Source organism: Marinobacter lipolyticus SM19 (genome assembly GCF_000397065.2).
Taxonomy (GTDB): domain Bacteria; phylum Pseudomonadota; class Gammaproteobacteria; order Pseudomonadales; family Oleiphilaceae; genus Marinobacter; species Marinobacter lipolyticus.
The window spans coordinates 1-55,385 of the sequence record NZ_KE007328.1; the positions used below are offsets into that span (position 1 = coordinate 1).

The window sequence follows — 55,385 nt, forward strand, 5'->3', positions numbered from 1 at the left end:
ACGCTGGGGACGGCTCGGAATCGAGTTTTTCTACAGCCTCGTTAGGGAGTAGAGTTTTGCTAGATTATTCGTATTACCCTTTTAAGAACGACTTGGAAAACATTGGTGCCGACGATTTTTTATGCCTTAAATCCGTTTCGGAAGGTTGGTACATTGATTACAAAGTGCAAGGTCTCAAAATACCTGACTTCGCTAAGCATTTGTCCGGCTTTGCAAACCAGTATGGTGGCTGGTTACTTATCGGAGTAGAGGAAAGTTCAGACGGAACTCGAACTGCTTCAAAATTCCCCGGGATACCGAAAGATCAGCTGGAAAAGGTATCGAGAGATATCAGAGAAGCAGCCGCCGCACATGTAAATCCAGAAGTTTTATATGAAGAGCATATCGTCAGCGGACCTATTGAGGAAATAGGGTTAGCGGACGGTTATTGTGTACTCATCATTGGAATACCGATGAGCCTAAACACTCCGCACATCCATTCGTCAGGAAGAATTTATCGTCGGTTATCTGATCAGTCCAAACCCAAAGAAGAAACTGATCGATTCATACTTGACGAGCTCTGGCGACGTGGAGTGAAGCATCAGGAAAAATTAACTCAATTTTTAACAAATATTCCCGATTTACCAGATGCTCAATCAGATACTTCTTGGGTTCACATTTACTTGAGGCCAGCTCAGCATCAAGTAGGACCGGAAAAAAAGTTATCTTTTAAAGATTTCTCAAAAATTATTAAGAATAAGGAAGGTGATGTGTTTGGTGTTTGGAGCCCGATGCAGGCTCTTCAAACCACTGCAAATGGATATTTAGCAAGACAAATCGAAGGCAATGATCCCAGCTTAGCTACACTGAGCTTCAGGTGGTGGCATGATGGCAGGGTTCGCCTCGATATCCCCTTAAATTCATATGACTTTGAGGCCTTTACCAAGATGAGCGGTAAACATAAGTACGTAGAGGAATTTTGTAGTCTAGCTCGAATTCAAGGCTACTCAAAAATAAAGGTTGTTGATTATTCTTTGCTAACTCAGGCTTTGGCTTCTCTTGCAAACCTTTACCTTCAGATATTGAACTTTACAGGCGACAAGAGAGATACGTATTCGTGCTTCACGTTGAGAAATGTATTTTTCACCTCTCCGTATGTGGATTCTGAATTATTCATAGAGAGAGCCCGAGTAAACTCCATTCCCATTACCACTGACAATATAATATCCGTTCCTAGTGAGCCGAAAGAAGAAAATATGTTTTCCCATGATTTTTCCAGCAGGGACGTCGACTTCACCTCACATGAAAAGTACCAGCCAGTTCCGTATTTATATTCGGCACCTATATTTTATAAAATATTTCGCTCCGTGGGAATTGTTTCTAGTCAAGGGGAATTTAGCAAGGATACAGAAGCTTGGGGGTTTGATAAAGTTAACTCTTACCCAAAAGATTCCTAACCATTGCGGTCAAGGGACGGGTCTAACGTCGCGCCCCTGCCGCTGGCGTCATGAACAATAGGGGGCAGCACATGAATAGAATTGAGAGCTCGATTGAGAGACTATTCAAAGCACAACGTAGATATGAAAAGTTCAAGGAACTCTTCCAACAATTTCAACGGAATTTTGCCCTTCTACAAGGCGACAGATTTCCGATCAAAGGAATAGAGTTCGATCATAACGATGGTGAAAGCAGTAATCTACACTTCTTAGGCCGGGACTATAGCATCGAATTTACGATGATTTATGTGGGTGATGCGCTCAAAGGGAAACTAACGTTTAATCGATGTCTTGATGATCAGGCCTCGCGATGTTTACACAGCGTAACGTTCGACGGCCAAGGCGAACTTGATGTCGCCCCTCCTGCCGGCGACGATACTCTGTACATTGATGAGGATTCCTCCTGCCTGGTTTTACTTCTTGACTGGATGAGTTCCGAAATCTATTCATAACAAATCGCGTAAGGCGTATGTCCCTGACAGGCCGCCTCTTCTCTCAGGGTTGAGGCTGTAGAAAAAACCAGAAACGTGATCCGGAAACGTCCATGAACGAGGCTTCAAAAGCACTAATAATCTGGCTAAGCATCCTCGCCCTGGCCATCGCTAACGGCCTGTTTCGGGAGGCTGTGCTTCTGCCAGCGTTTGGGATTCCGGCTGCGTTTGTACTGAGCGGACTGCTACTGTCAGCCCTGATTATTGGCGTGGCGTGGGTATCGCTACCCTGGTTGCGCCTGAGCGGCCCTGGGCAATTCTGGCTGGTGGGGTTTGGCTGGCTCGCACTCACGCTTGCATTCGAGTTTTCCTTTGGGCTTGCACAGGGAAAGTCCTGGCCAGTGATGCTGGAAGCCTACACGTTCAAGGATGGCAACCTCTGGCCTCTCGTGCTTGCGGTAACGGCTTGTGCGCCGTTCATCGCGGCGAAGATCAGGCGCAAGGCCTAGCGAAGATCGCGGCAGGTCCACAATCCTATGATGTCAAAGCAGCCTTTCCAGTACCTTCGTGACAACCTGGGCCACCGTCTTCTGCCCTACCCTATTTGGCCAAAAAGGCTGATGAATGCCGCTACTCAATACCAGGTTACAGGTCTCCCACCTGGCGATACCTGTCCGGTGTCATCCCGCTCCAACGCTTGAATGCGCGCCGGAAGCTGGCGCTGTCATGGTAGTTCAGTAACGTTGCAATGGCTTCTACCGAGAGCCTTCCATCTCGCAGATAACTCCTGGCCTGTCGCGCCAGGATCTCATCACGAATCTGACGGAAACCCACGCCCTCTTGCTTCAAGCGCCGCGACAGCGTGCGTTTGCTGATAAACAGCGCCGCCGCTGCGTCCTCTTCGGTCAGGGTGCCGATCGGAAACGAGAGCATCATGGTTTCGATTTGCCGCCGGCAGCTGTCCGGCTCTCCGCTCAGGTTTGCGAGAATTGCCTCGCATTGCTCCCTCGCCAGAGCATAGCTCTCATGATTGGCCGACACGTTGGGAATCCTGCAAAGCTCCATCGGCGCACGTACAAGCAGCTCGTCGCCAGAGAAGCTGTATTTACCGGGGATATGGTCCGCATAACCTGCGTCTGGTCCCGGGTCCGGGTGCATGAAACAGGTCTGGAACTCGTGGGCAGGTCGACCAATGATGAATTCGGCACATGAGAGCATAGCCAGCGCGCAGATTTCAGCCATGAAACGGCTGGCCTCAGGGCTCATCTCCGCATCAATATTGCAACGGATGATCAACTGGCCATGACTTTGGCTCAGATCCAGCCGGACAAAACTGACGCGTGTCGGCAGAAAGGCCTGGAACGCCTCAATGGCAGCGAGCAGGTTCGGGCTGCTGCTGGCGAGATAACCCATGGGTCCATGGGCGGCCGGTGTCAGTCGCTTCCCAATGCGTAACCCGAGCCTGTCATCCTCCGAGAGGCGCAGGGCATTTTCAATGACCTGTATCTGCTGTTGGGCGGTGAGCCGGGTGGCTTCATCCAGCAGCTGTTCTACGGTGAGGTGCGTTCCTCGCAGCAATTCGGGCAGATTGCCCGCATGCATGCCCAGTTCCTGCGCGATCAGGCGTGTATAGCTGGTTGGAATGCTGGCCAGAGCCGTGGGATTTGCCTGTGTCATCTGATTCATTGTTCTAATTCTTGTCGGACGATCTGGCAATTGTCTTGTTATGTCCCCCTCCTGTCAATTGATGACCTGTTGAGTCCCTCCACCACAGGGCAATCTGACAACCATGAACATCAGCCAGCTCTGGCTGGTATCCAGCCATCAACAGAGCCCGAGGGATTTATGGGATATATGACTTTTATCGAACATGACGGTACCCGGCACAAGGTGGAAATCGAGGCGGACAAATCGCTGATGCAGCACGCAGCGGACAACATGGTGCCCGGCATTGATGCTGACTGCGGCGGCGAATGCGCCTGCGGCACCTGCCATGTGATCGTTGACGAGGCGTGGTATGCGAAGACCGGCAAGATCAACAGCAGCGAGCAGCAGATGCTGGAAATGACACCGGAGGGCGCGCCGACCTCTCGCCTGGCCTGCCAGATCGAGATCACCGATGCCCTCGACGGCCTGGTGGTCCGCCTGCCCGAATTCCAGATGTAAGGGAGACACCCGATGAGTATTTCAACCCGCGCGATGAATCTAAGTGCCCGTCTGGTTCCGATGCATTGGCAAGTCAGGGCTGCCCACCTTGCGCAGCAGGCACTGGACAGGGTCGGTCTGGCGCCGAAGACTCCGGAATTCATGGAATCACCCCTGCCCGATGTGTCCACTATGGCGATTGAAGACATTGATGTCAGCAACCCTTTCCTTTGGCGTCAGGGTTTGTGGGGCTCCTATTTCAAACGATTGAGGGATGAGCAGCCGGTGCACTTCCAGAAGAGCAGCGCTTTCGGGCCCTTCTGGTCAGTCACCCGCTTCGAGGATATCCTCTTTGTCGACAAACGCCACGATCTGTTTTCAGCGGAACCCATCATCACCCTGGGTGATCAGCCCGCGGGGCTGGCGATCGAAACCTTTATTGCTATGGACCCGCCAAAGCACGATAAACAGCGTCAGGCGGTTCAGGGTGTGGTGGCCCCCAGGAACCTCAAGGAAATGGAAAGCCTGATCCGACAGCGCACCCGGGATGTACTGGACCACCTGCCGGTCGATGAGCCTTTCGATTGGGTGAGCAACGTCTCCATTGAGCTGACGGCTCGAATGCTGGCGACGCTGCTTGATTTTCCCTACGAGCAACGGCGCAAACTGGTGTACTGGTCCGATGTGGCGGCGGCCAGCCCGGAGACCACCGGGGGTCAGGTGGAGCGTGACGAGTTCTTCCCGGCTGTCGCCGAGGTCGCCCGATCGTTCTCTGAGCTTTGGAGGGAGAAAGAGGCTCGCCGCGACGCGGGGGAAGAGCCGGGCTTTGACGTGATCAGCATGATGGTCAACAACGAAGACACCAAGGACCTGATCCATCGCCCCATGGAGTTTCTGGGCAACCTGGCGCTGCTGATCGTTGGCGGCAACGACACCACCCGTAACTCGATGACCGGCGGCGTGCTGGCGCTGAACCGGTTCCCGCAGGAATTCGACAAGCTGAAAGCCAATCCGGCCCTTATTCCCAACATGGTGTCTGAAATTATTCGCTGGCAGACACCGCTGGCCTACATGCGCCGGGTTGCAAAGCAGGACGTAGAGCTGAACGGTGAAACGATCCGCAAGGGTGACAAGGTGGTAATGTGGTACGCCTCCGGCAACCGGGACGAACGCGCGATTGATAATCCGGATGAGTTTATTATTGACCGCAAGGGTGCCCGCAATCATCTGTCTTTCGGTTTTGGTGTCCACCGCTGCATGGGCAACCGCCTGGCGGAGATGCAGCTCAGGATTCTGTGGGAAGAGCTTTTGGAGCGATTTGACCGGATTGACGTTCAGGGAGAGCCGGAATATGTTCAGTCGAATTTTGTGCGGGGTTATACCCGCATGATGGTGAAGCTGACCAGAAAGAACAGGGGCTGAGCCATGAGCAATTCAACCTCCAATTCCGCTCAGAACCAGGTATGTGTGATCGTCGGGGCGAGTCATGCGGCAGCGCAGCTCGCCACGAGCCTGCGGCAGAAAGGCTGGGCGGGTGCCATTCGGATGATTAGCGACGAAGGCAGACTGCCTTACCAGCGACCACCGTTGTCGAAGGCGTTTCTGGCCGGTGAAACCGATGCCGACAGCCTGGCCATTCGCCCCCCGGCCTTTTATGCGAAGCACCAGATTGAATGTATCTCCGGCAAGGTGACCGCGATCAACCGCAGGGAAAAGACACTGACGCTCGCCGATGGCAGCGAGCAACGCTACGACAAGCTTGCCTTGTGCACCGGCACCCGGGTCATCCGGTTGCCGATTCAGGGTAAAGAGCTTGCTGGTGTGCACGACTTGCGCAGCCTGGCCGATGTACAAGGTATTCGGCGGGACCTGCCCCGGACCCACCGCGCCGTTATCATAGGCGGGGGCTATATTGGCCTGGAAACGGCAGCATCCTTGCGTAAGCAAGGCATTGAGGTGGTGGTGCTGGAGAGGGCTGAACGCGTTCTGCAGCGTGTAACAGCACCGGAAGTTTCGGCGTTCTACCAACGCATTCACGAGGAAGCCGGTGTCGTCATTCACACTGACATAGCCGCCACAGCGTTTGAGGGCGAGGAACGCGTTGAACGAGTCGTTTGTGCCGATGGCACCTCATACCCTGCGGACATGGTCATCGTGGGTATTGGCGTGACCCCGAATAGCGAGCTTGCCGAGGCTGCAGGACTAGAGACCAATAACGGCATCGTGGTGGATGAATACTGCCAGACGCAGGATCGCGATATCGTTGCGGCCGGGGATTGTGCCAATCAATGGGATCCGCACTCTGGTCAGTGGCGGCGGCTGGAGTCCGTTCCCAACGCGATGGAGCAGGCCAAGACCGCCGCTGCGACTTTGTGTGGGGAAAGGTCAGCGCAGACCAGTCTGCCCTGGTTCTGGTCCGACCAATACGACCTAAAACTGCAAATAGCCGGCCTGAGTCAGGGGTACGATCAGATTGTGATTCGTGGCACCACCGATTCGGGTCGAAGCTTTGCTACGTTCTATTTCAGGGAGAGGCAACTGATCGCCGCTGACTGTGTTAATCGCCCGTCTGAATTCATGCTTGCCAAAAAACTGCTCAGCCAAAAACAAACACCCGATCCCACGCGGCTTGCGGACGATACCATCACCGTCAGAGAATTGATGGCAGAGATGGCCGATTGAGGTTAAAAGCGTGACCCGATGATGTCAAAACAGCCTTTCAGGTACCTCCGTGACAACCTTGGCCAGAGTCTTCTGGCCTCACCTTTCCGGGCCCCATTGAAGGCCTGGGCACTGGTGCCGGTGTTTGCCATTATTGCGGTGTCGGTCGGTTTTGCGGCCGGGTTATTTCAGTTTGGATGGCTGGACTCCATCCTCGCGCCTTTGCTGCCCTTCCTTTTGTTTGTGTTTCCGTCCTTTCTTGAAGAAGCCTTCTTCAGGGGTGTGCTTATCCCGCGGAATGTATTGGATTCTGGCGTCGTAAAGACCGCCTGGGCTGTGGGGATCAGCACGGTTGTCTTTGTGGTGTGGCACCCGCTCAATGCGCTGGCGTTTAATCCCACGGCCATTCCTTTGTTCCTGAACCCCTGGTTTCTGGTGATCACCTGTGCCCTGGGCGTCACCTGTGGCTATGGCTATGCCCTCTCCCGGTCTATCTGGGTGCCGGTGATTATTCATTGGGTTACAGTGTCGGTTTGGGTGCTATTTCTTGGCGGCAGAAATCTCGTACTGGAGCTGTAATCACTATGAGGGAATCGAAACAGGTCACCGGCCTTTCATCAGGCCACCTTACTCACATTGAAGACCATCTTGACCGACGCTATATCCAGCCGGGGAAATTGCCCGGCGCGCTGACACTGGTGGCCCGGCGTGGGGAAATTGCCTATCTGAAAGCTCAGGGGCTGATGGATGTGGAGCGCAACAAGCCGGTCTGCCGGGATACGGTGTTCCGCATTTATTCCATGACCAAACCGATTACGTCCATCGCCATGATGCAGCTCTATGAGCAGGGGCGGTTTTTGCTGGATGATCCCGTACACAAGTATATTCCGGCCTGGAAAAACCTGCGGGTTTACAACAGCGGTGTGTATCCCAACTTCCTGACCACACCCGCAACCAGCACCATGACCATTCGCGACCTGTTCACCCATATGTCAGGCCTGACCTACGGGTTCATGAACCGCACCAACGTGGACGCCGCCTACCGGGAGCTGAAGCTCGATGGCGGCCGGAATCTGACGCTGGAAGCGCTGGTCGGTCATCTGGCGGAAGTGCCGCTGGAGTTTTCACCGGGTACCGCCTGGAACTATTCGGTCAGCACGGATGTGCTGGGGTATCTGGTGCAGTTGCTGGCTGATCAGCCGTTTGATGAGTATTTGCGCGAGCATATCTTTGAACCATTGGCCATGCCCGACACCGGCTTCCATGTTCGTGACGATCAGCTCAACCGTTTCGCCGCCTGCTATCAGTACGATCCGGTCGACCAGTTCAAGCTGCAGGACGATCCGCAGACCTCCCCTTTCCGGGACAAAAGGAGGTTTCTGTCTGGTGGCGGCGGGCTGGTTTCCACCATTGACGATTATTTCCACTTTGCCCAGGCACTCTGTCAGGGCGGCGAGTTTGGCGGGCGGCGGATTATTGGCCGAAAGACTCTGGAATTCATGCGTCGCAATCACCTGCCCGGCAATCAGGACCTGCCTGGCCTTTCTGTCGGTCCGTTCAGCGAAACACCCTATGCCGGGACCGGCTTCGGTCTGGGCTTTTCGGTAAAGACGGACGTCGCCAAATCCCAGATCAATGGCTCGGTCGGCGAGTATGGTTGGGGTGGCCTGGCGAGCACCAACTTTATTATCGATCCGGTGGAGGAGCTGGTGGTGATCTTCATGACGCAGCTGATCCCCTCCTCCACCTACCCGATCCGTCAGGAATTGCGGGCTATTGTGAATGGCGCGTTGGTGTAACGGTTTCTAACCTTAAGCACGCAGACCCCGATGGCCACGTTTGGGGGGGGGGCGATGTGGATGGCTATGTCAGCTTTTCCCGCTGGGCTTTGATCGTAATAGCGTAGGCGTACGATAGGACACAGGCCACCCCGAACAACGATGAAAGGCGGATATCAATGGATCTTGAACTGAAAGGCAAGAACGCTGTGGTCACCGGCGGCAGCAAGGGCATTGGCCGCTCCATCGCCCTGGCGCTGGCCGCCGAAGGTGTGAATGTGGCCATCTGCGCCCGCAGCGCCGGGGCGCTGGGAGAAACGGCCCGCGAGATCGAATCGCTGGGGGTGACAGCTTATCAGCAGTCCTGCGACGTTGCTGACGAAGACAGCCTTGATGACTTTCTGGAAAACGCCCACTCTGAGCTCGGCAGTGTCGATATCCTGGTCAGCAATGTATCCGCTCTCGGGGTCGGCAACGACCTCAAGGCATGGGAAACCAATGTCAGCCTGGATCTGATGGCGTCGGTCCGGGCGGTGTTGAAGGTGGTGCCCTGGATGAAGGAAGCCGGTGGTGGCAACATCATCCTGATGTCCTCCATTTCCGGTATCGAAGTCGGCACCACCCAGCCTTATGCCGCCACCAAGGCCGCGCTGATCAGCTACGCCAAGTCACTGGCGGTGGACCTGGGGCCGAGCGGTATCCGGGTGAACTCCATCGCACCGGGCTCCATTGAGTTTCCCGGCGGGATTTGGGACAAGGCGAAAACCGATAACCCCGACCGCTACCACGGTACCCTGAAAAAGATCCCCTGGGGCCGTTTCGGGCGTCCGGAGGAAGTGGCGAATGTGGCCGTTTTTCTAGCTTCGGATAAGGTAGCGAGCTGGGTCACGGGTGCCTGCATTCCCGTCGACGGCGCGCAGCACAAGACCAATATGTAACGGTTAGAACAAAACAAGGAAGAACTAACGCGAAAGAGCAAAAGCGCCTGCGTTCAGCACACTGTGCCTGAGATGGCGCCGCTTGATCCAAACCGTCGCGGCTTTGGGGCCCGCAACCAGGCTCGCGTAATCGTCGGGGGGCAGCCTCAGCCAGGATTGAGGCTCGTAGTCTTCACCGTCAACGGTGAGTGTTCCATCAACCACCAGCATTTCGAAGCCCCCGGGGTCGCCGATCCTGACCGACGCCCCGGGCGCTATGGTTTCTAATTGAACCGTCTCTCGCTCATCTTCGAACAAGGGTGACACGGCAACATCCGGCCGCTCGGGATCGGTTATGCGGCCGATTCTGTTGGTATCGATTCTGACGAACGTGCGATCGTCGGGATCAAACTGGTGCAGTTTCACGAACATCAGGCAGCCTTGCTCTGCCCCGGGCGTATGGCGTGACGTCGGTGGGTTACGCACGTAGGTTCCCGCCGGGTAATCGCCATGCTCGTCCTGGAAAACCCCATGCAGGATCAGGAACTCTTCACCGCCGTCATGGGTGTGGGGTGAGAATGCACTGCCCTTCGCGTAGCGCACCAGGGATGTGGCTCGTGCCACCTCTTCGCCAATCCGGTCGAACATGCGCCGGTCGACACCGGGCATGGGGGAAGGAACCCAGTCCTGGCGCGCTCCGTGAACCACTGCGCGTTTGTTAAAATCCGCATTGATCAGCATAGGATTCCGTTTCCCCTAAAGCTCGCCAAATCCAGTATAGTCACGCGGAAGGCGGCCAGACGAAGTCAGGCCGCAGCCCCTCATAAACGGGACGACCATCATCAGGGCGAGGTGCGCCCGTGGACTCGTCAAAAAACGCATGGTAAGTCGGGGGCAGGCTCTCTGGATCGTACCCCATGAGGTTCGGAACAATCGCGCGGATTCGTCTTTGTTTGTCATCCAGCATGATGGGTGTGCCACACGTGGCGCAGGTACACAGTTCAAGTGGTCCATCCGGATTCTGATCGTTGAAAGGTTGTCGGTTCAGGCCTTCCCGATTGTCCACTGTCAGGTCACGATGGTTGAAGAAGACGACATGGGTCGACTCTTGCCCGGTGACACGTTTACAGACAGAACAATGGCAGATGTGGTTGTCTATCGGATCATTACTTGAATGGGTGTGGATATGATCACAACCCCCGGCATATTTCTGTGACATGGCTCGTTCCCCTCTGGTTGAGGTTATACGCCGTGGATCCCCGGAAAGGGATCCTGAGACTCAAAGTATGGAACCTAGCTGCGTATGCCACAAGGTCCGTGAAAATGAGAGACTGGCCCCTGTCCGTTTTTAATCAGTGAGTGATTCATGAAGAAGATTGACGCGAGGAACGTGCCTGACAGTGACGTGACATGCGCCACATGTGAAGCGAATTGTTGTCGCCTGGAGGTCATGTTGATTACGGATACGGGGGTGCCTGAAAAATACGTCGAGTTGGACAGTTGGGGTGGAATGACCATGGCCCGCCTGGACGACGGATGGTGTGCCGCTTTAGATCGTTCCACCATGCTTTGTAGTATTTACGAGCACCGCCCACTGATCTGCCGTGAATTTGAAATGGGCGGCTACGACTGCCTTGCTGAAAGAGTCTCGCTCCCCCAGGTAAGGACTTCCCCTGAAGTTGTTGAAAACACACCAACTCGGGAGGATCATGGAATGTAAGCGTTTGACCCTTTGCGAAAGAAGGAGGGACACCATGGCCTTCGCACTGTCTTCCATGACGGTAACCTGCCCTGACTTCGGTCCGGATGGCCAGCTTCACACCCGGCATACCGGAGAAGGCGCCGACCTCTCGCCCGGCTTGTCCTGGAGCGGCGAGCCCAAGGGAACCCAATCCTTTGCGGTGATCTGTCACGACCCTGACGCTCCGCAGGTGAAAAACGGCTCCTACGGTTTTGTGCACTGGGTATTGTACAACCTGCCAACCTCGACACCTTATCTGGATGAGGGCTCGGACAAGGGCACCCACGGCGCCAACGACTTCGGAACCAGTGGCTATGGCGGTCCCATGCCTCCCCGGGGCCATGGCCGGCATCACTATTATTTCTGGGTATTGGCTCTGGATCAGCAACTGGACCTGCCCGCCGGTCTCACTCTGGGCGAGTTGCTCGAGAAAGTGGAGCCTCATCTGATGGGCATGAACCGGCTGGTGGGGGTCTATGAGCGCAGCTGATTGCAAAAGCGCTCGATACGGTCCGCGACTTCGGCAGGGTGAGTCATGTGGAGGCAGTGGCCTTCCCCCTTTGTCAACGAAAACGTACTTCCGGGCATCCGCTCATGCATATAGTGACCAATCCTTTGATCGGCGAAAGCGTCAGTTTCGCTCTGCAGGATCAATGCGGGATGCTTTGAGTCGGGAAGGATGTGGCGATAATCCGAAAAGAACGTGGCACGGGCGAAAACCCTGGCAGCTCTGATATCGTTTGAACAGAAGGTTTTGGCCAGATCATCAATCATTTCCTGTGGTGCCTCGCGCCCCATGACCAGCGGGGCCAGGAAACTGGCCCACCCCAGATAATTTCTCTCCATCAGGTCGAGAAGTTCCTGGAGATCCGCCTGTTCAAAGCCGCCCAGGTAGTCGGGGGGAATGTTCAGAAAACAGGGAGATGGACAGATCATCGCCAAGCGGTCAAAGAGGGCCGGATTCGCCTGGCAAGCAAGAAGGCCGATCATGCTGCTTACCGAATGGCCCACGAGAATCACGTCCTGAAGCTCAAGCGCCTCACAAATCTCCGTGACGTCCCTCGCATAGCCTTCCAGTGATCCGTAACGATCCGGGTCAAACGCCGATATACCCGAGCCGCCTGAGCCGACATAATCAAAAAGTACCAGTGTGTAACGCACCGGCAATCGCGGCACCAGATATCTCCACATGGTCTGATCCCAACCAAACCCATTGGCAAGCATCATGGAGCGGGATCCATCCCCGATCAGGTGGACATTATTCCTGAGGACAATCTTCTGGAGGTTCATCAGCCACTCCTTGTGCCGAAGGCTCAAGTCGGGCACCTATGATTTAAGAATAGACTCAAGGTACAAGAGCGTCCACGGTGGTTTATTGCCCTTTCATCTCAGCAAGTACTACCGCAAGGCCTTTACGCCCAGTTTCCATGACCGCCATTCATGCTAGTCTGAGCCCAGACTTCCCGAACACAACAAGGCAAATTCAATGCGAAAGAACATTCTGATTACCGGTGCCAGCACCGGCCTCGGTGAAGGTATGGCGCGCGAATGGGCCGCCAAGGGCTGCAATCTGGCGCTGTGTGCCCGGCGGGCCGATAAGCTGGAGGCGCTGCAACGGGAGTTGCAGCAAGCTTATCCCAACATTCGGGTGCTGGTGCGAGGGCTGGATGTGTGCGACTACGATCAGGTATTCGAGGTGTTCCGTGGCTTTCGGGATGAGTTGGGCAGTCTTGACCGCGTGGTGGTTAACGCGGGCATTGGCAGCTCCCAACCCATAGGCCGGGGACATTTTGCCGCCAACCGGCAAACGGCCGAAACCAACTTTATAGCGGCCATCGCTCAAAGCGAAGCGGCCATGGAAATCTTCCGGGAGCATAACAGCGGCCATCTGGTGCTGATGTCTTCGGTAAGCGGCGTTCGCGGTTTCCGTGGCCCTCTTAACGTTTACGCAGCCACCAAAGCCGCCGTGGCGTCATTGGCGGAAGGCCTGCAATTGGATACCAAGGGCAAACCCATTAACGTCAGCAACATTTTGCCCGGCTACATTCTGACGGACATCAACCGCGGTACCAAGAATGCGCCCTTCCGGGTGGACCTCGAAACCGGCGTCAAGGCTTTGGTGAAAGCCATCGAGTCTGAAAAACGCCGCGCCTATGTGCCCTGGTGGCCCTGGACACCGCTGAGTTACGTGTTGAAGTCCCTGCCCTTCGGAATATTTTCAAGGGCCATGTAAGCGGTTCGTCAGCCTTTCGAAACGTCCGGGCAGTGGATGTCGATCCTTTGGGTTAATCCACTGAGGATCGGGAACGTCGAAATTGCAGGACTCGTGCGCTTGTCGGCGCGGATGGTTCGGGGGTGCGTGGCTGATTAAGCAGAGCTTTTTGCAGAGCGAGAAACGAGTCGTACATCATGGCCTGAATGTTCATTAGCGCCCTCATGGGACTGCCGGCTACCCGGCGCCGGGCATCGATCACAAACTGAAGGCCCCGCAGCCGGCGCTGGTTGCACGTCTTACTGCGGCGAATACAGTCATCAATCAATTTCCCGCGCAAACTCTCAAAGCCTTTCGGATCACGCTGGTGCAAATCCTTGAGCTCATCAAACGGGGGCACATCCATAACTTTCCTCCTTTTCTGGATTCAAGTAGTCAGTGCTGCGCCTTCTATAATTTAAGCCGCTGTCACCCGCGTTCGCCAGCCGGAAACTGATGGACGATATCAACATAGGCGGACATTCATTCACAGATCGGAGAACGCTATGGCAGGTGGTTAGTCACGGGATAGCGCCGTTCAGGATCAAATCGACGCGAGCGTTGAAGACGAAGTGCAGCGCGCACGGAGCCAGTTGGCTACCGGTGAGAGTGCAATCCATTGCGAAGGGTGTGAGAGCAGTCATTGCGATTCTCCTCAACAAACCCCATGACACTATCAGCCGTAAGCTTGAATGTGGGCGATATATCCATTCCCGCACTCTTCAGTGCCTTCGCGGCCCATTTGTTACTGGTATTCAGTAAGTGGTAACGGCCCTGGCCATCATAGAACTGGCTGTCGCCATAGATTCCGCGCTTCGTTTCAATCAGGTTCCCGGTCTCATCCTGAGTAAAGCTGTTGGCCAAATATCGCGTTAGAGAATCGCTTTCTTCGGCCGTGAGGCAGGTATCGACAACGTCACTCCGGGGGAAATACTCAACGGGAGAAACTGGCAACGCCACAACGTGTACCACGGTTCCCTGCGACCAGACGATAGCCTGCAGCGTAACGCCTGTCGTAACCTCCTGGGCCTGGTAGTACCCCGCATCGCCCCACCCCAGTTCGTAATACTCAGCACCAGCAAACCGATCTTTGAGGTCCGGGAACACCAGGTTGAGCTCTTCAGCAGCAATCACGAGCCCCACATGCCAGCCATGGCTCACAACGTGGAGCTTGCTTGTACGGGGACTGTCAGCTTCGCCGTCCGGCTGGACGACATGGGGTTTTCCGGAGCATCCGAAAATGGAGAACAACACGAAAAGAAGGCCAATTGCTTTCATCCTGATGCCCCATTGAGTGAGACTGCAGTAACCTACACTAGCAGATAAATTAAAGGGGCCGGGAAACTCGGACAGGTCTTATTCAGAGTATGGGTTCTTCAGGAACAAACACGAGTACACTCACCCACCCAGTACGAATCGCTGCACCCCGGAGCTCTTCCCCGTTCTTTCGGTATCTTTTGCTTAGCAGTCCCAGTCCGGCTTCTCGGTCAGCCGCTCAAGCAGAAAATCCAGCAAAGCGCGCAGCGCCGGCGGCATTTGCCGACGGCTGCCATAGAGCGCATGGATGCCCAACGCCTGCGATTGGTACTCGGGCAACAGTTGCACCAGCACTCCTGAGCGTAACAGCGCGCTAACCGAGTAGAGCGGCTGCTGGCTGATGCCCGCGTGCGCCAGTGTGGCTTCCAGCAGCACCATGGATTCGTTAGCACTGAGGTTGCCGTTGACGGCCACAGCGAAGGGCTCGCCGTCGCGCTTGAATTTCCAGGTGTTGCGGCCGAAATAGGCATAGTTCAGACAATTATGCTGCGCCAGATCCTCGGGCCGCTGGGGAGTGCCATGGCGCTTGAGATAGGCCGGCGTGGCGCACACCGCCGAGCGACATACCCCGAGTTGGCGGGCGATCACATTGGGGGCCAGTTGATTGGTGATGCGCAGTGCCAGGTCGACCCGCGCCTCCACCAAATTGACCGCCTCACTGCTAATCAAAAGATCGATGCCAACCTGCGGATACAGGGCGAGGAACTCGTTCAACGCATGCACCAGCCAGGCCTGGGCCAACGACTGGCTGCAGGCAATGCGCAGGTTGCCGCGCGGAGCGGAGTCACCGCTCGGGCTGATGCCCTGCATGGTTTCGGCCACCGCGAGCATTTGCCGGCACTGCGGCAACAGCTGTTCGCCAGTGTCGGTCAGGCTCAGCTTGCGCGTGCTGCGATGTAACAGACGCGCGCCGACCCAGGTTTCCAGCTCGCCGAGATAGCGCGAGACCATCGCCCGCGACATCTCCAGCGCCTCGGCAGCCGCGGTTTGGCTGCCCCGCTCCACCACTTCGACAAATACCCGGGTTGCCGTCAGTCGATCCATTATTCGCTCGATTTACGCAACAAATATGCCCAGCTTAACGGGTTTTTTGCAATATTTGAAACTACTAAACTCCCTCAACCACTTAATAAATGGAGGTCAGCATGTCCACTACCCGTATCATCCGCCAACTCGTCGGCGGTGCCGCTTTGCTCGCCAGCGCCTGCGTCGCCCTGGCGCAACCGCTCAGCATCGAGGTGTACAATCCCGGCGAAAATGCCATCTTCCCGGTCACGTCGACCTTGATCAGCGGTGAGCGTGACGCGATCTTGATCGATGCCCAGTTTTCCACCCGCGAAGCCCAGGCGTTGGTCGAGCGAATCCAGGCCAGCGGTAAATACCTGACCACCATTTTTATCAGCCACGGCGATCCGGATTTTTACTTTGGCCTGGAGACCCTGACGCGCGCCTACCCCGAAGCCAAGGTTCTGGCAACGCCAGAGACCGTCGCTTATATCGAGAAAAGCCACGCGCCCAAGCTGGCGTACTGGGGACCGATCCTCAAGGACAACGCACCGGAGCGCACCGTCGTACCCGAAGTCCTGCAAGGCGATAGTCTGACCCTGGAAGGACAACGCCTGCAGTTGATTGGCCACGACCCCAAACACACCAGTCTGTGGATTCCCAGCATCAAAACCGTGGTCGGCGGGGTGCTCACCTCCGCCAACATCCACCCTTGGATCGCTGATGCGCAAACTCTGGAGGCTCGTCAGTCCTGGCTAGAATCCCTCGACCAGCTCGAAGCCCTGCAACCAACCACTCTGATCCCCGGCCATTACCTGGGCAAGCCCAATCTGAACCTGGACGACCTGCGCTTCACCCGCGACTACCTGCTGACTCTGGAAACCGAGTTGCCGAAAGCCAAGGACAGCGAAAGCCTGATCGCGGCGATGAAAGCCAAGTATCCGGAGTTGCTCGACGCCAGCAGCCTTGAACTGAGCGCCAAGGTGCTCAAGGGCGAGATGCAGTGGCCGTAATGCCAAAGATCTGACCAGGGCATCGAGTTCGTGTCAGTTCAGAGCACCAACGAAGTTGCAAGGAACAGCATCAGGCCCATACCGATAATGTCGGTAAACGTCGTCAGAAAAATGCTGCTGGCGGTAGCCGGGTCGGCGCCGAAACGTTTAAGCATCAATGGCACCGCTACCCCGAAGATACCGCTGCCCATGCAGGCGCCGACCATGGCAATGAAGATGACGAGGCCGAGCATGGCCGGGTTGGCGGAATCGATGGATTGGGCGTACGCGAACATGGCGATTCCGGCAATGACGCCTACGGCAGCACCATTGAGCGCGCCCAGCAGAATTTCCTTGCGCAGCAATCGCCTGATTGGATAGTCATTGATTTGCCCCAGGGTGATCCCCCGCAGGGTAATCGCCAGCGCCTGACAGCCGGTGTTGCCACTTTGCCCGGCGAGGACGGGCAGGAAGGCCGCCAAAGCAACAATCTGAGCGATGGTGCTCTCGAACATGCCAACCACGAAGGCAGCAGCGAAAGCGGTGATCAGATTCACCTGCAACCAGGGGTGGCGCATGCGGAAGGCGGACAGCACCGGTGTGTTGATCTGCTCTTCCTTCGCCACACCGTATTGGGACCCGGCCTGGGCGCTGAGTTCCGAGGCAATGCGTTCGTACAGTTTCCAGCCACGCACCTCGCCCATCACGTGCCGCTGCTCGTCCACCACCGGGTACATGCGGTAGTGCCGGTAAAGCACCTCGCTCACCGCTTCTTTCACCGGCGTGTCTTCCTGAAAAGCAAAGGGCTCAAGCACCATGATGGAAGATAAGGCATCAGAGGGTTTGGCCAGGATCAGGTCCCGCATGCCCACTACGCCCACGAGACGGTCACTTTCAGTCACGAAAATGTAACTGATTTCGGAGACGTCGGCGCTTTTTACCATGAAGGTCAGCGCCTCGGCGACGGTATTATTGGCCGGCAATGTTGCTGTTACCGGCGTCATCAGTTCGCCAACGGTTTCTTCCATGCCGGATAGCACCGCCCGGGTGGCTGCATCGTCCGGAGCGGCCAGGTTGGCCAGGTGAGAGACGATCATCTGGGCCTGTTCCGCAGGCAATCGCGAAAGAATGAACTGGACATCGTCTGAAGGCGACTGAATCAGCTCTTCAGCGGCATCCAGCGGATTGAGCTCCCGGATACGCTCAATCCGCTCGATCAATTCCATAGTCTGGGTCATTTCGCGCTCCGGCATCAGTGCTTGTTATCTGACTATAGCAACACTGAATCAACAACACAGAACGGCCTGCTGGTCCGAGAGCGTTCCTATCAACCACGTCTCAGCGCGGATGCCGCAGTTTGCCCAGGCGTTGGATCATAGCCCGCACAACCTCTTGCCGTGCCCTGCGCTGATCCCGCCTTACCTGCTCAAGATTAACGCCTCCCATGCTATTCCGATATCTGGGCGGTATGCCGTTCCCCGGCAAGCTATCTGCTACCTCATCATTTTCGCGAAGCGCTACGGGATTGCTGCCGTGAAAGTATGTCATCTCTTGTGAAATCAACATGTCTCTGTCCTCCCGGCGCTGCACTTGATAGCAAGACGCCTTGGTTGTCTTATGAGTTCAGGTACATGCTAATATTGTTCTAATCTGCAAACTATTCCCTAAGCGTGAGAACAGACTTTGCAAAAACGAACAGGCAAGCAATCCGGAAAATCCTCTGACACTGCGCAGAAAACACGGAGCAATCTGGCGTGGAATGACTTTGAGCTGGTGCTCGCCATTGCAACTTCTGGCTCCCTGTCTGGCGCATCACGGTCACTGGGCGTGAGCCACGCCACGGTTTTCCGGCGGCTGGGTGATGTTGAACAGCGCCTGGGGGTGACTCTGTTTGAGAGAAGCCGGACGGGTTACCGGCCGACGCTGGCAGGGGAAGAACTCGCCGACACCGCCAGGGTTATGGACGAGGCGGCCCTGGCCGCCGAACGTAAAGTGGCCGGCCGTGATCTGGAGCCCAGCGGCGAGATCTGGACCACCACCACGGACTCGCTGCTGATGGGGGTGCTGGCGCCGCTGTTCACGCAGTTCCGGCATAAATACCCCGGCATCGTGCTTGATGTGGCGGTCTCCAACCAGTTGTTCAATCTCACACGACGGGAGGCTGATGTTGCCATCCGCCCGTCCAACCGTCCCCCTGAAAACCTGATTGGCCGGCCGCTGACTACCATTGGCCAGGCCGTCTATGGGCACAAAGACCTCGGCCTGACGCCTGGCATGCCTATCGAAACCCTCGCCAACCAGCCCTGGATTGGCGCCGGGCCACGGTTGCCGGACTCAGCCGTGGGCGAGTGGATGGACAATCACGGGCTGAAGCAAGCCTGTGTTTACCGTGTGGATACCCTGGTCAGCATTCTCAGCGCCATTCGTTCCCGCATGGGGTTGGCCGTCATTCCCTGTTATCTCGCTGACGAAGATCCCGACATCATCCAGCTCACCGACCCCATCCCCGAGCTGGAATACGGCCTGTGGTTCCTGATGCACCCGGACTTGCGGGGTGTGGTGAGAATTCATGCACTGATGGATTTTCTGACAGAAGCTATCCGGGCACAAAAACACCGGCTGGCCGGGCGGCTTCTACACTGAATTTTCCAGGCCAGCTCCGTAACTAAAACCCATTATTCGGGACAGGAAATGGCTTGGTTCCACAGCGAAAGAAGTACGGAAGCTCATCGATTGCCGCAAGAATGAATTTTGTCTGTGGACCATGCACGGTCTCACTGGTTTCTGGATGTCGCCAGCAACCCGATGGAAAATAAACTTCACGACCGTCTGTACCCGGGGACACCACAGGTGCCACGAGCACGTCTGATCCCAGCATGAACTGCTGGTCCTGGCGGCCTGCCTCCGGGTCATCGGGAAATTCGAGCCATAGTGGGCGAGTAATCGGTATGCCTGTCTTTAATGCTGCCTTCCATAAGCGATAAATCAGAGGTTGCGCAGCGATATGTCGCTGCATGGCTGCGCGATACTGTTCCACAACCTCAGGATCGTCGAAACGCCAGGGCATTGGGGTGCCATTCACGGGGCCGCCGTGTTGACGGAATACCGGCATCAGTGATGCGTGATTGGCCCAGCGAATGAGCAATTCGGAATTGATGGAGCCCAAAGCATCAATGTAACCGCCGATTTCGGTCACGAAGCCATAAGCCCCGCCTACACTGCGATTGAGCATGTCAGGAATGACGGAACCGAGGCCCGAAGCGCGGCTCCAGTCGGCGGTATTGTCACCGGGCCAACTTGCCGACTCATAATGCGCTGATCCTCGACGACCGGAGTTACCGAAACGGACAAAAAACCACGGTTCCCTGGACGGGTTCTCGGCAACAAACTCATCAAAAGCTTCTCGGGTGGCCTGATGAAAAAGCGCGGCATTTCGATTGTGCATGGCGATACCTGAACTGCCATCATGAAACACCATATCGACCTGTACCTGTTCACCAAAGTCCTGCATAAAACCTTCACTGCCCTCTGCCAGCCCTTTTTTGATACGGGCCTTCCACCACTCGAACGCTTCCGGGTTGGTGAAATCGATCAGCGCAGCAACACCCCCCATCAGTGGGGAGCCGAAGGTGTATGGCAGTCCCAGTACATTCTGCGCGACATAACCTCGCGAGACAGCTTCTGAATAGACTTCCGGTTCTTCCAGTTCGTCCTCTGTCTGACCAACGAAAGCCCTGTAGTAGGTCACGGGTTTTATGTCCTGCGCGCGAAGTCGTTGAATAATATCGTCGAAAGCACCCGTCTCCTTGGTCCCCACCCATCCCTCAAAGGCAAATGCGGTGATCGGCAGCTCCAGTTGGTCAATCTGATCCAGGGACTCCATGACTTTGGCGGTGTAGTTTTCCGGCGTATCCGTAAATTCCTGAATGGTTTCGGAGAGCATCGGACCCAGCGACCAACGAGGCGGCACCCGATGTCGACCATTAATTCCGGACAACTGGCTGACGGCTTGTTTCGCATCCCCGGGGACCACAAGGAAATCCAGTTCCCCACCCGCTACTTCCACCCGCCATGCATCATCCCGGTCAGAGGCCATACGCCAGTGAGAGAGTTCATCGCGGTCCAGCAAAAAGCCATAGCCCTGATCTGAAATAAACAGCGACTGGATGTAATAAGCACCCTGGGGGCCGGTCGGGAACTGGTAGGCGTCACCAAAGTTATTGCCAATCAATGGCTCAAGCTGTTCCGGCGTTTGCGAGAACTCCTCAGCCCAACTCAGAAACGCCTCGTTGCGCTGATCAATTTTGTTTCGTCGCCCGCCAAAGCCTCTGAACGCCTCATCAGGAGCAGCATCAAAGCTGGCCGAGACCAAAGGCACTTCCTGTAAGATACGATCAATTCTGACCGAGACTTTAAAACTGCTGTTCTCATCTGCTGACACCGTCACTCGTGCAGTACGCCCGCTCGGGTCAGAGGTTCCTACTCGCAATGACAATTGGTTATCAGCAACAGTCACCTCCTCGATATCGGTTAACCGATATTCGATTCCGGTGGAGGTTGAGGCCAGCATGTTTCCGACCCAGAACGTTGCCGGAAACTGGAGATTGACGGGCGCACCAACCATAAAGGTGAACGGTGCGTACAAGGCAGGCGCTTGTGGCATAACCTGAGACCATCCCCCCAAAAGACGGGTTGGCAACGGTACTCGTGACAGCAACGGCGCCGGGGGTTCCTGGCTCATACTGCGTAACACTTTATTGCCGGCCTCATCATAAAAATGCATGGCCAATGGTTCCCGCTCAATGTCCACCCTGCCGTAGTCTGTTTGTAGGGTCATCACCTCATCATCGGTATTGATGCGGACATTCGTCGGCTGCACGGTTGGTGGTGTCTGGTTTGCAGCGGAGGGGGACTGGAATGATGCGGGTGGCGGGTAGTTCGGCTCTGCACTTGGCGGTGAAGATGTCTCGTTATTTTCACCGCCACATCCAGACAGAAGCCCAAGGATAAAAATAAAAAGGAGAGGGACACATGTTTTCATGACGATTTTAACCCTTGGTTTTTATAGTTTTTGAAAGCTAATCAAGTCATATTGTTATGAGGCCGGACTTTTGTGCAGTCATGCTACCCGGCTCTCCGACCTGTTTTACTCTAACGACTGCCGAAGCCGGTTCGAAGCCCGCAGCAATAGAGCCTCTTCGGCGCTTATAGCATTCATGCCATGGGTCTTTTTCAACAAGGCCAGAGCCTCTTTCTCCTCATCGACTTTCAGCTTTGCACGGGCGTATTCGAAGTACACGCCCGGATAGTCCGGCGATAACTGCATGGCTTTGTTGAACAGGTCTTCCATCGACGATTCTTTCGCCCCGTAGGTGAGCCGGGCAATCAGGCTTCCGGCCTTCTCGATGATTCCCGACTGCACACCTCCGAATAATGTGACGGCATAGATGTTGTCGGGGTCGTCTTCCAGCAGTGCCTCCAGTGTGTCTATGACTTCCGAGGTATAGCCAGCTCCCATGGCCTCAGAGGCGGACATATTCTCAAGTATCCGAGCCTTCCCGTAGGCGTTGCCAAACCGGATCATCGGATGGTCAGGCGCCATGGGCATGATGTCCTCGGTCAGGGTGATGACCTCTTCGAGCAACTGTCTGCGGGTATCCTCGTCGGTTTCGATCAGAGTCGCTTGCAGGGCCTGGGCATAAAGCCCCGGAAAATAGCCAGCCGGCCCCAGGGCCAGACCCAGGTCCCGCGCTTCCCGGAACTGGCCGTTAAACAGAAGCGCCCAGGCTCGGCGCAACTCTCGGGCGTAGGCATCGAAGGACTGACTCAGCTCGCCGTCCGCGAGCGACGCCAGATCCGGGTGGGAGCGGGCTACCGTTTGCAGATGATTCTGCGTGAAATCGTACATTTCGGGCCAACGTTCGGCGTCTGCCCGCAGGCTCTCAGCTGTTGGCAGAGGGCCACGAAATCCGTCGGTCAGGTCCGGCCAGTGATCAGCAAGATCCTGTTCGGTGTAGCTGAAAGACTGGAGGTTCTCCGGGTAGGGTTGCCAGGTTTGTTCTGCGAAAACCTGGGAATACGCGGTTATAAAAATGACCAGAGAAAGAACTTTTTTGAGCATGATGGTTACTCCATGGTTTGCGCAATTCCACCACAGGAGAGAATGTCGCCCATTGGCCCAGATTCCGGAGCGCTTTGTATAAGCGTCAATTCTGATAAAAAACCGGACAAGTTAGTTTCCTGCTGCCGGATTCTTGAGATACTTGTCTGGCAGTGAATCCTGTCTGCTCTTCAGTCATGTTTCGAAACTCTTTCATCTACCCTGGAATGACCATGCTCGAAAAACGCATCCCTCCCCTACTTTTGGTAGTGATCTTCGGTGCGGCCATGTGGCTCGTGGCTTCAATCACGCCGCCTCTCAGCATAGACGGTACCCTTCTGGCATTTGTTGCCGTTGCTGTGTTTGCTATCGGTACGCTGTTTTCGGTCGCCGGCGTGATTGCCTTTAGGCAGGCCCAAACCACGGTGGACCCGCGTACGCCCGAAGCCAGCTCGGATTTGGTCAGCTCCGGAATTTACCGGTATTCCCGCAACCCGATGTATGTCGGATTTGCTTTGTGGCTGCTGGCCTGGGGTATTTTTCTGGGTTCGGGCTGGGCATTGTTGGGCGTGGTGGTTTTCGTGTTGTATATGAACCGCTTCCAGATTGCTCCGGAGGAACGAGCATTACGAGATCTGTTCGGAGACACCTTCCGGGATTATGAGCAACGGGTTCGCCGCTGGCTCTGATTCACAGTTCACTGACTGCTGCGACGGTAACGAGAACCCTATGCACCTGCCCTTCTGGTTAACCACCGCCCTGCTCCTCCCGGTCTTGTTGTATCAGGGCAAACACACCCGGAAGCATACGCCACGGCTGCCCGAGGCCCAGGGTTCCCCCTCCGGCCAGTACGGCGAAGGCGTGCCGGATTTGCGGCTGCTTGTCCTCGGCGAATCGACGGCGGCTGGCGTGGGCGTATCCAGCCATGAGCAGGGCCTGGCAAGCCAATTGGCTCTGCAACTACACGAACGCACGGGCCGAACCATTGCCTGGCACACGTATGGCGTGAACGGCATCCGTCTGGGGCAGCTCAACCGGAAACTGGCCAGCATGGATCTGCCTGAGGCCGATGTGGTTCTGCTGAGCATGGGCGTCAACGACACCACGGGCTTCACGCCCAGGGGTCAGTTCCGGCGGCAATTGCTGGCACTTCGCGAGATGCTCACCCAGCGTTACCCAGCGCCGGTTTACCTGCTGAGCGTACCGCCCATGCACCTGTTCACCGCGTTACCCTCCCCACTGCGACAAATCATGGGATGGCGAGCCCGGCAACTGAATCGGGTCTATGAGCAACTGGCCAAACAGGCACCGGAAGATTTCCGGTACCGGAGTTACCCGGCAATCACCGATGTTTCGCTGCTTGCCAGCGATGGCTATCATCCAAGTGCCGAGGGCTACCGGGCCATTGCGGAGGTTCTGGCTGCCCACAATGAAGGTGCAATGTATCCGCTACGTCGACATATTTAACACTCGCTTTAACTACAGGTTTTCATCAGTCTCTCCCCCTTACTGTTTTCCGGAAACTTCTTGCCCTATGGCGCTCATCTTGCCTGCTATTTTGAACTGACAGGCGTGTCGGGTACTAACAGAGGGTTCGACCATGAGCTGGCTAACCGCGAGGACAGGAATCCTGGCTCTGGCAATAGCATTGAATGGATGCAGTCCTTCGGGTTCCTCATCGGAAAGCTCAGGTGAGGTGGCCGGCGATCAGTTGGTGACACTCTCCGGGCGGGCGGCCGTTGGCGCCCCGATTGCCAATGCACCGGTTAATGCCCGATGTGAAGGTGGAGAAGGCTTTATCGGATCTGTCACCACCAATGAGTCCGGTGGGTTTCTGGGACAGGTGGAGTCGTCTGCATTACCTTGCGCCATACGGGTGACCGGCATCGGCGAGGATAAAGTCCTGCATAGCTATACCAGCTCAGGGGGTACCACCAACATTACCCCGTTTACGGATTTGATCATTGCCTTATCGGCGTCTATGGCTCCGATGGATTGGTTTAACCAGGATGAGCATGTGTCAGCCGTAGGTAGCCTGGAACAGGCCAGGGACGAGTTTCTGAGCGCGCTGAGGAATGCAAATTATGACGTTCCGGGCAGCGGGTTTGATCCCTTCACGTCCAGCTTCCAGATTAACGATGCCGTGGACCAGCTCCTGGATACTTTCTCAGCCGCAGTGAGGAACACGCCCAATGTCGCGGACTATCAGGCATTTGTAGATCTGATCTCGAGTGGAAACCTTGCAGCCATTCCCCAGGCCCCAACACCACCGGAGGAGGATGACTCAGGAAGCAGCGATGGCGGTGGTACCGGGGATGATGACGGCACAGGTGGCGATGTTGGTACCGGAGGTGATGACGGCACTGGCGGTGATGACGGCACTGGCGGCGATGACGGCACTGGCGGCGATGACGGCACTGGCGGTGATGACGGTACGGGCGGCGATGACGGTACTGGCGGTGATGACGGCACTGGCGGTGATGATGGCACTGGCGGCGATGACGGTACTGGCGGTGATGACGGCACTGGCGGCGACGGTTCGACTGCAGCTGACTTGTGCGCTCCGCCTCAGATTGCACCAACAGGCACGCTGATAGAGTTCAGCCAACAACTTTATGACACCCAATCCGGAGAAGAGATCGGCATTGTCAGTATAAGGCAGGAGATTCTCGGACCGATGGAATTCCGAGGGGAAGAAACCCAAGCGATATTGGTCGAGGATGTTTCCGAGGGTGTTACCGACGAATCCCGGAATACGACGTATGTGTCTATCGATACGACTGCTATGGTGGAACGCACACATGGCTCAACCAGCGTTGATCCTGAAACCGGTGAAGAGACGACGCTCTGGTATGAACCAATCTTCAATTACCCCTATGCATTGGCAATTGAAGAAGAGTACGTTCAGTCGGTTTCCCAGTTCTCCTCAACCGGGGACGGTCCGGAGACGCTGCTCTCCGAGCTCGATTATACAATCCAGTTCAAGGGTGTAGAGACTATCACGGTGCCAGCTGGCACTTTTGACGCCTGTAAATACTACCAAACCAGCAGTACCTCGTTAGCCCCCGCACCCTCAACGTCCGCAGTCTGGTTCAATGTCGAGGACGGCATAGCTGTCAAATCCGCCGCGGTGGAAGATGGCGTGGAAATAACCGAGGTCGAATTACTATCGTATTCGGTTAATGGCGCTCAGCAAGCGCCATAGGACACAATCGTGATTCGTGGTGAAGACCTCGGGGTCAGGTCGTGCGTTTTACACTCCCCTGCCCGGAGACTCCCCAAAGCACCATGCCGGCAACTACCAACATCGCCACTGAGAGCGACATCAGGGCCAGGGTAATCAAACCCTCCTGTACAGCCGAACCTTCAAAGCCAGCACCTGCTATCGGCATCATGGGTGCGCCTGCTCCCATAAACCCGGCAGCAAGCGTAGCCAGCCAATTGGTGTAGGTACCGAATACCGCCAGACCAAAGGTGATTCTTTCCGCGGTCGGGCCCAGTCGAAGCTTTGGCCAGATCAACCCCAGCACAATCAGGAATACTCCGTTCATGATGCCCTCAAGGTGGCTCGACAGCCCCATTCTGGCATTCTCCATTAACGGCAATAGAAACCCGGTCAACAGGCCCAATAGAAACAGGATGATGCCGAGTTGGTACAGTCGGCGTTCGTGATTGGCGACGGCCGGCAGCGATGTGTTGTTCATAAGTTACCCCCTGATTGAAGTCAGGGATTACAGTCCCCGACTCGCGTTCCACCCACTTTTAAGCATACACTGCGTATATTCAATGTGAGAGATTATCTCTCGCTCACGCACCTGTCAATATTGGGTATACATGCTGTATGTCGATTAAATCCCCAAAACGCATCTATCGCAAAACCACCCGGGCAAAACAGGAAGAACAAACCCGGCGCCGGATTACCGAAGCGGTCGTTGATTTACACCGAACGGTCGGGCCAGCGCAGACAACCATAAGTGATATTGCCAACCTGGCGGGTGTCGGCCGCGTGACGGTGTATAAACACTTCCCTGATGACGCTGCAATGTTTCGTGCCTGCAGTGATCACTGGATTGCGGATAATCCACCGCCGGATTTTACTCAGGCACTCACTGAACCGGATGAGTTGAAGCGAGCCGCTGAGGTGTTCCAATTGCTTTACGACTACTACCGCCGTTCCTACGACATGATGGGGAAAGTGATGCGGGATGCAAAGACACTGCCTGCCCTGGCGGACGTGGTTGAAAACGGATGGATGAAACTCCTTCAAAACCTTGAGGATGCGTTGATGCCAGCCGGGAAGACAGGTGCCGGTGCGCAGCGTTACCGGGCAACGCTTCGAGTGGCTATGGATATCGATACCTGGAGCACATTCTCCGGGATGGGTTTTAATGACGAAGCGGCAGCAGAGTTGGTGTGCCGGTGGTTGGAGCAAGATTGAACTGCCTGCAAGACCTTGAATACTCTTTGATGCCAGCTGCCAGAGTATCAAAGTACGATATAGTTATTATGTCGACATATTTTACACCCCGGCAATAACAGGCTCTCATCCGGCTTTCCCAGTGCTGTTTTCACGAAACTTCTTACCCTGTGGCGCTCATTTTGCCTGCCATTCAGAAATGGCAGGCGTGTCGGGTATTGATCAGAGGGTTTGGCCATGACATGGATAACTAAGAAAACAGGACTCCTGGCTCTGGCAGTGGCATTGAATGGTTGCAGTCCGTCGGGCCCCTCATCGGACGATTCAAGTGTTGTGGCCGGTGATCAATTGGTAACACTATCCGGGCGGGCTGCCGTTGGCGCCCCAATTGTCAATGCACCAGTTGATGCTCGATGTGAAGGTGGCGAAGGCTTTATCGGATCTGTCACCACCAACGAGTCCGGTGGATTTCTGGGACAGGTGGATGCTTCTGCTTTACCTTGTGCCTTGCGGGTTACGGGCGATGGTGAGGATAAAGTCCTGCACAGCTTTGCCGACTCGGGCGGTACCATCAACATTACTCCGTTTACGGATTTGATCATTGCATTATCGGCGTCTATGGCGCCGATGGACTGGTTTAACCAGGATGAATATGCGACGGCCGTAAGTAGCCTGAATCTGGCCAGGGAGGAGTTTTTGGGTGCGCTACTGAACGCAAACTATAACCTGCCGGGCGACGGATTCGATCCTTTCAAGTCCAGCTTTGAGATCAACGATGCCGTGGACCAACTGCTTGATGCCTTTTCCGCCGCAATAAGAGGCATCCCCAATGTTGCTGACTATCAGGCGTTTGTAGACCTGATCTCAAGCGGGAACCTTGCGGTCATTCCCCCGGCACCAACACCGCCGGAAGATGATGGGTCTGACAGCGGCGATGGCAACGACGGCGACAATGACAACGACGACGGTGATGACGATGGGCGCGGCGGTCTGATCGATATCATCTTCGGTTAATGCCGCTCAGCATTGGCCATAAAATGGAGGATCGCCACGGTAAAGGTAAGGGTCCGACCATGACCGTTATATATCAACTGGCGACACCCTTGCCCGAGGCCGAGCGCAATGCCAGACTCTACAGGGGCGAGCTGATCGTTTTTCGGGGTTTTGATGCGATGGCTCAGCTAACCGATAGGCTACGCGCGCATTGCATCAGCCATCTCGGCAATGATCCGACCGGTCCCCACCTGTCAATGTCGTCTAACGAAATTGAGCACGCTGCCGAATCATTGCGCGCTGCAATCCGACGGGACAGCAATGTGGATGTTGCGTGGCGTCAGGTGCTGTCTGCTATCAATACGAATCTGGATGAGACATACGGCGACAGCGTTGTCCTTCGTGTCCAGCCACCCCAATCAGGTAGACAAGGCGAGCGAACCAAACCGCTTCGTGCTCACAGGGACACATGGGGTTCCAATCTGCCGGCACAGATTAATTGGTGGGCGCCACTCTACGAGACAACGCCAGAGCGAACCCTGGCGCTTTTCCCAGGCTTTTTTGCGCGGATAGTCGAGAACGACAGCGCGGACTGGAATTTTCAGGAGATGGTGCAGGCGCAGCGGACGAAAAGCACTTCCGGTTATCCGCTTCTACCGACAGCGACCAAGGCACCAAGCTGGGACGATGCCCTGGTGGTCAACCTGTTACCAGGAGATCTCCTCTGCTTTTCAGGTGCCCATCTACATGCAAGCGTTCCCAACACGACGGGCCTGACACGATTGTCTTTTGAAACCCGGACCGTGAATCGCAGTGATATGACGGCAGGCTCTGGCGCACCCAACGTAGATGGTTCGGCGCCGTTCATGACACCCCAGATATTTCGGCATTTACTGAGTGGGAGGAAGCTTGGGGCGATGGTGAGACGATAAGGAGAATCTGGCAATAACTCGGGAATTTCTGCGGCTTGATATGGTCACAAGGTCTATTGTGTAATGAAGAGCTTGCCATCGGAGAGAAGAACCATGTTGACTCAACGCAGCTGCATCGGTTTCATTTTGGCTATATTGGTCGGGGTTTGTTCTGCCGGTGAAACCCGCCGCATTGCGTCCGCTCCTGGTGATGATGACGCGGCATTCAGGTACGCGCAAAAATATATCAGCCTGATATATCAGGGATGTGATTTTGACGTCGTTTTTCTGGAATTCCCACAGGAGCGTTCCATCTTCACGGCCGAGACGGGGAATATTGACGGCGAACTTGCAAGAATGAAGGCCGTTGTGTCCAAAGACAGCCCGCTGGTGCCCGTCCCCACACCGTTATTACATATGGAACTGGTTCCGGTCCGCCATGTTGATGACGAGCCAATTCGTTCGAGCAAGGACCTGGAAGGCAAGCGAGTAGCCTATCAAAGAGGCTTTCGTATAATGAACCGCCTGGTGCCCGATTCCGCCGGCGCTATAAAGGTGAATTCCACTCACCAGATCTTCAAACTGTTGAGTCGAGGGCGAGTTGACGTCGGGTTGATGATGAAACAGCAGGCTCTGATGAAATTCTCCTCCTACCCCGACATGACCATGGATAAGCCGATCCTGACAGAGCCTGTCTTTCATTTCGTCCATGAGCGACATACCAGCGATATCCCTTGCCTCGACCGGTCCCTTAACAAGTTGATTGAAAGTGGAATCGTTGAGCGCCTGGAAAGTGAGTATCTCCCTTCTGACCCGGATTAGATTGAGGCCCCCATCCCCTTCTACGTCACTGAGGAAGAAGATGGTACAGCCACGCTCTCATGGAAAACACCAAGCCATGTGATCGCGCCCTCTCGTGAGCGCGGAGGCGCTGAGCTCAAGGCGGTTGCTAAGGAACTGGATGGTATTTTCGAAGCTATAGGCAACACCGCAACCGAAAGGTAAGGCGTTTTGCGACCTGTACCGGGCCATTGCAAAGGCCCTGGCTTTTTAAAACTGGGCCCGAGGGAAACCACCCATGAAGCACGTTGCCATCATCACCGGCGCCAGCCGTGGAATTGGAGCCGCCACTGCAAAGCTACTGGCATCGAGGGGATACTCAGTGTGCGTGAATTACCGCTCCCAGGTCGAGCAGGCGGAGGCAGTGGTATCAGACATTGTCGCCAACGGCGGTAGCGCCCTCCCCTTTCAGGCCGATGTAAGCCAGGAACAGGACGTCATCGCACTGTTCGATGCCACGGAACAGGCCTTTGGACCGGTAACAGCCTTGGTGAATAACGTTGGCGTGCTGTTTACCCAATCGCGGTTGGTGGATATGGACATCAAACGCTTTAACCGGGTGATGACCACCAATGTCACCAGTTGCTTCCTCTGCTGCCGCGAAGCCATGCGGCGAATGGCCGATGGGGGCGCTATCGTGAACGTCTCATCCCTCGCCGCCCGTACTGGCGCCCCTTTTGAATACGTGGACTATGCTGCATCAAAGGCATCCATGGATACGATAACCAAGGGGTTGTCTGCAGAGGCTGCAGAAAGGAAAATTCGTGTAAACGGCGTCCGCCCGGGATTTATTCATACCGACATCCACGCCGATGGCGGAGAGCCCGGCCGGGTTGACCGGCTGACACCATCCATTCCCCTAAAACGTGGCGGCCAGCCGGAGGAAGTAGCCCACGCCATTGCCTGGTTGTTGTCAGACGAGGCTTCGTATGTGACCGGGTCGCTGCTGGATGTCGCCGGGGGACGGTAATGAGGTGTTTATTCCCAAGTCATTAATGGCATAAGGAGAGATTCGCCATGCACACACAGTTAAAAATCTCGCTGATCAGTGTTTTGTTTACCACCGGCATTTTGCTGCAAGGCTGTTCCGATAGCAGTGAGGAAGCAGAACCCATGGCACAGGACCAGGCGGCCATGGAAGAAAGCAAAGGCGCAACTGAAAACCCGTCTACTGCTCGCACGAGCGCACCGGCAAACGCGGAGGTCACCATACTGAACCCAAGGGATGGGGACTCCGTTACCAGTCCGGTGACTGTGGAATTCGGCCTGGAAGGTATGGAAGTCGCCAAGGCAGGCACAGATGAGGCGAATACCGGTCACCACCATCTGTTAGTCGATCTGGATCAGCTGCCACCCATGGATGCGCCGCTGCCGTCGACGGATCAGGTTATTCACTTTGGCGGTGGACAGACCAGCACCGAGCTGGAACTGGAGCCGGGTGAACATACCCTGCAGTTGCTGTTGGGCGACTACATGCATGTGCCCCACGAGCCGCCAGTCATGTCGGAAAAGATCACCATTACGGTGGAATAAACCACATTGAGGGTTTGAAACAAGGGGCACTATAGTGAAACAAGCTATAACGACATCCCGAGGCCCCATTTGTTTCCGTCACTGATTATCAGTATCGGCGCGTTTATCGCCGCCGCCGTGATTATTATTACCGCCGGCAGTCAGTTGGCTCGGGTTGCCGACGAACTGGCTGATCGAACTGGCCTGGGTGAGGCTCTGTTCGGTATCTTCCTGCTGGCCGGTGTGACGTCACTGCCCGATTTTGCCGCTACACTGAGCGCCGCGCTGGATGCCCGGCCGGACCTCGCCATGAGTAACGTTATGGGCAGTATGGCGGCGAACCTGGTGTTCCTGGGCATCGCGGATATCATATACCGCAAGGCCAATCTGGAACATGCGGCGGCATCATCCACTAACTTGATGCTCGCTGCATTGTTGATAGTGCTTCTGGCATTGCCGCTGCTGGCAATCGCCAGCCCGCCGGTTTCCCTTTGGGGAGTCCACCCGATCACACCGGTCATTGTTGCCGCCTATCTGTTCGGTCTGCAGCTGGTGCGCAGCACCGATAATAAGCCCATGTGGATTCCCCGGCTTACCCGTCATACGGTGCCGGATAAGCCAGACACGAACCTTCAAGGAAGTTTGGCCCGGGCCTGGCTCAGTTTCATCGCCCTGGCTGCCGTGACAGGACTTGCCGGCTGGGTGCTGATGGAGAGTGCCAAGGTCATCAGTGACGAAACCGGGCTTTCCGAGACACTCATTGGCGGTCTGTTTACCGCGCTGGCCACCTCCTCCCCCGAGCTGGTCACAACCATTGCCGCCATTCGTCGGGGCGCACTTACTCTGGCAGTGAGCAACATTTTTGGCACCAACTGCTTTAATATGTTGGTGGTAGCCTCAGCTGATGCCGGCTATCCCGGGGGCTCTATCTATCACGATATGGCGCCAATACAGATGACCTGGGGCCTGATCAGTATTCTGATGACCGCGATCCTGCTGATGGGCATGGTGCGGCGACAGCTCTATGGCATCGGCCGGATCGGATTTGAGAGTGCCTTGATACTGATGGTTTATGCCTTGGCACTGGGCATTGTGGTGGCGAGCGGTTACCTCGCTGAAGCTTGATTCAACACGTCCATACAAAAGACAAGGTTTGGGATATGACCTACTTGTTCGTAGCTGCTGTGTTCATCGCTTTGGTGTTTCTGGCTTTCCGGAGCGTCCGCAACACAGATCCGGCGAAGCAATCCTGCGCCAATGACATCGGCCAGCTCATCCGGAAAGACAGAAACGCCACCCCGGAAGACATAGCACAGGTGTTTGTCAGGCATAAGATCACCCGACCTGACAGCTCGAAAGTCGGGAGATTGGTTATGCCACAGTTGATGAAACTAGGCCTGGAATCGGAGGAGGCAATGATGATTATGCATCAGGTAAGAGCAGCCTATAACTTTGTGCCTGAATCTTATGCAGACAAATAGCGCAGCTGTTATCCATCATACCGCCTCAACCACAACATAAAGCCCCATCCACACCATGCACACAAGCTGGATGAAGAAAAACAGGAAACGAACCGTGGCCGCAAGGTCAGAATGCGGAAAGCCGATGTGCACACTCGTTTGGGCGATACGTGCGATCAGAAGGATCACAGCGAGTACATTAAGCACGGGGCTGCTGATCCCCGTGGCCACGATCGCAATTACAATCGCACCGTACACCGGCAGGTTCTCGACACAGTTGGCGTGTGCCCGTAGTGCGCGCTTGTACCAGCCCTGCCCCTCTATGCGGTACTCACTGAATTCTGCAATGCGGTTGCGGCCGCTCAGTATGTGAAACCAGCGGTAGGTGCCCACGGTCAGGGCCATTGATAGCAGCGTCCAGCCTGCGAACGCCAGTAATACCAATACAGGGATCGACATGGTTACTCCCTCCTTCCAGTCATACCGTCAGGATTGTGATCTGAAGCCCCGCCTTCCATGGCACCATCTGGAGCTCCAATTACGCCCGCTTTTAGCTCAACCCGGCCGTATGTTCTGATTCACCCGGAAGAAATTCTCCGGATCGTACTTGGTCTTGATCTGCGCCAGTCTCGGGTAATTGTGCCCATAGGTTGCCTGCACCCGCTCGTCACCCTCTTCCATCATGAAATTGATGTAGGCACCGCTGGCGTTGTATGGGTGAACCGCCTCCCAGTAATCTCGCGCCCATTGGGTAACGGTTGCCGCGTTTTCGGGCTCCGGATCGATGCCGGCAATGACCATGGACCAGTTTGCGTCGCGGCAGCTCCAGGCCATGGCGTTGCTGTCCGTGTCGTGCACCGCACCATTGATCGGGTACAGATGCATCAACGACAACCCATCCGGCGCTTTCGAGGCATGCTCAATGTGAACCTCTATGGCCTCGTCAGGCAATTCTTTCACGAAGTCACCCTTCCAGTACCACTGTAGCCCTTTGGGCAGGATGGGATCGAAGGCGGACTGCCACATGGGAAATGGCATTTGCGTCATCCCGTCCAGCAGCGGTTCGGGCAGCGACTCCCGTACCGGTCGCATCGCTTCGATACCCTCTTCTTCCGTGCCGTTGTAGCAGGTCATGAGTGCAACTATGGGTCTGCCCCAGAGGGCTTCGGGAAAGAGCTCCACCTTCGGTACTCGCTTGAGCCCCAGGAACATGCCCAGCTCACGGGGCGCCGTAGGCAGGAAATCACGGTACCACGCCATGATCTTCCGGGCGTCGGCCAGGTCCCAGAATATGGGGCCGGCGTAGACATCCTTCACCGGATGCGCCTGGAAGAGAAAACTGGTCACAACCCCGAAGTTTCCGCCTCCGCCACGAATGGCCCAGAACAGATCCTCATGCTGATTGATGTTGGCAGTTACGATACGCCCATCAGCCAGAACAACTTCAGCTTCCAGCAGGTTGTCCACGGTCAGGCCATGCAACCGGCTCAAATAGCCGTGGCCACCCCCGAGGGTGAGGCCCGAGATTCCGGTGGTGCTGACGATGCCAGCCGGTACGGCCAGGCCATAAGCGTGGGTGGCATGATCCACGTCGCCCTGTTCACATCCCGGCTGAGCCCGAACAGTGGCATTGTCAGGGTCGACGTAGACACCTTTCATCCGGGAAAGGTCTATCAGCAGCCCGTCGTTACAACTGCCCAGGCCAGGCCCGTTATGGCCGCATCCACGCAGCGCAACGAGCAGGCCCTGATCACGCCCGAAACGCACTGCTGTGACCACGTCTGCCGTATTGCAGCAGCGGGCGATGAGTCGGGGACGTTTGTCGATCATGGCGTTGTAGAGGGCGCGGACATCGTCGTATTCGGCATCACCCGGTTCCAGAATGTCGCCCCGGAAGGTGCCTTTCAGTTGATTGATGGCTTCGGTATCCATGGTGATCACCTCTCAGGTCACCGGTAATATAGAGTGCCCGGCCAACTGCAGGTGGCCTCAATGATCACGCTACGCGCAGCCACAACCACCGTCATGAGGTGGTTGTCCCGAATGATTTGATGAAATGAACGTAAGCGGGACAGTTGCCCTAGTGGTCGCCAAATCCCGCTTCTCTGGCCCTGACGATCAGTTGGGCCCGGCTGGTGATGTCCAGCTTGCTGCAGATATTACTGATATGATTGCGCGCCGTTTTGGGAGCGATGGACAGGTGTTCGGCAATGTCTTGATTCGATAATCCCTGGGCAACGACTTCCAGTACCGCGCGTTCGCGACCAGTAAGAGATTTGAATTCCGGAGGTGGCGCAGGCTGGTCTGAGCCCTGGTTGGTGAGAAAACGACGGAACTCCGATACAAAGATGGGCCAGCCCGGATCATCGGGCTGCAGTATGTGGCTCTTGCCTTCCAACGGCAAAAAGTGGGCGCCGTCTATATGGGCCGCAAGCTCACGACCCATTTCGAAGGGGACCATCTGATCACCCTTGATGTGCACAACCAGCGTGGGCGCTCGCACCTTGTCCAGTTGATGTCTTATATCGACGGCGTGAAACGCGTGCCAGAGCTGGACTGCGGTCTCTGGTTCGGTGGTGATTCGTTGCAACTCCGCCCACCAGGCCACCTGATCGCCAGCCTCGCGGGGTGACATCAGACGTGCAAATACTTCGCGAAACGCACCATGGCGGCGGCCCCATCCGACTTTGATCATCTCTTCCAGGGCCCGGGCCTCTTCCGTCTTGTACTCGGGAATATCACTGGTATATCCACCATGGGCGTAGGCGTTATACAGTACGAGCTTGCTGACTCGCTCGGGGTGGCGAGCGGCATAAGCCGCAGCGACCGCTCCTCCCTGGCAGATCCCCACCAGTGGAAATCGTCGCCACCCTAGGGCATTGGCCACGGCTTCAAGATCCTGAAGCCAGACCTCCACCCCCTGCTCGGCAACCTCATGGTCCGATAACCCCGATCCACGCATATCAAAGCGTGCGAGCGTGTGCTCCCGCGTCAGCTCCCTCAGCCAGTGCTGCCAGATGGGGCTGTCCCAGTCATGTTCCACATGGGTCATCCAGCCGCCAACACGCATCAATGGCGGGCCTCGCCCTGCCGTCGCGTAGGCGATGCACACTCCGTCCTGACTTGTGCAAAAATTGATCTTCTGTCTCATATAAAGACAGTAGACCAGTTCCAGTTAGCTTTTCAATAAACCCACACCACAAGCCCTCTGGCAAATCAAGCACGATAGGAGTAATTTCAAGGTTACAAGCTGCGCATGCAGGGCCAGTTACTGGCAGTCCGTATTCAGTCACTGACCGTTGTAGGACATGCCGGCTCCATTAGCTAAACCACTGGAGTCCTGTCATGAACACAACGTTTCGCTTTGCACTCCTTGCGATCGCTATGAGCCTGTCCCTTCCAGCATCAGCACATCAGGAAGCCATGAACGATGGCCAGGCCGGTAGCGCCGGAGATACTATCGGCAAAGTCAATTTTCAGGCGGACTGTGCTGACGAAGTGCGCGCTGACGTCGACCACGCACTGGGCATGATGCATCACATGATGTATACCCAGGCCCGAGCGGAGTTCGGGACCATTACCCAGACAGATCCTGACTGTGCTATGGCCCACTGGGGCATCGCGACGACCCTTTTCCAGCCGTTATGGGGCACCACACCCAGTGCGGGGGATATCACCCAGGGTCGCCAGGCAATCCAGAAAGCCCGCGACGCCGCCAAGGATCATCGGGAACGACTTCTGATTAACGCGACTGCCGCCTTTTTCGAGCCCGACACGGATCAGGTTCGGGAACGGCTCGCCGGTTGGATCGAAGGTATGGACAAGGCCTACCAGGCTTTCCCGGAAGATCTTGACGTTGCCACGCTCTATGCGCTGTCGCGCCTGACGTTGGCACTGTCCGCCGACGACCGAAAAGCGTTGCACAACGAAGCAGAAAAGGTACTGCGTGCGGCCTGGGAGACCGAACCCACCCACCCGGGTGCGGTTCATTACTCCATACACGCCACCGATGCCGATGGTCGCGCCGCAAACGCAACTGAAGTTGTGGATTCGTATACAGGGATAGCACCCAGTGTACCCCATGCCCTGCATATGCCTTCCCACATTTATGTGCGGCTTGGTGACTGGCCGCGGATGATTGACTGGAACCAGCAGTCCTCAAAGGTGGCGGTTGACCACAAGGTCGATGGCGCTACGTCATTCCATTACATCCACGCCCTTGATTATCTGGTTTATGGTCATCTCCAGCGCGGTGAAGACAGCGCTGCGCGAGACGTTTGGAAAGCTGCCCAGGCCAATGGACCACATCAGGCAAATTTCCCCGGAGCATTTCACCTGGCGTCCATCCCGGCACGGTTGGCGGTTGAAACACGGGATTGGGAGGCAGCAGCCGCCATTACCCCACGAGCCGTCGACTACATCGACTGGGACAAGTTCCCCTGGCCCGAGGGTCTGAGTTGGTTTGCCCGCGGACTGGGGGCCGTCCACACTGGCGACCTGGAAGCCGCCCGAGAGGCCGAACAGCGGCTGGAAACTCTGGCAGAAAACGCCAAGTCCGCCGCCGATCAGCGTTTCTCAACCTACATTGAAGTGGATCGCCAGATCCTCACAGGCTGGATCGCCAATGCCGAAGGTGAACCTGAGCGAGCCATCGAACTGATGCGTTCTGCCGGAGAACTGGAAGCCACCGTCGAGAAGCATCCGGTGACTCCGGGTGCCTTACTCCCACCCTATGAAGCCCTTGGCGACTTGCTGCTTGCGCTGGACCGCCCGGCCGAAGCCCTGGCCGCTTACCAGCAGTCCAATCGCATCTGGCCACAACGTCATAACACCCTGGAAGGAGCTGCCCGTGCATCCGATGCATCAGGCAACACCGAATCCGCGAAGCTGTGACCCCGTCAGATGCCGGATTCCGCTGTGGGAACCGAGCGGGACTCGAACAATCTAATAAAGACATTGGCAGGGAGGTCCTGTAGCCCTGGGAATGAGAGGAGACATCCCATGAGTCATTTAAGTGTTGAGGAACTTGAAAAAGTTGCGGAGGCTTACGAGCAATTGCTGGTCCCCGCGTTATTTGAGCAGTGGGCAGATCGGTTGGCGGATGCGGCGGAAATCCAACCCGGTGAACGCGTACTGGATGTTGCCTGTGGAACCGGCACCCTGACCCGAACGGTGGCTTCACGGGTTGGCGAAAGTGGCGCTGTCTCCGGTGTCGATATCAACCCGGGGATGTTGGCTGTGGCCAGGCGCCATTCGCCGGGAGTGGATTGGCGCGAAGCCTCTGCTGAGGCATTGCCCTATGATGAAAATCAGTTCGATGCCGTTGTCAGCCAGTTTGGGCTGATGCTCTTCTCTAACCCATACACCGCACTCCGTGAAATGAAGCGTGTGCTAAAACCTGGCGGACACCTGGCAGTGGCGGTTTTTGGTTCTCTCGATGAACTGCCAGCCTATTCCATCATGGCAAGCATCTTTGAGCGGCTTATTGACCCGGGTATCGCCAACGCACTTCGGCTACCGTTCTCGATGGGCAATGCCGACCAGCTTGCACTACTGTTATATGAGGCGGAGATCAGGGATCCGGTCATCGTGACCCACGAGGGCACAGCGCATTTTGACAGCATCAGGGACATGGTACTTGCGGATGTCAGGGGCTGGTTCCCCTTCGCAGGTATTGAGCTGGGCGAGAGCGCAATTGAAACGGTGGTACGGGAAGCGAACAAGGAACTGGCGCCATTTCAGAACTCACACGGAGGTCTGGAATTTAAATTGCCCGTTCATTTGATCACTGCAACGAAGGCCTGAGTCGTCGGGTAAAACATAAGACCCGCCGGTCCCGGTGGGTCTTATGTTCTTGAGGTCCCATGATCGTCTTTTAAGGGAGTAAAAGTCATGTACGATCAAGCGAAGAGGCTTGTGCGTAGCTTCGAAAGAATTCCCGCCGTTCATAACGCACTGAACCGACGCTATGCAAAAGAGTTCGCCACTGCCACGAACGTAAACTGGTTTAAGGGAGTTTACCCGGATTTTGCAACTGCGAGTGCCGATGCGCCCGCCAGTAAACCCCTTGGTTACGATAACGAAGCCCCCGCCTCCGCCGATATGTATCGGTTTCGCATGCAGGCGATTTCACCCTGCGATTATCCGGTCGCATTCTGGCTCAACCGGTTAATGGAACCCAATCAGAAGCTGATCGACTTCGGCGGCCACGTCGGTGTTCTGTACTATGCACTCACCAAATACCTCACTTTTCCGGAGCCGTTCGAATGGGAGATTTACGACGTTCCAGCCGTCATCAGGGAAGCCAGGAAATTTGCCGCTGACAATGGCAATTCCGCCCCGTTGAGTTTCTCTGAAGATTTAACCCAGTCGACTCCCTGTGATTGGGTATTGTTCTCCGGTTCACTGCAATACGTAGAAGATTCCCTGAGCTCGATCATCAGCCAGTTACGGAGCCGGCCAACCTATATATTGATTAACATGCTGCCCGTCCACCCAGATAAAAGCTACGTGACCCTGCAAAACATCAGCACTGCGATCTGTCCCTACAGAATCCACAGCGCGAGTGAACTCCTGGAGGAGATAGAGAAACTCGACGGTGAAGTCATTGACCAGTGGAAGAATGCGGACAAGGCCTGCCAGATTCCTTACCATCCTGATCACTCTCTGGATTATTACTACGGTATGTTGGTAAGACTGACCCCCACTCAAGACACCACGAACCAGGCTCCAACGGCAACGAGTACCACACCCAGGCCGTAGTCGAGCCAATTCCCGGTAGGGATGGTTTTCTCGATCAGGACATAGACCGCCAACCCGGCGATCCAGTACAGGTTCATCACGCCCCCGAAAAAAAGCAGAAGCATCAGCACCCAACAGCACCCCAGGCAGAATACGCCATGCTGAAGGCCCATGATGAACGCCCCACGTGTGCCCGGCCGCCAGTGGGTGGCTATGTACATGGCAGGCATCCGGCAATGCCGAAGGCAGGCCTGCTTGAGGGGGGTGAGTTGATAAATCCCGGCGGCCATCAATATCCCCGCCCCCAGAAGCTGGTTGGTTAACGCCATGTCCGCCAGCAAACCGGCCTGTTTAATCCCCCAGTGCAAGACCGTTGCGAGCAAACTGAAACCTGCCCAGGCAAGCAAGTAACTTGCCGTAAACAAGGTGGTCGGCACATATGGATTGCCACTGTTACGCTGCCTGCGGTTCACGGAAGCGAACAGCAGGATCATCGGCGTCGCGCCCGGCAGCATCATCGCAATCATCATGATCCACCACATAAGGAACATGATGATTGCGTAGCCGGGTGACCAGTCCGCTGACGCCATGGCAGACATATCCATGCCTGCACCGGCGAACAGATAGCTCCAACTGGCCACTATTACGACGGTGAGAAGAGCCAGCACGACCCAGCGATCTCTGCGAAGTACACGTTCCAGGCCTTGATCAGATTTAACACCAATTTCCATTACAGGCTTGTAACTCCCAGTTGGAAAACTATTCTCAAGTATAGGTAGTAACCGAGGTACGCAACGTTTTGCCTTTCTATTCGTTGAACATTTGCGATGTATGTACCACCTCCCGCGAGGTCGTCAGGGCTTTGCATGCGGCTTTGTTGCTGCACTTTTTCAAACTCTATTCCCCTACCCCCTATAAGGAGGACCCATCATGCGAAAGCTAACGTCAGTCGCAATGCTTTGTGCACTATCCGTCCCCGGATTCGCTCAGGCAGACTGCGGGGAAGTATCCATCACTGAGATGAACTGGGCTTCCAACACGGTAGTGACCAGCGTTGCCAAGTTCATCATGGAACAGGGCTACGGCTGTGATGTCACCGTGGTGCCCTCCGATACCATTCCAGCTGTGACGTCGGTCGCCGAGAACGGCGAGCCGGACATTGTCACCGAGCTCTGGCTCAACTCCGCTGGTGAGGCCTACCTGAAGCTGGAAGAACAGGGCAAGGTGGAGCGTCTTGGGAAGGTGCTGGACCCGGGTGGCGTCGAGGGTTGGTGGATTCCCACCTATCTGGCGGAAAAACACCCGGAACTGACCACGATCGAAGGCGTCATGGCAAATCCCGAACTGGTGGACAATCGCTTTAACAACTGCCCGAGCGGCTGGGGCTGCCGTGTGGTCAGTGACAATCTGATCCGGGCCCTTGATCTGGAGGCCTCCGGTATCGAGGTGTTCAACCACGGTTCCGGAGAAACACTGGCGTCATCCATGGCGTCTGCCGTGCAGGACGAAGAGCCCTGGTTCGGCTACTACTGGGGTCCCACCGTTCCTCTCGGCAAATTCGACATGACTCGCGTCGAATTGGGCGATTACGATTCCAGCATCCATATGCGCAATCAAAACCCGGATACCGCCAACCCTGGCGTATCCGAATTCCCGGCAGCGCCGGTGCTGACCTCCGTCACGACCAACTTCAAGGAACGTGAACCAGAGGTGGCCGAGATGCTCAGCAAGCTGACATTCAAGTCCGAAACTATGAGTGCCCTACTGGCCTGGATGGATAAGAATAACGCCTCGGCTGAAGAAGCCGCTGTTTACTTCCTCAACAACAACAGCGACGAGTGGTCCGGTTGGCTGAATGAATCTGCCAGGGAACGACTTGCCAAAGTAATGGAACAATAACCGGGCACAGCTGGACAGAGCCGGAATAATGGCTCTGTCCGTGCGCGTGAACCATTCCAGTCCCGTTATTCTGAATAACTCAGGGGAACTGAATTCATGGCGACCTACACTTCCCTGTTTTCATCGCTCGGACTGGAGGCATGGTGTGCTGAAGACACAAGCGACACGCCTTTGTCCATGACGGATCTGCTAAAAAAAATCCAGGGTACGGAGTCCGAACCTGAATCCCTCTGGGAACTGCCTTTTCCATCGATGGACGCGTTCCACGAAGCCTGCGCTTCCTTCCCACAATCACGGGATCTGACCAAAGGGCTGGAGCAAGGCTTTCTGGACATCAAGGACAACCTGAGCGTTGTGCTGGACCCGCTGACACAACCTCTGAGCTGGTTCCTCGACGGTGCCCTGTACGCCATACTCAACACACCCTGGTGGATTGTCATACCGCTACTGCTGGCGGTGGTGTTTGTGGTTTCCAAATCCTGGAAGCTGGTGGTCTTTGTGGGTATCAGCCTGGCTTTGCTGGCGTTTATCGATTACTACGAATACGCGATGCAAACGCTGGCCATTATTTTTGTCTGCGCCTTCCTGTGCGTACTCTTCGGCGTACCTATAGGCATAGCCATGTCCCGCAGTGACATGATGCAGCGGCTGACCATCCCCGTGTTGGACATGCTGCAAACGCTGCCCCCCTTTGTGTACCTGATTCCACTGATCTTTCTGTTCAGCGTGACCGAATCCAAACTGTACGGCATTGCCATCATTCTTTACGCCATAGTACCGGTGATTCGCCTCACCAACCTGGGTATACGTCTGGTCGACAAAGATGTGATTGAGGCCGCCGATGCCTTTGGTATGACCAGCCGGCAGAAACTCTACAAAGTCCAGATTCCACTTGCCCTGCCCAACATCATGGCCGGCGTAAACCAGACCATCATGATGAGTCTGGCGATGGTGGTCATTGCCTCCCTGGTGTCGGCACCGGGCCTTGGCGTGCTGGTGCTGCAAGGCATTCGCAACCTCGAGCTTGGTGTCGGGCTTGTGGCCGGCCTGGGCATCGTGATTCTGGCGGTGATCCTTGATCGGGTGACCAAGGCCTCGCTGGCGCGAATTAACGCGGCACAGAAACAGTAAGGGAGTGAATTGTGGCTCGGGACATCAAGATTTCCATCCGCAACCTGTACAAGATTTTCGGCCCCACCCCCGACGTCGCCCTGGCCCACGTCCGCCGTGGCATGGGTAAGGCCGAACTACTGGAGAAGCACAACCATGTACTGGGTCTCCAGGACATCAATGTGGACGTCCACGAGGGTGAGATTACCGTTATTATGGGCCTGTCCGGTTCCGGAAAATCCACCCTGATTCGCCACCTCAACCGACTGATCGAACCAACCGCTGGCGAAATCGAGGTCGACGGCGAAGACGTGCTGCAGTTCGACGAAAACAAGCTACGCAAGCTGCGGCGGGAACGGATGTCGATGGTGTTCCAGAAGTTTGCACTGCTCCCCCACAAAACCGTGCTGGAGAATGCCGGCATGGCACTGCTGGTTCGCGGCTATTCCGTACAGGACTTTGAGGCGGAGGCCAAAAAGTGGCTCGCCCGTGTGGGCCTGGAAGGCAACGAGAACCAGTACCCGCACCAGTTGTCCGGCGGCATGCAGCAACGTGTGGGCATTGCCCGAGCCCTGGCGTCGAATTCGCCAATCATGCTGATGGACGAAGCTTTCTCCGCCCTCGATCCCCTGATCCGCTCCGACATGCAGGACCTGCTACTGGAACTGCAAGGCGAGCTGGAAAAGACCATTGTGTTTATCACCCACGATCTGGACGAAGCCCTGAAACTGGCTGACCACCTGGTTATCCTCAAGGACGGCTACGTCGTCCAGCAGGGCGAGCCCCAGGACATCCTGATGCATCCCAACGATCCGTACATCATCGACTTTATCAGCGATATCAACCGCGCTCGCGTACTCAGGGTCCGCTCGGTCATGGAGAAAACAACCGAAGCGCCGGAAAGCTGCGACGGCGATATTTCCGAACGGGATAACCTGGAATCAGTGATTGCCATGTCCGAAGGCGATACCAATCACACCTATCGGGTGATGCGCAAAGGCAAACAGGTGGGCGTGCTCGACATGAAAGAGCTGGTAAAGGCGCTGGTGCCCACCGCTGCCGCGGAAGGTAATGAACGGGCCCGGTATTGAACCGCTGACTGTCCAGCGGACTTCATTCCCCCTCTCTCATCATTAGCCAACAGCCATCCAACATTCAACCTTTTGGTTGACTTTCAGAAGCAGCACCCCTATATTCAACCACATGGTTGAATTAAATGAGCAACAGTTGAACTCTATTTTTCACGCCCTTGGTGACACTACCCGTCGGCGGATTCTGCATGAGCTGTCTGACGGAGAGCGTTCGGTCAGCGAGCTGGCAGCACCTTTCGAGATGTCACTGGCTGCAGCCTCGAAGCACATCAAAGTGCTTGAAAACGCCGGGCTGATTCGCCGGGAGGTGCGTGGCCGCACCCACGTCTGTTATCTGGAACCCGGACCGCTGGCCAGCGCACACGAATGGCTGAATTTCTACCAGGGCTTCTGGAACGATCGCCTGGATGTACTGGAACAACTGCTTTACCAGGAGGAGGCAGCTGACATTACACCTGATAAGGAGAAGACTCATGACGGATTATCAAAACCCCAGTGATTATGGCGTACTGACCGAACCCGCCACGCTGAGGATTCAACGCCTGCTGCCCGGCCCGGTTGAGCGGGTCTGGTCGTATCTCATTGACAGTGACCTGCGCCGTCAATGGCTGGCGGCGGGCGACATGGAAATGAAAGTCGGCACCACGTTCGAGTTTGTCTGGCGTAATGATGAACTGACCAACCCGCCCGGCCAACGGCCACCGGGGTACTCTGAGGAACATCGGCTGGAAAGCCGGATTACCGAATTGGATCCGCCCCACAAGCTGGCCATAGCCTGGGGCAGCACCGGCGGAGTCTCCTTTGAACTGGAGCCCATGGGCAATCAGGTCATGCTAACGGTGACACACCACCGCGTGCCTGATCAGTCTACCCTGCTCTCTGTCAGCTCTGGCTGGCACGCTCACCTGGATATTCTGGTGGCCCGGCTTGAAGGCAGCGATCCTGAACCCTTCTGGGATAGCATCGCCAAACTGAAAGAGGAGTATGGCCAGCGGCTGTCTGCCTGATGGCGCCCATTCGATTTCGCTCCGCCTGTGATAGGCAGGCGGAGGGCGACTCATTTCAGAAGCGGCAATAACACCCCCCGCCACAATGACTCCTGGTAACGCTCCCGGAACCAGCCCAGATGACCAATCTGGCTTTCCCCAACATCCGAAGGGTCGATCCTTTGCATGGTCAACGGGGCGTTGCAGTAAAAGCTGTGAATGGATTCGGTGTTACGCTTCGACATCATTTCGTCGTCGGTAAAGGAAACAGCGGTAATTGGCACCGTGACGCTGGCAAACTGGTCACGCAACGACTCCCCTTCCACACCCACGGCATAATCTCTGTGCAGACACCAGCGCCGCCACTGGCGCATGACGTTGGGAGGCAAATCTCCAACCAGCTTGAGACGGTTACCAGGATAATACCCAACCAGTCGCAGGCTTACAGGTGCCAGGAAATACCACAGTATCCATGCGATGCGCTTGGTGGGCGGTGAATTCTCCCGCCAGTAGCCGCTACCGACAGCCACGGTAATGGCGTTGTCCAATAGGTTGACGTTAGGAGTCATACCGAGAAGTTGCCCACCGACACTGTGGCCAATCCACTGCAAACACTGCCCCGGATACCGCCGGCGGGCAAAATCGATGACCGCATGGCAGTCCTCATTGCCCCAGTCCGTCACGCTGGTCGGGCAATCCCGCAGGTGAGTTTGCAGGGAGGCACCGGTCCCGAAGTAGTCAAAAGTAAGGACCGTGTAGCCCTGACGGCAAAGGAAGCGGGCGAATTTTTCATAGCAGTTCTGACTTACCCCCATGGCGCCGGCCATAATCACCACTGAGCGGGAGGGCTCTGCGGGGAATACGCGAAGGCTGATCCGGTGGCCGCCGTCTGTGGTCAGTGGTATCTCTTGCCGGTTAGCAACGTCCAGTGAGGATTCATGGGCACTCATATCTGGCTCCCTCATTATCGGTATCAGAAGTCGTTCACGAGGCGGTTCAGAAACCGCAGGATTACGTCCACTTCGTCATCGGTGAACCCTTCGGTCATGCGCTCGTTCAGTTCGGTGATCAGGGGCTTGGCGCTGTCGATCTTGCGGCGCCCAAGGTCAGTGAGATAAAGGCGGGAGGCTCGCCCATCGTGATCGCAGGGGCGTCGCTCAAGTAGCCCTTTGTGCTCCATGCGGCCTGCCAGACCGGTAAGGGCTGAGTTGTTAAGGTTCAGGTGGCGAGCCAGGTCCTTCAACAGGCAGCCTTCGTCGCCTGCCACCAGCAACAGGGCACCGACCTGAGTGACGGAAATGCCAAGCGCCTCTTCACTGAGTTGGTCAGCGTGCTTGTATACCCGATGACGGGCGATGTTGAGCAGGTAGAAAAGCCGTTTATCCATGATCTCGCCATTTACTTCACATGTGAAGCAAATATACTACGCATGTGAAATATATGGCAAGCAACCGCTTTTTGGGCTATAGAAATGTCCCGGGTATTCTCAGAGTTTATTGATTGTCTGCCGCCAATGCTCTGACTCGCTCGAAGTCTTCCTCACTAAATACCCCGTTGACACCCGAGATGGCTGCCAGCTTCATTCCGTGCCTGAGGCCGAGTTTGTAGATTTCCCGCACTTTTTCCCATTCAATGTTACGGCCCAGAGTGAAGTTCTCGAATCGCGCTTCCAGTGCCAGCACAATGGTTTCCGCCAGACAGGCATAGACCACCCCATCGGACAGACCGATGTCCTTCATGCGCACCTCTCCGGGCAACTGGATTTCACCGGATTCGATCACCAGCACATCCGGACGTTTGGCGACATCTTCCGCCGAAATATCCAGGGGTCGGGCAACGTCGGTAATCGCACAGCCGGGTTTTACCTTCATGATGTCCAGAATGCGTTTGCCGGCACCAGATGTGGCCGTGACAATCATGTCCATGTCCGCCAGGTCACGTTCAGCAGAGCCTGCCACATGCACAATGGCCCCTGGCGTTTCCTGTTCGATACTTTCTTTCAGGGCCAGCAGCTTCGCTGGTTCCGGAGCAGCGAGATACACCTCATCAACCGCTTTGGCGAGCAACCGCGCACACACCGAACCGATCGCCCCGGTGGCCCCCACCACCATCGCTTTGCCGGCTGCCTTACCACTTGGGCCGATGCTCACCCGCCCGATTTTCTTCATGGCGTCATGGGCTGCCCAGAGTGCGCCAGAAGCGCTGTAGCTGTTACCCGTGGTGATCGGCAATGGTGCCCGTTTGGCCACCGTGATGCCCGCGTCACCGACCACCTTGGTGAAAGCGCCGAGCCCCATGATCTGAGCCCCCAGCTTTTTGGCGAGTTTCGCCGCCTGCAGCAGTCTTGCGTAGGTGAACTCCGGCCCATGGGCCATGATTTCCCGAGGAGTGCCACCCACAGTTATCAGCCAGCCTTCCACTTCGTCGCCAGTCGGCGACCGGATACCCGATACCCGGGAATAAACAAACGGTGGCGTGTAGGCCACAGCCTTCTCAACCAGGTTCATGATGACCGGTGGTGAGACGCTGGCGATCCAATCCAGTGGCGGTGTCTTGGTAAGATATTGCTGTGACAGCGGATGAATAACAAAGGCAAACCGATTCACCCGGCGATAACCGTCTGGATACAGAATCCTGGGCTCTATGCCCAGCCTCTGAATCACATCCAGATAATCATCGGGGCCCAGTTGTTCCGGTGTCCTGGCAAGAGCAGTACTGATCATGGCATCCAGGACATTGACCCCTATCGGTCGCCCCTCCAGCCAGGGACTATAATCCACCACCATGGCTACGCGACGGGAGCGCATCCAGTCCAGAACGGTATCGGTCACGCGCGATGTAATCACGGTTTTGCCATCCAGCTCGTTCTCTCCGAAAAGCTCAAGGTCGCCGATGGAGGCAACAATAACGTGAGCTTCGGATGCAGCGTGGCATAACGATCCCTGAACCAGGCTCTCGCCCAGGCGATAGAGTGGCGTGTGCAAGATACTTTCGACGGTTTTTATCGCTGCCGGCCGATACATGATGGATGCCGTCAGCGAGGTGTAGGTTTCCAGTTGCTTCAGGGACGTCAGCAACCGGGGCACGCCAAAATCGGTATAGGGGTCGGCGAAAAACAGGTTGTCAGTGTGCTCGGACAGCGCTTTGGCAATACGGTAGCCGGCCTGCCCGTTCATAAAAAGAACGCGGGCATTATCGAAGAAGTGGCCAAGCTCTGACTGTGTGTGTCGAACCGCCCACTCCTGCAGGATACCCCGCAGGCCCGCACCGGTGGTCACCGGCTTGTCAGGAACCCAGGCCTCCAGGCGGGCGGTATCCGGATGCTCAAGCTGTTCACGTCCGACTTCATAGTGGTCATGAACCATGCTCAGACCGATGGCGTCCGCCTGATCATGAACCGACTCCAGTACCGCTTCGGCCTTTGACAGGTCCCCGTCAGTTCCAAGGCGGATGATGCGGAAAGGCTGGCCCATAAAGTCCGTTTCCATATGGTAGTCATACTCGGATGAACCCTGGCTGACGCTGACGACGGTTTTCATACAGGCCTACCCCTCTTGCTGTCTCTATCAGTGACAGATTAGACCACTGCATCGTTCACCGTCTTAGCCCAGATCAAGTTCAGTAGCACTATCGACCGTCTACACTAAGAGTACAAACCCAAATCCTACTCTGACTGCTGATGGATTACTCAGGAGCTCGTCATGACTACTCAGGAAGAACTAAGCGCAACCGTTGGGGAACTGGTACAGGCCGGCAAAGGCATTCTGGCGGCAGATGAGAGCCACCCCACTATCGCCAAACGTTTCAGCGCAGTTGGCGTTGAATCCAGCGAAGAGAAACGCCGTGAATACCGCAGTCTCATCTTCTCAACCTCCGGTCTGGGAGGCTTCATCAGCGGTGTGATTCTGTTTGAAGAAACACTGGGCCAGACCAGTCTCGACAACCAGCCTATGGCGGAGCTTCTTGCGAAACAGGGCATTGTTCCGGGCATCAAGGTGGACAAGGGCAAAAAGCCACTGGTACATGCCCCGGGCGACGAAATAACAGTGGGTCTGGATGGTCTTGAAGACCGGCTGGAAATCTATCGGAATCAGGGAGCCCGCTTCGCCAAGTGGCGGGATGTGTTTCATATCTCCGACACCCTTCCCTCTCGCCAAGCCATGGAGGCCAATGCGGAAGTGCTGGCGCGCTACGCGGCTATATGCCAATCCATGGGTATTGTTCCCATCGTGGAGCCAGAGGTGTTGATTGATGGCAGCCACACCATAGAACGCTGCGCGGAGGTAAGCGAAGCTGTGCTCAGAGAAGTGTTTCACACCCTTTATCGACACAAAGTCGAGCTGGAGCACATGATTCTGAAACCGAGCATGGTGACACCCGGTAAAGAAAACCCGAAGGCCACGCCTGAAGAAGTGGCCAGGACAACAATCGGTGTATTCCGCCGCGCCGTACCCGCCGCCGTGCCCGGCATCTGCTTCCTGTCCGGCGGCCAGACGCCCGATGAGGCAACCGCAAACCTCAATGCCATGAACGCCATGAGTGCACAACCCTGGGAGCTCAGCTTTTCTTATGGACGTGCACTTCAGGAGCCAGCTCAGAAGGCATGGGCCGGCAAACTGGATAATGGCCCGGCTGCCCAGGCCGCAATGCTGAAACGGGCCCAACTGAATGGCGCCGCACGCTCAGGAAGTTATCAGCCGGACATGGAAGATTGAAGCAGGGCTCAAGCCGCGCGGAAATCGGTAATCGTAACCGGTCCTTCAAGACAGGCCAACATGGGGGCTACCTGGCGGATCTTGCGAGCTTCAGGCCATAAAGCTTCAGCCTCGGGGAAACCCTGACGCAGAAAGTTGAGCCATTGCTTGATTCGACCGGTCACAAACCGGTCCTCCAGCCACCCTTGAAGAACGGAGGCGTATTCACGCACCAGTGCCACGGCTTCCGGCCAAGTCATGTCGGGTACGGCCTCTCCTGACTGACTGGCGCGAATTTTACGGGCCAGATCCGGGCGGGCAATCAGGCCGCGTCCGATCATGACATCCTCGCAGCCGGACACTTCACGGCAACGCCAGTAGTCGTCAACGGTCCATATCTCGCCGTTGGCAATGACATGGGTGTTGACCGCTTCCCGCGCTTTGGCGATTTCTTCCCAGTAGGCGGGTGGCTTGTAGCCGTCCACCTTACTGCGGGCATGAATCACGATTTCTGACGCACCGGCGGCTTCCAGCGCCTGGGCACAGGCCACACCCATGGAACGGTCGTCATAACCCAGACGCATCTTGGCAGTGACCGGGATGTCTGCCGGGACCGCCTTGCGGACTGCCGCGACGATCTCATGCATCAGCTCCGGCTCTCGCATCAGCACACAACCGCCCTTGTGTTTGTTGACGGTCTTGGCCGGGCAACCAAAATTGATATCAACCTGCCCCGCACCCAGTTCGACCGCTTTCGCACCGTGGCGGCCCATCATTTCGGGGTTCGACCCCAGAAGCTGGACGGCTACTGGTGTACCGGCTTCGGTCAGGGATCCGTTATGCAACTCCGGTGCGAATTTGTAGAAAATTCTGGGGGGCAGCATACCGTGGGTCACGCGAATGAACTCGGTGACGCACCGGTCAATATCGCCGACCTTAGTCAGGGTTTCACGAATGGGTGCGTCTACCAGCCCTTCCATCGGGGCAAGAATAATTCGCATGGAGGCTCCGGAAGATGAATGGAGAATCAGTCAGCAGCTGTTCAAAAATCGGTCGGAGCGGATTGTAAGGAATCTGGCGGGAAGTTGGTAGCCGGGCATCCCGAAATCAGGATGCCCGGTCTGTTGCTATCGACTTACTTCTTCACGTCGAAACGGTCGTTGTTCATGACCTTGGCCCAGGCGGCAACGAAGTCATTCACAAACTTCTCATCGTTGTCATCCTGGGCGTACACCTCAGAGTAGGCCCGGAGGATGGAGTTGGAGCCGAACACCAGGTCTACCCGGGTGGCGGTCCACTTCACCTTGTCAGTCTTTCGGTCACGAATCTCATAGAGGTTCTTATCCGCGGGCTTCCAACTGAAGGCCATGTCGGTCAGATTGACGAAGAAGTCGTTCGTCAACTGACCTACGCGGTCCGTGAGCACGCCGTGCTTGGCGCCACCATGGTTGGTGCCGAGCACACGCATGCCACCGAGCAGGACGGTCATTTCCGGTGCCGTCAGGCCCAGCAGTTGGGCGCGGTCGAGCAGCAGCTCTTCCGGCTTGACCACATATTCCTTCTTCTGCCAGTTCCGGAAGCCATCGGCGACCGGCTCCAGTGGCGCAAAGGATTCCGCATCGGTCATCTGGTCAGTGGCGTCTCCACGGCCCTTCAGGAAGGGCACGTGTACGTCATAGCCGGCAGCTTTCGCGGCCTTCTCTACGCCCAGGTTGCCACCCAGCACGATGACATCTGCGATACTGGCGCCGGTTTCAGAGGAGACCTTCTCGTACACGCCCAATACCTTGGACAGACGTTCCGGCTCGTTGCCCTCCCAGTTCTTCTGCGGGGCCAGGCGAATACGAGCGCCGTTGGCGCCACCGCGCATGTCAGAACCACGGAAAGTCCGGGCGCTGTCCCAGGCGGTGTTGACCAGCTCGCTGATGCTCAGGCCGGCGTCGTCGATTTTTTCCTTGACCACTTCTTCGATGTAGTTGGTCTCGCCCTGTGGTACCGGATCCTGCCAGATCAGGTCTTCAGCAGGCACTTCCGGGCCGATGTAGCGGCTCTTCGGCCCCATATCCCGGTGAGTCAGCTTGAACCAGGCCCTGGCAAAGCAGTCACGGAAGTACTCGGGATCTGCCATGAATTTTTCACAGATCGCGCGGTACTTAGGATCCATCTTCATCGCCATATCCGCATCGGTCATCATCGGATTGCGGCGAGTGGACTGATCGGTTGCGTCAACCGGCTTGTCTTCTTCCTTGATGTCCACGGGCTCCCATTGGTTTGCACCGGCCGGGCTCTTCTTGAGCTCCCATTCATGACCGAACAGCAAGTCGAAATAGCCCATATCGAACTTGGTCGGGTTGGTTGTCCAAGCGCCTTCCAGGCCAGAGGAAACGGCATTGGCGGCCTTGCCCTTCATATTCGGGTTGTTCCAGCCCAGACCTTGTTCGTGGACGTCTGCGCCTTCCGGCTCGGGACCAAGGGCTTCGGCATCGCCATTACCGTGGGTCTTACCGACGGTATGACCGCCGGCGGTCAGTGCCGCGGTTTCCTCATCATTCATCGCCATACGGGCAAAGGTTTCCCGCACCTGCTCGGCTGTCTTGAGCGGATCCGGCTGACCGTTGACGCCTTCCGGATTCACATAGATAAGGCCCATCTGAACGGCCGCCAACGGGTTCTCCATGGTCTCCGGCTTATCCACATCCTCGTATCGGGTGTCGGATGGAGCCAGCCATTCTTTCTCCGCGCCCCAGTAGATGTCTTTTTCCGGGTGCCAGATGTCTTTACGGCCGAAGGAAAAGCCGAAGGTTTTCAGCCCCATCGATTCGTAGGCAGCGTTGCCGGCCAGAATCATCAGATCCGCCCAGCTCAGCTTGTTGCCATACTTCTTCTTGATTGGCCACACCAGACGACGGGCCTTGTCGAGACTGACGTTATCCGGCCAGGAACCAAGCGGTGCAAAACGCTGGTTACCGGTACCACCGCCGCCCCGACCATCGGCAAGACGATAGGTACCTGCAGCGTGCCAGGCCATACGAATCATCAGACCGCCGTAATGACCCCAATCCGCCGGCCACCATTCCTGGCTGTCGGTCATCAATGCATACAGGTCTTGCTTCAGGGCGTCATAGTCCAGCTTTTTGACTTCCTCGCCGTAGTCAAAGTCTTCGCCCATCGGATCGGATTTGTGATCATGCTGGTGAAGGATGTCCAGGTTCAGCGCTTCGGGCCACCAGCTGATGTTATTCTGGTTGGCCGAAGTGCTGCTGCCGTGCATGACCGGACACTTACCACCATTACCATTATTGTTACTCATTGTTCTCTCCTGTCTCTGAACAGTTGGCAAAACGTATTTGTGACAAGGGCATCACTCAATATAGATCAACTAACGTTGGCTGCTTGAATGTTTCCTAATCTCCGGATAGTGAATAGCTATCAATCATTCCCACTCATTTCGCAGTTGAATCACTGTGCTTCAGCGTAGTTACGACTGTAGTCCACCAGAATATCGAGCGCATTTCTCCACTTCACGAGAGAAAGATTTCTGATTACTGGCATTGGGGAAATCCTGCGTTACGGGGGAACAACTACACACTACAACTCGCAGGCAGTTACAGGATAATTAATTAAACAAACATTTTTAATAGCTTTCGCCAATCCAGAAAGAAGGGAGGATTATTCTGAATCTATCAACAATCAAAGTCGTTCAATGGAAGCGAACTTGCCGTTAGTGTCGAACAGAATGCGGAAGCTGCCGCGAACGCCGTCGCGGAGATAAAAACGGGAGAGAATACGGGCCGGGAAGTGAACGGAGCGTCCGTCCCGGGCCGTGGTGTGAACATCGGTGGCCACGCCCTGATAGAGCTTGATCCACTCTTCAGGGCTGATGTTGATATCCACAATAATATGTTGCATCAACGCTTAGTTTGCCAGTTCCAGTAACAGACGGTTCAGACGGGTCACATAAGCACCCGGATCTGCCAGCTGCTCACCGCTGGCCAGGGTGGCCTGATCCAGCAGTACAGCGGACAGTTCCCCGAAACGCTCGTCACCCTTCTCGTTTTCCAGGCGCTGAACCAGCGGGTGGTCCACGTTGATCTCGAAGATCGGCTTGCTGTCCGGCACTTTCTGACCAGCGGCTTCCATGATCTTCTTCATCTGAGCGCCCATGTCGAAGTCACCCACCACCAGGCAAGCTGGGGAATCGGTCAGGCGGTTGGTCACCCGCACCTCCTGGACACGGTCTTCCAGGGCCTTCTTGATGCGCTCAAGCAAATCTTTATGCTCCTCTGCGGCCTCTTCCTTGTGCTTCTTGTCTTCCTCGGTTTCAACTTCGCCAAGGTCGAGATCACCGCGGGCAACGTCCTGGAGCTGCTTGCCCTCGTACTCGCTGAGGTAGCCCATCATCCACTCGTCGATGCGGTCGGACAGGATCAATACCTCAACGCCCTTCTTGCGGAAAACTTCCAGGTGCGGGCTGCTCTTGGCGGCCATGAAGTTATCGGCGGTGATGTAATAGATCTTCTTCTGACCTTCCTTCATACGACCGATATAGTCATCCAGGGACACGTTCTGGGTCTGCTCACCCGTATGGGTGGAGGCAAAACGCAGCAGGCCGGCAATCTTCTCGCGGTTGCTGAAATCTTCCGCCGGACCTTCCTTGATGACGGTGCCGAACTCACCCCAGAACTTCTGGTACTGCTCGGGATCTTTCTTGGCCAGCTTGGAGAGCATGTCGAGTACGCGCTTGGTCAGCGCGGTGCGGATGCTTTCCACGGTGCTGTCGTTCTGCAGGATCTCCCGGGAAACGTTCAGGGACAGATCGTTGGAGTCGATCACGCCCTTGGCGAAGCGCAGGTACAGCGGCAGGAACTGCTCGGCGTCGTCCATGATGAATACGCGCTGCACGTAAAGTTTCAGGCCGCGAGGTGCTTCCCGGTTGTACAGGTCAAACGGTGCACGGGCCGGAATGTACAGCAGGCTGGTGTAGTCCAGCTTGCCTTCCACCTTGTTGTGGGACCAGGTCAGCGGGTCTTCAAAATCGTGGGCGATGTGCTTGTAGAATTCTTTGTACTCCTCGTCCTTGATCTCGGTTCGCGGCAGGGTCCACAGTGCGGTGGCGTCGTTGACGGTTTCGTCCTTGCCCTTTTCTTCCTCTTCCTCGGACTCGGATTTCATCACTACCGGGAAGGAAATGTGATCGGAGTATTTCTTTACCAGTCCACGCAGACGGAATCCGTCAGCAAATTCCTTAGCATCAGACTTCAAGTGCAGGACAATTTCGGTGCCCCGATTCTCACGGTTAGCCTGCTCAATGGTGAACTCGCCGTCACCGTTGGATTCCCAGTGCACGCCCTCTTCAGGCGCTGCACCGGCGCGGCGGGTAAACACTTCGACCTTGTCGGACACAATGAACGCGGAATAGAATCCCACACCAAACTGACCAATCAACTTACTGTCTTTCTTCTCGTCACCTGACAGCTGCTGCAGGAACTCCGCAGTGCCGGAGCGAGCGATGGTACCCAGGTTCTCAATCACGTCATCACGCGTCATGCCGATACCGTTATCAGCCAGGGTGATGGTGTTCTTTTCCTGGTCGTAGTCCAGGCGGATTTTCAGCTCGGGATCGCCTTCATACAGGCCGTCATCCTTCAATGCCGCGAAACGCAGTTTGTCTTCGGCGTCTGACGCGTTCGAGATCAGCTCACGAAGGAAGATTTCCTTGTTGGAATACAGGGAATGGATCATCAGGTGAAGCAGTTGCTTCACTTCGGTCTGAAAACCCAGGGTCTCTTTTTGCGCTTCTACCGTCATGGCTTTTTTATCTCCTGCTGTTTACGTTCGGTGGAGCGGTGCGGTCGGGTAATCCTTTCCAAAAACACGCTGTGAATACGTCCCTGTACGCTCCGCTCCGCCATCCATGG

At 56.0% G+C, this 55,385-nt stretch carries 56 protein-coding genes; 34 read left to right on the forward strand and 22 right to left on the reverse strand.

Annotated elements, in window-relative coordinates; all coding sequences use genetic code 11:
• The 3 genes from MARLIPOL_RS15975 to MARLIPOL_RS15985 form a co-directional block, all read left to right on the forward strand.
• Nucleotides 1–1,436, forward strand: a 1,436-nt coding sequence (locus tag MARLIPOL_RS15975) for an AlbA family DNA-binding domain-containing protein (protein ID WP_012139340.1), incomplete at its 5' end; no start/stop codon positions are given.
• Between the two features lie 71 nt (nt 1,437–1,507).
• Entirely contained in the window at nt 1,508–1,927 is a 420-nt protein-coding gene (locus MARLIPOL_RS15980) for a hypothetical protein (RefSeq protein ID WP_012139341.1), read from the forward strand.
• A 92-nt stretch (nt 1,928–2,019) separates the two neighbouring features.
• Nucleotides 2,020–2,415 carry a hypothetical protein gene (locus tag MARLIPOL_RS15985; protein ID WP_012139342.1) on the forward strand — a complete coding sequence of 132 codons (396 nt, stop codon included), beginning with the start codon at nt 2,020–2,022 and terminating at the stop codon, nt 2,413–2,415.
• Nucleotides 2,416–2,551: 136 nt separating this feature from the next.
• On the opposite strand, the gene MARLIPOL_RS15990 is transcribed toward MARLIPOL_RS15985, so the two are convergent.
• Nucleotides 2,552–3,592, reverse strand: coding sequence for an AraC family transcriptional regulator (locus MARLIPOL_RS15990; RefSeq protein WP_012139343.1), 1,041 nt, complete (start codon nt 3,590–3,592; stop codon nt 2,552–2,554).
• 168 nt (nt 3,593–3,760) lie between these two features.
• On the opposite strand from MARLIPOL_RS15990, the gene MARLIPOL_RS15995 reads away from it, so the two are divergent.
• From MARLIPOL_RS15995 to MARLIPOL_RS16020, 6 genes are all read left to right on the forward strand, one after another.
• Entirely contained in the window at nt 3,761–4,072 is a 312-nt protein-coding gene (locus MARLIPOL_RS15995; protein WP_012139344.1) for a 2Fe-2S iron-sulfur cluster-binding protein, read from the forward strand.
• 12 nt (nt 4,073–4,084) lie between these two features.
• Nucleotides 4,085–5,473, forward strand: coding sequence for a cytochrome P450 (locus MARLIPOL_RS16000; protein ID WP_012139345.1), 1,389 nt, complete (start codon nt 4,085–4,087; stop codon nt 5,471–5,473).
• Nucleotides 5,474–5,476: 3 nt separating this feature from the next.
• The gene (locus MARLIPOL_RS16005; protein WP_012139346.1) at nt 5,477–6,733 is read left to right on the forward strand and encodes an NAD(P)/FAD-dependent oxidoreductase; all 1,257 of its coding nucleotides are present in this window, start codon (nt 5,477–5,479) and stop codon (nt 6,731–6,733) included.
• Between the two features lie 18 nt (nt 6,734–6,751).
• Entirely contained in the window at nt 6,752–7,291 is a 540-nt protein-coding gene (locus MARLIPOL_RS16010) for a CPBP family glutamic-type intramembrane protease (RefSeq protein ID WP_012139347.1), read from the forward strand.
• Nucleotides 7,292–7,296: 5 nt separating this feature from the next.
• Nucleotides 7,297–8,511: a serine hydrolase domain-containing protein gene (locus MARLIPOL_RS16015; protein ID WP_012139348.1), complete on the forward strand. Its 1,215-nt coding sequence runs from the start codon at nt 7,297–7,299 to the stop codon at nt 8,509–8,511.
• 158 nt (nt 8,512–8,669) lie between these two features.
• Entirely contained in the window at nt 8,670–9,428 is a 759-nt protein-coding gene (locus MARLIPOL_RS16020; RefSeq protein ID WP_012139349.1) for an SDR family NAD(P)-dependent oxidoreductase, read from the forward strand.
• A gap of 24 nt (nt 9,429–9,452) precedes the next feature.
• On the opposite strand, the gene MARLIPOL_RS16025 is transcribed toward MARLIPOL_RS16020, so the two are convergent.
• Nucleotides 9,453–10,148, reverse strand: coding sequence for a cupin domain-containing protein (locus MARLIPOL_RS16025; protein ID WP_012139350.1), 696 nt, complete (start codon nt 10,146–10,148; stop codon nt 9,453–9,455).
• Nucleotides 10,149–10,188: 40 nt separating this feature from the next.
• Entirely contained in the window at nt 10,189–10,626 is a 438-nt protein-coding gene (locus tag MARLIPOL_RS18460; protein ID WP_082446216.1) for a GFA family protein, read from the reverse strand.
• 147 nt (nt 10,627–10,773) lie between these two features.
• Here MARLIPOL_RS18460 and MARLIPOL_RS18465 point away from each other — a divergent pair, with 147 nt between their 5' ends.
• Both MARLIPOL_RS18465 and MARLIPOL_RS16040 read left to right on the forward strand, forming a co-directional pair.
• The gene (locus MARLIPOL_RS18465) at nt 10,774–11,127 is read left to right on the forward strand and encodes a YkgJ family cysteine cluster protein (RefSeq protein WP_012139352.1); all 354 of its coding nucleotides are present in this window, start codon (nt 10,774–10,776) and stop codon (nt 11,125–11,127) included.
• 34 nt (nt 11,128–11,161) lie between these two features.
• Complete coding sequence (locus tag MARLIPOL_RS16040; protein ID WP_012139353.1) at nt 11,162–11,638, forward strand: YbhB/YbcL family Raf kinase inhibitor-like protein; 477 nt, start codon at nt 11,162–11,164, stop codon at nt 11,636–11,638.
• On the opposite strand, the gene MARLIPOL_RS16045 is transcribed toward MARLIPOL_RS16040, so the two are convergent.
• On the reverse strand, nt 11,623–12,438 hold the full coding sequence (locus MARLIPOL_RS16045) for an alpha/beta fold hydrolase (RefSeq protein WP_012139354.1): 816 nt from the start codon (nt 12,436–12,438) through the stop codon (nt 11,623–11,625). The genes MARLIPOL_RS16040 and MARLIPOL_RS16045 overlap by 16 nt on opposite strands.
• Nucleotides 12,439–12,634: 196 nt before the next feature.
• Between MARLIPOL_RS16045 and MARLIPOL_RS16050 the strand changes: the two genes are divergently transcribed.
• Nucleotides 12,635–13,381 (forward strand): SDR family oxidoreductase, encoded by a 747-nt coding sequence (locus MARLIPOL_RS16050; protein ID WP_012139355.1) that lies wholly within the window; start codon nt 12,635–12,637, stop codon nt 13,379–13,381.
• Between the two features lie 52 nt (nt 13,382–13,433).
• On the opposite strand, the gene MARLIPOL_RS16055 is transcribed toward MARLIPOL_RS16050, so the two are convergent.
• From MARLIPOL_RS16055 to MARLIPOL_RS16065, 3 genes are all read right to left on the reverse strand, one after another.
• Complete coding sequence (locus MARLIPOL_RS16055; protein WP_012139356.1) at nt 13,434–13,766, reverse strand: DUF3135 domain-containing protein; 333 nt, start codon at nt 13,764–13,766, stop codon at nt 13,434–13,436.
• Nucleotides 13,767–13,996: 230 nt separating this feature from the next.
• Nucleotides 13,997–14,677 (reverse strand): TIGR02117 family protein, encoded by a 681-nt coding sequence (locus MARLIPOL_RS16060; RefSeq protein ID WP_012139357.1) that lies wholly within the window; start codon nt 14,675–14,677, stop codon nt 13,997–13,999.
• Between the two features lie 183 nt (nt 14,678–14,860).
• Nucleotides 14,861–15,760 carry a LysR family transcriptional regulator gene (locus tag MARLIPOL_RS16065; protein ID WP_012139358.1) on the reverse strand — a complete coding sequence of 300 codons (900 nt, stop codon included), beginning with the start codon at nt 15,758–15,760 and terminating at the stop codon, nt 14,861–14,863.
• A gap of 101 nt (nt 15,761–15,861) precedes the next feature.
• On the opposite strand from MARLIPOL_RS16065, the gene MARLIPOL_RS16070 reads away from it, so the two are divergent.
• A complete protein-coding gene (locus MARLIPOL_RS16070; RefSeq protein WP_012139359.1) occupies nt 15,862–16,734 on the forward strand; it encodes an MBL fold metallo-hydrolase in 873 nt (290 codons plus the stop codon).
• Nucleotides 16,735–16,772: 38 nt separating this feature from the next.
• Here the strand turns inward: MARLIPOL_RS16070 and MARLIPOL_RS16075 are convergent, their stop codons facing one another.
• Complete coding sequence (locus MARLIPOL_RS16075; RefSeq protein WP_012139360.1) at nt 16,773–17,951, reverse strand: magnesium transporter; 1,179 nt, start codon at nt 17,949–17,951, stop codon at nt 16,773–16,775.
• A gap of 445 nt (nt 17,952–18,396) precedes the next feature.
• Between MARLIPOL_RS16075 and MARLIPOL_RS16085 the strand changes: the two genes are divergently transcribed.
• On the forward strand, nt 18,397–19,356 hold the full coding sequence (locus MARLIPOL_RS16085; RefSeq protein WP_012139362.1) for a LysR family transcriptional regulator: 960 nt from the start codon (nt 18,397–18,399) through the stop codon (nt 19,354–19,356).
• Nucleotides 19,357–19,378: 22 nt separating this feature from the next.
• On the opposite strand, the gene MARLIPOL_RS16090 is transcribed toward MARLIPOL_RS16085, so the two are convergent.
• On the reverse strand, nt 19,379–21,550 hold the full coding sequence (locus MARLIPOL_RS16090; RefSeq protein WP_186008501.1) for a glycoside hydrolase family 31 protein: 2,172 nt from the start codon (nt 21,548–21,550) through the stop codon (nt 19,379–19,381).
• A 309-nt stretch (nt 21,551–21,859) separates the two neighbouring features.
• A complete protein-coding gene (locus MARLIPOL_RS16095; protein ID WP_012139364.1) occupies nt 21,860–22,834 on the reverse strand; it encodes a tetratricopeptide repeat protein in 975 nt (324 codons plus the stop codon).
• A 206-nt stretch (nt 22,835–23,040) separates the two neighbouring features.
• Between MARLIPOL_RS16095 and MARLIPOL_RS16100 the strand changes: the two genes are divergently transcribed.
• From MARLIPOL_RS16100 to MARLIPOL_RS18695, 3 genes are all read left to right on the forward strand, one after another.
• The gene (locus MARLIPOL_RS16100) at nt 23,041–23,502 is read left to right on the forward strand and encodes a methyltransferase family protein (RefSeq protein ID WP_036192260.1); all 462 of its coding nucleotides are present in this window, start codon (nt 23,041–23,043) and stop codon (nt 23,500–23,502) included.
• A 40-nt stretch (nt 23,503–23,542) separates the two neighbouring features.
• Nucleotides 23,543–24,280, forward strand: coding sequence for an SGNH/GDSL hydrolase family protein (locus MARLIPOL_RS16105; RefSeq protein WP_012139366.1), 738 nt, complete (start codon nt 23,543–23,545; stop codon nt 24,278–24,280).
• 133 nt (nt 24,281–24,413) lie between these two features.
• Entirely contained in the window at nt 24,414–26,018 is a 1,605-nt protein-coding gene (locus MARLIPOL_RS18695) for a hypothetical protein (protein WP_186008502.1), read from the forward strand.
• A gap of 34 nt (nt 26,019–26,052) precedes the next feature.
• On the opposite strand, the gene MARLIPOL_RS16115 is transcribed toward MARLIPOL_RS18695, so the two are convergent.
• Nucleotides 26,053–26,517, reverse strand: a complete 465-nt coding sequence (locus MARLIPOL_RS16115) for a hypothetical protein (RefSeq protein ID WP_012139368.1) — start codon at nt 26,515–26,517, stop codon at nt 26,053–26,055.
• Nucleotides 26,518–26,654: 137 nt separating this feature from the next.
• On the opposite strand from MARLIPOL_RS16115, the gene MARLIPOL_RS16120 reads away from it, so the two are divergent.
• The 8 genes from MARLIPOL_RS16120 (at nt 26,655) to MARLIPOL_RS16155 (ending at nt 32,967) form a co-directional block, all read left to right on the forward strand.
• A complete protein-coding gene (locus tag MARLIPOL_RS16120) occupies nt 26,655–27,251 on the forward strand; it encodes a TetR/AcrR family transcriptional regulator (protein ID WP_012139369.1) in 597 nt (198 codons plus the stop codon).
• 216 nt (nt 27,252–27,467) lie between these two features.
• On the forward strand, nt 27,468–28,244 hold the full coding sequence (locus tag MARLIPOL_RS16125; RefSeq protein ID WP_145768808.1) for a hypothetical protein: 777 nt from the start codon (nt 27,468–27,470) through the stop codon (nt 28,242–28,244).
• Between the two features lie 59 nt (nt 28,245–28,303).
• Nucleotides 28,304–29,155 (forward strand): hypothetical protein, encoded by an 852-nt coding sequence (locus tag MARLIPOL_RS16130; RefSeq protein ID WP_012139371.1) that lies wholly within the window; start codon nt 28,304–28,306, stop codon nt 29,153–29,155.
• A 93-nt stretch (nt 29,156–29,248) separates the two neighbouring features.
• Nucleotides 29,249–29,956, forward strand: a complete 708-nt coding sequence (locus MARLIPOL_RS16135) for a substrate-binding periplasmic protein (RefSeq protein ID WP_012139372.1) — start codon at nt 29,249–29,251, stop codon at nt 29,954–29,956.
• A gap of 256 nt (nt 29,957–30,212) precedes the next feature.
• Nucleotides 30,213–30,944, forward strand: a complete 732-nt coding sequence (locus tag MARLIPOL_RS16140; RefSeq protein WP_012139373.1) for a glucose 1-dehydrogenase — start codon at nt 30,213–30,215, stop codon at nt 30,942–30,944.
• Between the two features lie 164 nt (nt 30,945–31,108).
• Nucleotides 31,109–31,507 carry a DUF4399 domain-containing protein gene (locus MARLIPOL_RS16145; protein WP_323807383.1) on the forward strand — a complete coding sequence of 133 codons (399 nt, stop codon included), beginning with the start codon at nt 31,109–31,111 and terminating at the stop codon, nt 31,505–31,507.
• 69 nt (nt 31,508–31,576) lie between these two features.
• Nucleotides 31,577–32,611: a sodium:calcium antiporter gene (locus MARLIPOL_RS16150; RefSeq protein WP_012139375.1), complete on the forward strand. Its 1,035-nt coding sequence runs from the start codon at nt 31,577–31,579 to the stop codon at nt 32,609–32,611.
• 35 nt (nt 32,612–32,646) lie between these two features.
• Nucleotides 32,647–32,967, forward strand: a complete 321-nt coding sequence (locus tag MARLIPOL_RS16155) for a hypothetical protein (RefSeq protein ID WP_012139376.1) — start codon at nt 32,647–32,649, stop codon at nt 32,965–32,967.
• Nucleotides 32,968–32,982: 15 nt separating this feature from the next.
• Here MARLIPOL_RS16155 and MARLIPOL_RS16160 read toward each other — a convergent pair whose 3' ends face one another.
• The 3 genes from MARLIPOL_RS16160 to MARLIPOL_RS16170 all read right to left on the reverse strand — a co-directional run bounded on the left by MARLIPOL_RS16160 (nt 32,983) and on the right by MARLIPOL_RS16170 (nt 36,097).
• Nucleotides 32,983–33,405, reverse strand: coding sequence for an MAPEG family protein (locus tag MARLIPOL_RS16160; RefSeq protein WP_012139377.1), 423 nt, complete (start codon nt 33,403–33,405; stop codon nt 32,983–32,985).
• Nucleotides 33,406–33,501: 96 nt separating this feature from the next.
• Nucleotides 33,502–34,878 (reverse strand): FAD-binding oxidoreductase, encoded by a 1,377-nt coding sequence (locus tag MARLIPOL_RS16165; protein ID WP_012139378.1) that lies wholly within the window; start codon nt 34,876–34,878, stop codon nt 33,502–33,504.
• 148 nt (nt 34,879–35,026) lie between these two features.
• Nucleotides 35,027–36,097 carry an alpha/beta fold hydrolase gene (locus MARLIPOL_RS16170; protein WP_228677634.1) on the reverse strand — a complete coding sequence of 357 codons (1,071 nt, stop codon included), beginning with the start codon at nt 36,095–36,097 and terminating at the stop codon, nt 35,027–35,029.
• Nucleotides 36,098–36,291: 194 nt separating this feature from the next.
• Between MARLIPOL_RS16170 and MARLIPOL_RS16175 the strand changes: the two genes are divergently transcribed.
• The 3 genes from MARLIPOL_RS16175 (at nt 36,292) to MARLIPOL_RS16185 (ending at nt 39,708) form a co-directional block, all read left to right on the forward strand.
• Nucleotides 36,292–37,839: a TPR repeat protein gene (locus MARLIPOL_RS16175; protein ID WP_012139380.1), complete on the forward strand. Its 1,548-nt coding sequence runs from the start codon at nt 36,292–36,294 to the stop codon at nt 37,837–37,839.
• Between the two features lie 108 nt (nt 37,840–37,947).
• On the forward strand, nt 37,948–38,751 hold the full coding sequence (locus MARLIPOL_RS18595; RefSeq protein ID WP_012139381.1) for a class I SAM-dependent methyltransferase: 804 nt from the start codon (nt 37,948–37,950) through the stop codon (nt 38,749–38,751).
• 87 nt (nt 38,752–38,838) lie between these two features.
• Nucleotides 38,839–39,708 (forward strand): methyltransferase, TIGR04325 family, encoded by an 870-nt coding sequence (locus MARLIPOL_RS16185; RefSeq protein WP_051123173.1) that lies wholly within the window; start codon nt 38,839–38,841, stop codon nt 39,706–39,708.
• On the opposite strand, the gene MARLIPOL_RS16190 is transcribed toward MARLIPOL_RS16185, so the two are convergent.
• On the reverse strand, nt 39,654–40,418 hold the full coding sequence (locus MARLIPOL_RS16190) for a DUF2182 domain-containing protein (RefSeq protein ID WP_012139383.1): 765 nt from the start codon (nt 40,416–40,418) through the stop codon (nt 39,654–39,656). The two genes, MARLIPOL_RS16185 and MARLIPOL_RS16190, sit on opposite strands and share 55 nt — an antisense overlap.
• A 199-nt stretch (nt 40,419–40,617) precedes the next feature.
• Here MARLIPOL_RS16190 and MARLIPOL_RS16195 point away from each other — a divergent pair, with 199 nt between their 5' ends.
• The 5 genes from MARLIPOL_RS16195 to MARLIPOL_RS16215 all read left to right on the forward strand — a co-directional run bounded on the left by MARLIPOL_RS16195 (nt 40,618) and on the right by MARLIPOL_RS16215 (nt 44,794).
• Nucleotides 40,618–41,586, forward strand: coding sequence for an ABC transporter substrate-binding protein (locus MARLIPOL_RS16195; protein WP_036192188.1), 969 nt, complete (start codon nt 40,618–40,620; stop codon nt 41,584–41,586).
• A 96-nt stretch (nt 41,587–41,682) separates the two neighbouring features.
• Nucleotides 41,683–42,717, forward strand: coding sequence for an ABC transporter permease (locus MARLIPOL_RS16200; RefSeq protein ID WP_012139385.1), 1,035 nt, complete (start codon nt 41,683–41,685; stop codon nt 42,715–42,717).
• A gap of 11 nt (nt 42,718–42,728) precedes the next feature.
• A complete protein-coding gene (locus MARLIPOL_RS16205; protein ID WP_012139386.1) occupies nt 42,729–43,787 on the forward strand; it encodes a quaternary amine ABC transporter ATP-binding protein in 1,059 nt (352 codons plus the stop codon).
• A 136-nt stretch (nt 43,788–43,923) separates the two neighbouring features.
• Complete coding sequence (locus MARLIPOL_RS16210; protein ID WP_228677635.1) at nt 43,924–44,286, forward strand: ArsR/SmtB family transcription factor; 363 nt, start codon at nt 43,924–43,926, stop codon at nt 44,284–44,286.
• A complete protein-coding gene (locus tag MARLIPOL_RS16215; protein WP_012139388.1) occupies nt 44,261–44,794 on the forward strand; it encodes an SRPBCC family protein in 534 nt (177 codons plus the stop codon). Before MARLIPOL_RS16210 ends, MARLIPOL_RS16215 begins: the two co-directional genes overlap by 26 nt.
• A 50-nt stretch (nt 44,795–44,844) precedes the next feature.
• On the opposite strand, the gene MARLIPOL_RS16220 is transcribed toward MARLIPOL_RS16215, so the two are convergent.
• The 3 genes from MARLIPOL_RS16220 to MARLIPOL_RS16230 all read right to left on the reverse strand — a co-directional run bounded on the left by MARLIPOL_RS16220 (nt 44,845) and on the right by MARLIPOL_RS16230 (nt 48,312).
• Complete coding sequence (locus MARLIPOL_RS16220; RefSeq protein WP_012139389.1) at nt 44,845–45,723, reverse strand: alpha/beta hydrolase family protein; 879 nt, start codon at nt 45,721–45,723, stop codon at nt 44,845–44,847.
• Between the two features lie 23 nt (nt 45,724–45,746).
• On the reverse strand, nt 45,747–46,160 hold the full coding sequence (locus MARLIPOL_RS16225) for a MarR family winged helix-turn-helix transcriptional regulator (RefSeq protein WP_012139390.1): 414 nt from the start codon (nt 46,158–46,160) through the stop codon (nt 45,747–45,749).
• A 106-nt stretch (nt 46,161–46,266) separates the two neighbouring features.
• Nucleotides 46,267–48,312: a shikimate/quinate 5-dehydrogenase gene (locus MARLIPOL_RS16230; RefSeq protein ID WP_012139391.1), complete on the reverse strand. Its 2,046-nt coding sequence runs from the start codon at nt 48,310–48,312 to the stop codon at nt 46,267–46,269.
• 162 nt (nt 48,313–48,474) lie between these two features.
• Here MARLIPOL_RS16230 and MARLIPOL_RS16235 point away from each other — a divergent pair, with 162 nt between their 5' ends.
• Nucleotides 48,475–49,488 carry a class I fructose-bisphosphate aldolase gene (locus MARLIPOL_RS16235; RefSeq protein ID WP_012139392.1) on the forward strand — a complete coding sequence of 338 codons (1,014 nt, stop codon included), beginning with the start codon at nt 48,475–48,477 and terminating at the stop codon, nt 49,486–49,488.
• A gap of 8 nt (nt 49,489–49,496) precedes the next feature.
• Here MARLIPOL_RS16235 and MARLIPOL_RS16240 read toward each other — a convergent pair whose 3' ends face one another.
• The 4 genes from MARLIPOL_RS16240 to htpG form a co-directional block, all read right to left on the reverse strand.
• The gene (locus tag MARLIPOL_RS16240; protein WP_012139393.1) at nt 49,497–50,468 is read right to left on the reverse strand and encodes a tRNA dihydrouridine synthase; all 972 of its coding nucleotides are present in this window, start codon (nt 50,466–50,468) and stop codon (nt 49,497–49,499) included.
• Between the two features lie 134 nt (nt 50,469–50,602).
• Nucleotides 50,603–52,777, reverse strand: coding sequence for a catalase/peroxidase HPI (gene katG / locus MARLIPOL_RS16245; protein WP_012139394.1), 2,175 nt, complete (start codon nt 52,775–52,777; stop codon nt 50,603–50,605).
• A 380-nt stretch (nt 52,778–53,157) separates the two neighbouring features.
• Nucleotides 53,158–53,376 carry a DUF2835 domain-containing protein gene (locus MARLIPOL_RS16250; RefSeq protein WP_012139395.1) on the reverse strand — a complete coding sequence of 73 codons (219 nt, stop codon included), beginning with the start codon at nt 53,374–53,376 and terminating at the stop codon, nt 53,158–53,160.
• A gap of 6 nt (nt 53,377–53,382) precedes the next feature.
• Entirely contained in the window at nt 53,383–55,275 is a 1,893-nt protein-coding gene (htpG, locus tag MARLIPOL_RS16255; protein ID WP_012139396.1) for a molecular chaperone HtpG, read from the reverse strand.
• Nucleotides 55,276–55,385: the final 110 nt, after the last annotated feature.

Excerpts from the sequence above, each read along its gene's own strand:
- MARLIPOL_RS15980 (WP_012139341.1), top strand. The coding sequence starts at position 1,508 with ATGAATAGAATTGAGAGCTCGATTGAGAGACTATTCAAAGCACAACGT.
- MARLIPOL_RS15985 (WP_012139342.1), top strand. The coding sequence starts at position 2,020 with ATGAACGAGGCTTCAAAAGCACTAATAATCTGGCTAAGCATCCTCGCC.
- MARLIPOL_RS15990 (WP_012139343.1), bottom strand. The coding sequence starts at position 3,592 with ATGAATCAGATGACACAGGCAAATCCCACGGCTCTGGCCAGCATTCCA.
- MARLIPOL_RS15995 (WP_012139344.1), top strand. The coding sequence starts at position 3,761 with ATGACTTTTATCGAACATGACGGTACCCGGCACAAGGTGGAAATCGAG.
- MARLIPOL_RS16000 (WP_012139345.1), top strand. The coding sequence starts at position 4,085 with ATGAGTATTTCAACCCGCGCGATGAATCTAAGTGCCCGTCTGGTTCCG.
- MARLIPOL_RS16005 (WP_012139346.1), top strand. The coding sequence starts at position 5,477 with ATGAGCAATTCAACCTCCAATTCCGCTCAGAACCAGGTATGTGTGATC.
- MARLIPOL_RS16010 (WP_012139347.1), top strand. The coding sequence starts at position 6,752 with ATGATGTCAAAACAGCCTTTCAGGTACCTCCGTGACAACCTTGGCCAG.
- MARLIPOL_RS16015 (WP_012139348.1), top strand. The coding sequence starts at position 7,297 with ATGAGGGAATCGAAACAGGTCACCGGCCTTTCATCAGGCCACCTTACT.
- MARLIPOL_RS16020 (WP_012139349.1), top strand. The coding sequence starts at position 8,670 with ATGGATCTTGAACTGAAAGGCAAGAACGCTGTGGTCACCGGCGGCAGC.
- MARLIPOL_RS16025 (WP_012139350.1), bottom strand. The coding sequence starts at position 10,148 with ATGCTGATCAATGCGGATTTTAACAAACGCGCAGTGGTTCACGGAGCG.
- MARLIPOL_RS18460 (WP_082446216.1), bottom strand. The coding sequence starts at position 10,626 with ATGTCACAGAAATATGCCGGGGGTTGTGATCATATCCACACCCATTCA.
- MARLIPOL_RS18465 (WP_012139352.1), top strand. The coding sequence starts at position 10,774 with ATGAAGAAGATTGACGCGAGGAACGTGCCTGACAGTGACGTGACATGC.
- MARLIPOL_RS16040 (WP_012139353.1), top strand. The coding sequence starts at position 11,162 with ATGGCCTTCGCACTGTCTTCCATGACGGTAACCTGCCCTGACTTCGGT.
- MARLIPOL_RS16045 (WP_012139354.1), bottom strand. The coding sequence starts at position 12,438 with ATGAACCTCCAGAAGATTGTCCTCAGGAATAATGTCCACCTGATCGGG.
- MARLIPOL_RS16050 (WP_012139355.1), top strand. The coding sequence starts at position 12,635 with ATGCGAAAGAACATTCTGATTACCGGTGCCAGCACCGGCCTCGGTGAA.
- MARLIPOL_RS16055 (WP_012139356.1), bottom strand. The coding sequence starts at position 13,766 with ATGGATGTGCCCCCGTTTGATGAGCTCAAGGATTTGCACCAGCGTGAT.
- MARLIPOL_RS16060 (WP_012139357.1), bottom strand. The coding sequence starts at position 14,677 with ATGAAAGCAATTGGCCTTCTTTTCGTGTTGTTCTCCATTTTCGGATGC.
- MARLIPOL_RS16065 (WP_012139358.1), bottom strand. The coding sequence starts at position 15,760 with ATGGATCGACTGACGGCAACCCGGGTATTTGTCGAAGTGGTGGAGCGG.
- MARLIPOL_RS16070 (WP_012139359.1), top strand. The coding sequence starts at position 15,862 with ATGTCCACTACCCGTATCATCCGCCAACTCGTCGGCGGTGCCGCTTTG.
- MARLIPOL_RS16075 (WP_012139360.1), bottom strand. The coding sequence starts at position 17,951 with ATGACCCAGACTATGGAATTGATCGAGCGGATTGAGCGTATCCGGGAG.
- MARLIPOL_RS16090 (WP_186008501.1), bottom strand. The coding sequence starts at position 21,550 with ATGACCCTACAAACAGACTACGGCAGGGTGGACATTGAGCGGGAACCA.
- MARLIPOL_RS16095 (WP_012139364.1), bottom strand. The coding sequence starts at position 22,834 with ATGCTCAAAAAAGTTCTTTCTCTGGTCATTTTTATAACCGCGTATTCC.
- MARLIPOL_RS16100 (WP_036192260.1), top strand. The coding sequence starts at position 23,041 with ATGACCATGCTCGAAAAACGCATCCCTCCCCTACTTTTGGTAGTGATC.
- MARLIPOL_RS16105 (WP_012139366.1), top strand. The coding sequence starts at position 23,543 with ATGCACCTGCCCTTCTGGTTAACCACCGCCCTGCTCCTCCCGGTCTTG.
- MARLIPOL_RS18695 (WP_186008502.1), top strand. The coding sequence starts at position 24,414 with ATGAGCTGGCTAACCGCGAGGACAGGAATCCTGGCTCTGGCAATAGCA.
- MARLIPOL_RS16115 (WP_012139368.1), bottom strand. The coding sequence starts at position 26,517 with ATGAACAACACATCGCTGCCGGCCGTCGCCAATCACGAACGCCGACTG.
- MARLIPOL_RS16120 (WP_012139369.1), top strand. The coding sequence starts at position 26,655 with ATGTCGATTAAATCCCCAAAACGCATCTATCGCAAAACCACCCGGGCA.
- MARLIPOL_RS16125 (WP_145768808.1), top strand. The coding sequence starts at position 27,468 with ATGACATGGATAACTAAGAAAACAGGACTCCTGGCTCTGGCAGTGGCA.
- MARLIPOL_RS16130 (WP_012139371.1), top strand. The coding sequence starts at position 28,304 with ATGACCGTTATATATCAACTGGCGACACCCTTGCCCGAGGCCGAGCGC.
- MARLIPOL_RS16135 (WP_012139372.1), top strand. The coding sequence starts at position 29,249 with ATGTTGACTCAACGCAGCTGCATCGGTTTCATTTTGGCTATATTGGTC.
- MARLIPOL_RS16140 (WP_012139373.1), top strand. The coding sequence starts at position 30,213 with ATGAAGCACGTTGCCATCATCACCGGCGCCAGCCGTGGAATTGGAGCC.
- MARLIPOL_RS16145 (WP_323807383.1), top strand. The coding sequence starts at position 31,109 with ATGGAAGAAAGCAAAGGCGCAACTGAAAACCCGTCTACTGCTCGCACG.
- MARLIPOL_RS16155 (WP_012139376.1), top strand. The coding sequence starts at position 32,647 with ATGACCTACTTGTTCGTAGCTGCTGTGTTCATCGCTTTGGTGTTTCTG.
- MARLIPOL_RS16160 (WP_012139377.1), bottom strand. The coding sequence starts at position 33,405 with ATGTCGATCCCTGTATTGGTATTACTGGCGTTCGCAGGCTGGACGCTG.
- MARLIPOL_RS16165 (WP_012139378.1), bottom strand. The coding sequence starts at position 34,878 with ATGGATACCGAAGCCATCAATCAACTGAAAGGCACCTTCCGGGGCGAC.
- MARLIPOL_RS16170 (WP_228677634.1), bottom strand. The coding sequence starts at position 36,097 with ATGAGACAGAAGATCAATTTTTGCACAAGTCAGGACGGAGTGTGCATC.
- MARLIPOL_RS16175 (WP_012139380.1), top strand. The coding sequence starts at position 36,292 with ATGAACACAACGTTTCGCTTTGCACTCCTTGCGATCGCTATGAGCCTG.
- MARLIPOL_RS18595 (WP_012139381.1), top strand. The coding sequence starts at position 37,948 with ATGAGTCATTTAAGTGTTGAGGAACTTGAAAAAGTTGCGGAGGCTTAC.
- MARLIPOL_RS16185 (WP_051123173.1), top strand. The coding sequence starts at position 38,839 with ATGTACGATCAAGCGAAGAGGCTTGTGCGTAGCTTCGAAAGAATTCCC.
- MARLIPOL_RS16190 (WP_012139383.1), bottom strand. The coding sequence starts at position 40,418 with ATGGAAATTGGTGTTAAATCTGATCAAGGCCTGGAACGTGTACTTCGC.
- MARLIPOL_RS16195 (WP_036192188.1), top strand. The coding sequence starts at position 40,618 with ATGCGAAAGCTAACGTCAGTCGCAATGCTTTGTGCACTATCCGTCCCC.
- MARLIPOL_RS16200 (WP_012139385.1), top strand. The coding sequence starts at position 41,683 with ATGGCGACCTACACTTCCCTGTTTTCATCGCTCGGACTGGAGGCATGG.
- MARLIPOL_RS16215 (WP_012139388.1), top strand. The coding sequence starts at position 44,261 with ATGACGGATTATCAAAACCCCAGTGATTATGGCGTACTGACCGAACCC.
- MARLIPOL_RS16220 (WP_012139389.1), bottom strand. The coding sequence starts at position 45,723 with ATGAGTGCCCATGAATCCTCACTGGACGTTGCTAACCGGCAAGAGATA.
- MARLIPOL_RS16225 (WP_012139390.1), bottom strand. The coding sequence starts at position 46,160 with ATGGATAAACGGCTTTTCTACCTGCTCAACATCGCCCGTCATCGGGTA.
- MARLIPOL_RS16230 (WP_012139391.1), bottom strand. The coding sequence starts at position 48,312 with ATGAAAACCGTCGTCAGCGTCAGCCAGGGTTCATCCGAGTATGACTAC.
- MARLIPOL_RS16235 (WP_012139392.1), top strand. The coding sequence starts at position 48,475 with ATGACTACTCAGGAAGAACTAAGCGCAACCGTTGGGGAACTGGTACAG.
- MARLIPOL_RS16240 (WP_012139393.1), bottom strand. The coding sequence starts at position 50,468 with ATGCGAATTATTCTTGCCCCGATGGAAGGGCTGGTAGACGCACCCATT.
- katG (WP_012139394.1), bottom strand. The coding sequence starts at position 52,777 with ATGAGTAACAATAATGGTAATGGTGGTAAGTGTCCGGTCATGCACGGC.
- MARLIPOL_RS16250 (WP_012139395.1), bottom strand. The coding sequence starts at position 53,376 with ATGCAACATATTATTGTGGATATCAACATCAGCCCTGAAGAGTGGATC.
- htpG (WP_012139396.1), bottom strand. The coding sequence starts at position 55,275 with ATGACGGTAGAAGCGCAAAAAGAGACCCTGGGTTTTCAGACCGAAGTG.